The sequence below is a fragment of the Thalassotalea hakodatensis genome, assembly GCF_030295995.1.
Lineage (GTDB): Bacteria > Pseudomonadota > Gammaproteobacteria > Enterobacterales > Alteromonadaceae > Thalassotalea_C > Thalassotalea_C hakodatensis.
On sequence record NZ_AP027365.1, the window covers coordinates 3,575,632 to 3,633,302 of the forward strand.

The 57,671-nt window shown below is 39.6% G+C and carries 50 protein-coding genes, 1 tRNA gene and 4 rRNA genes (2 of these 55 only partly in view); 25 read left to right on the top strand and 30 right to left on the bottom strand.

The window, feature by feature from the left end; all coding sequences use genetic code 11:
* From QUE72_RS15845 to QUE72_RS15855, 3 genes are all read left to right on the top strand, one after another.
* Positions 1-632, top strand: the 3' portion of a protein-coding gene (locus QUE72_RS15845; protein ID WP_286269174.1) for an IS4 family transposase. 547 nt of this gene lie to the left of the window's left edge; only the last 632 of its 1,179 coding nucleotides appear in the window; its start codon lies off the left edge, out of view; the stop codon is at positions 630-632.
* A gap of 356 nt (positions 633-988) precedes the next feature.
* Positions 989-1,411 (top strand): secondary thiamine-phosphate synthase enzyme YjbQ, encoded by a 423-nt coding sequence (locus QUE72_RS15850; protein ID WP_407704979.1) that lies wholly within the window; start codon positions 989-991, stop codon positions 1,409-1,411.
* A 47-nt stretch (positions 1,412-1,458) separates the two neighbouring features.
* Positions 1,459-1,839, top strand: coding sequence for a PH domain-containing protein (locus QUE72_RS15855; protein WP_286270064.1), 381 nt, complete (start codon positions 1,459-1,461; stop codon positions 1,837-1,839).
* 17 nt (positions 1,840-1,856) lie between these two features.
* Here the strand turns inward: QUE72_RS15855 and alr are convergent, their stop codons facing one another.
* The 6 genes from alr to rpmE all read right to left on the bottom strand — a co-directional run bounded on the left by alr (position 1,857) and on the right by rpmE (position 7,165).
* A complete protein-coding gene (alr, locus tag QUE72_RS15860) occupies positions 1,857-2,933 on the bottom strand; it encodes an alanine racemase (protein WP_286272994.1) in 1,077 nt (358 codons plus the stop codon).
* A 13-nt stretch (positions 2,934-2,946) separates the two neighbouring features.
* Entirely contained in the window at positions 2,947-4,362 is a 1,416-nt protein-coding gene (dnaB, locus tag QUE72_RS15865) for a replicative DNA helicase (RefSeq protein WP_074495263.1), read from the bottom strand.
* Between the two features lie 155 nt (positions 4,363-4,517).
* Positions 4,518-5,459 (bottom strand): DUF4097 family beta strand repeat-containing protein, encoded by a 942-nt coding sequence (locus QUE72_RS15870; protein ID WP_286270065.1) that lies wholly within the window; start codon positions 5,457-5,459, stop codon positions 4,518-4,520.
* A gap of 10 nt (positions 5,460-5,469) precedes the next feature.
* On the bottom strand, positions 5,470-5,964 hold the full coding sequence (locus tag QUE72_RS15875; RefSeq protein ID WP_286270066.1) for a hypothetical protein: 495 nt from the start codon (positions 5,962-5,964) through the stop codon (positions 5,470-5,472).
* A 4-nt stretch (positions 5,965-5,968) separates the two neighbouring features.
* Positions 5,969-6,535, bottom strand: coding sequence for an RNA polymerase sigma factor (locus QUE72_RS15880; protein WP_074495256.1), 567 nt, complete (start codon positions 6,533-6,535; stop codon positions 5,969-5,971).
* A gap of 417 nt (positions 6,536-6,952) precedes the next feature.
* On the bottom strand, positions 6,953-7,165 hold the full coding sequence (rpmE, locus tag QUE72_RS15885; RefSeq protein WP_074495253.1) for a 50S ribosomal protein L31: 213 nt from the start codon (positions 7,163-7,165) through the stop codon (positions 6,953-6,955).
* 224 nt (positions 7,166-7,389) lie between these two features.
* On the opposite strand from rpmE, the gene priA reads away from it, so the two are divergent.
* From priA to hslU, 4 genes are all read left to right on the top strand, one after another.
* Positions 7,390-9,603 (top strand): primosomal protein N', encoded by a 2,214-nt coding sequence (priA, locus tag QUE72_RS15890; protein WP_286270070.1) that lies wholly within the window; start codon positions 7,390-7,392, stop codon positions 9,601-9,603.
* Positions 9,604-9,721: 118 nt separating this feature from the next.
* A complete protein-coding gene (locus QUE72_RS15895; protein ID WP_286270072.1) occupies positions 9,722-10,270 on the top strand; it encodes an SPOR domain-containing protein in 549 nt (182 codons plus the stop codon).
* 329 nt (positions 10,271-10,599) lie between these two features.
* Complete coding sequence (gene hslV / locus QUE72_RS15900) at positions 10,600-11,118, top strand: ATP-dependent protease subunit HslV (protein ID WP_074495245.1); 519 nt, start codon at positions 10,600-10,602, stop codon at positions 11,116-11,118.
* 20 nt (positions 11,119-11,138) lie between these two features.
* Positions 11,139-12,467, top strand: coding sequence for an ATP-dependent protease ATPase subunit HslU (gene hslU, locus QUE72_RS15905; protein ID WP_074495243.1), 1,329 nt, complete (start codon positions 11,139-11,141; stop codon positions 12,465-12,467).
* A gap of 83 nt (positions 12,468-12,550) precedes the next feature.
* Here hslU and QUE72_RS15910 read toward each other — a convergent pair whose 3' ends face one another.
* Positions 12,551-14,404 carry a methyl-accepting chemotaxis protein gene (locus tag QUE72_RS15910; protein ID WP_286270075.1) on the bottom strand — a complete coding sequence of 618 codons (1,854 nt, stop codon included), beginning with the start codon at positions 14,402-14,404 and terminating at the stop codon, positions 12,551-12,553.
* Between the two features lie 99 nt (positions 14,405-14,503).
* Positions 14,504-16,507, bottom strand: a complete 2,004-nt coding sequence (locus QUE72_RS15915; RefSeq protein ID WP_286270077.1) for a putative bifunctional diguanylate cyclase/phosphodiesterase — start codon at positions 16,505-16,507, stop codon at positions 14,504-14,506.
* A 160-nt stretch (positions 16,508-16,667) separates the two neighbouring features.
* Here QUE72_RS15915 and rraA point away from each other — a divergent pair, with 160 nt between their 5' ends.
* Positions 16,668-17,153 carry a ribonuclease E activity regulator RraA gene (rraA, locus tag QUE72_RS15920; protein ID WP_286270078.1) on the top strand — a complete coding sequence of 162 codons (486 nt, stop codon included), beginning with the start codon at positions 16,668-16,670 and terminating at the stop codon, positions 17,151-17,153.
* Between the two features lie 21 nt (positions 17,154-17,174).
* Here the strand turns inward: rraA and QUE72_RS15925 are convergent, their stop codons facing one another.
* Positions 17,175-18,731, bottom strand: a complete 1,557-nt coding sequence (locus QUE72_RS15925) for an EAL domain-containing protein (protein ID WP_286270079.1) — start codon at positions 18,729-18,731, stop codon at positions 17,175-17,177.
* 79 nt (positions 18,732-18,810) lie between these two features.
* A complete protein-coding gene (gene hutI / locus QUE72_RS15930) occupies positions 18,811-20,052 on the bottom strand; it encodes an imidazolonepropionase (protein WP_286270080.1) in 1,242 nt (413 codons plus the stop codon).
* A 160-nt stretch (positions 20,053-20,212) separates the two neighbouring features.
* Here hutI and hutC point away from each other — a divergent pair, with 160 nt between their 5' ends.
* From hutC to QUE72_RS15960, 6 genes are all read left to right on the top strand, one after another.
* Entirely contained in the window at positions 20,213-20,923 is a 711-nt protein-coding gene (gene hutC / locus QUE72_RS15935) for a histidine utilization repressor (protein ID WP_074495229.1), read from the top strand.
* Positions 20,924-20,954: 31 nt separating this feature from the next.
* Positions 20,955-22,646 carry a urocanate hydratase gene (hutU, locus tag QUE72_RS15940; protein ID WP_217693801.1) on the top strand — a complete coding sequence of 564 codons (1,692 nt, stop codon included), beginning with the start codon at positions 20,955-20,957 and terminating at the stop codon, positions 22,644-22,646.
* Positions 22,647-22,648: 2 nt separating this feature from the next.
* Positions 22,649-24,184, top strand: a complete 1,536-nt coding sequence (hutH, locus tag QUE72_RS15945; protein WP_074495224.1) for a histidine ammonia-lyase — start codon at positions 22,649-22,651, stop codon at positions 24,182-24,184.
* A 549-nt stretch (positions 24,185-24,733) separates the two neighbouring features.
* Positions 24,734-25,186 (top strand): NfeD family protein, encoded by a 453-nt coding sequence (locus QUE72_RS15950; protein WP_286270087.1) that lies wholly within the window; start codon positions 24,734-24,736, stop codon positions 25,184-25,186.
* A gap of 47 nt (positions 25,187-25,233) precedes the next feature.
* Positions 25,234-26,154 (top strand): SPFH domain-containing protein, encoded by a 921-nt coding sequence (locus QUE72_RS15955; protein ID WP_286270088.1) that lies wholly within the window; start codon positions 25,234-25,236, stop codon positions 26,152-26,154.
* Positions 26,151-27,086, top strand: coding sequence for an SPFH domain-containing protein (locus tag QUE72_RS15960; RefSeq protein WP_074495217.1), 936 nt, complete (start codon positions 26,151-26,153; stop codon positions 27,084-27,086). Before QUE72_RS15955 ends, QUE72_RS15960 begins: the two co-directional genes overlap by 4 nt.
* A 55-nt stretch (positions 27,087-27,141) precedes the next feature.
* Here QUE72_RS15960 and QUE72_RS15965 read toward each other — a convergent pair whose 3' ends face one another.
* From QUE72_RS15965 to QUE72_RS15980, 4 genes are read right to left on the bottom strand one after another with little or no spacing between them, the layout of a single operon-like run.
* Positions 27,142-27,435: a hypothetical protein gene (locus QUE72_RS15965; RefSeq protein ID WP_074495214.1), complete on the bottom strand. Its 294-nt coding sequence runs from the start codon at positions 27,433-27,435 to the stop codon at positions 27,142-27,144.
* Between the two features lie 9 nt (positions 27,436-27,444).
* Positions 27,445-28,308: an NAD(P)-binding domain-containing protein gene (locus tag QUE72_RS15970; RefSeq protein ID WP_286270095.1), complete on the bottom strand. Its 864-nt coding sequence runs from the start codon at positions 28,306-28,308 to the stop codon at positions 27,445-27,447.
* 12 nt (positions 28,309-28,320) lie between these two features.
* Positions 28,321-28,779: a nuclear transport factor 2 family protein gene (locus QUE72_RS15975; RefSeq protein WP_286270097.1), complete on the bottom strand. Its 459-nt coding sequence runs from the start codon at positions 28,777-28,779 to the stop codon at positions 28,321-28,323.
* Positions 28,776-29,669, bottom strand: a complete 894-nt coding sequence (locus tag QUE72_RS15980) for a bifunctional GNAT family N-acetyltransferase/hotdog fold thioesterase (protein WP_286270098.1) — start codon at positions 29,667-29,669, stop codon at positions 28,776-28,778. The genes QUE72_RS15975 and QUE72_RS15980 overlap by 4 nt, the downstream gene beginning before the upstream one ends.
* A 41-nt stretch (positions 29,670-29,710) precedes the next feature.
* Between QUE72_RS15980 and QUE72_RS15985 the strand changes: the two genes are divergently transcribed.
* On the top strand, positions 29,711-30,448 hold the full coding sequence (locus tag QUE72_RS15985; RefSeq protein WP_286270099.1) for a polyamine aminopropyltransferase: 738 nt from the start codon (positions 29,711-29,713) through the stop codon (positions 30,446-30,448).
* On the opposite strand, the gene dtd is transcribed toward QUE72_RS15985, so the two are convergent.
* From dtd to QUE72_RS16000, 3 genes are read right to left on the bottom strand one after another with little or no spacing between them, the layout of a single operon-like run.
* Positions 30,437-30,874 (bottom strand): D-aminoacyl-tRNA deacylase, encoded by a 438-nt coding sequence (dtd, locus tag QUE72_RS15990; RefSeq protein WP_074495202.1) that lies wholly within the window; start codon positions 30,872-30,874, stop codon positions 30,437-30,439. The two genes, QUE72_RS15985 and dtd, sit on opposite strands and share 12 nt — an antisense overlap.
* A 2-nt stretch (positions 30,875-30,876) precedes the next feature.
* The gene (gene pip, locus QUE72_RS15995; RefSeq protein ID WP_286270101.1) at positions 30,877-31,839 is read right to left on the bottom strand and encodes a prolyl aminopeptidase; all 963 of its coding nucleotides are present in this window, start codon (positions 31,837-31,839) and stop codon (positions 30,877-30,879) included.
* 3 nt (positions 31,840-31,842) lie between these two features.
* The gene (locus tag QUE72_RS16000) at positions 31,843-32,703 is read right to left on the bottom strand and encodes a virulence factor BrkB family protein (RefSeq protein WP_286270103.1); all 861 of its coding nucleotides are present in this window, start codon (positions 32,701-32,703) and stop codon (positions 31,843-31,845) included.
* Between the two features lie 104 nt (positions 32,704-32,807).
* On the opposite strand from QUE72_RS16000, the gene QUE72_RS16005 reads away from it, so the two are divergent.
* Both QUE72_RS16005 and QUE72_RS16010 read left to right on the top strand, forming a co-directional pair.
* Positions 32,808-33,035 (top strand): hypothetical protein, encoded by a 228-nt coding sequence (locus QUE72_RS16005; RefSeq protein ID WP_074495195.1) that lies wholly within the window; start codon positions 32,808-32,810, stop codon positions 33,033-33,035.
* 5 nt (positions 33,036-33,040) lie between these two features.
* Positions 33,041-33,694, top strand: a complete 654-nt coding sequence (locus tag QUE72_RS16010) for a DUF2959 domain-containing protein (protein WP_074495194.1) — start codon at positions 33,041-33,043, stop codon at positions 33,692-33,694.
* A gap of 1 nt (position 33,695) precedes the next feature.
* Here the strand turns inward: QUE72_RS16010 and QUE72_RS16015 are convergent, their stop codons facing one another.
* The 3 genes from QUE72_RS16015 to typA form a co-directional block, all read right to left on the bottom strand.
* On the bottom strand, positions 33,696-33,875 hold the full coding sequence (locus QUE72_RS16015) for a hypothetical protein (protein WP_074495193.1): 180 nt from the start codon (positions 33,873-33,875) through the stop codon (positions 33,696-33,698).
* A 38-nt stretch (positions 33,876-33,913) separates the two neighbouring features.
* Complete coding sequence (locus tag QUE72_RS16020; protein WP_074495191.1) at positions 33,914-34,093, bottom strand: hypothetical protein; 180 nt, start codon at positions 34,091-34,093, stop codon at positions 33,914-33,916.
* 763 nt (positions 34,094-34,856) lie between these two features.
* Positions 34,857-36,680, bottom strand: coding sequence for a translational GTPase TypA (typA, locus tag QUE72_RS16025; protein WP_175573136.1), 1,824 nt, complete (start codon positions 36,678-36,680; stop codon positions 34,857-34,859).
* Positions 36,681-36,979: 299 nt separating this feature from the next.
* Between typA and glnA the strand changes: the two genes are divergently transcribed.
* From glnA to glnG, 4 genes are all read left to right on the top strand, one after another.
* Positions 36,980-38,386, top strand: coding sequence for a glutamate--ammonia ligase (gene glnA, locus QUE72_RS16030; RefSeq protein ID WP_074499517.1), 1,407 nt, complete (start codon positions 36,980-36,982; stop codon positions 38,384-38,386).
* 114 nt (positions 38,387-38,500) lie between these two features.
* Positions 38,501-39,028: a DUF4124 domain-containing protein gene (locus tag QUE72_RS16035; RefSeq protein ID WP_286270106.1), complete on the top strand. Its 528-nt coding sequence runs from the start codon at positions 38,501-38,503 to the stop codon at positions 39,026-39,028.
* A 77-nt stretch (positions 39,029-39,105) separates the two neighbouring features.
* Complete coding sequence (gene glnL, locus QUE72_RS16040) at positions 39,106-40,194, top strand: nitrogen regulation protein NR(II) (protein ID WP_286270108.1); 1,089 nt, start codon at positions 39,106-39,108, stop codon at positions 40,192-40,194.
* A complete protein-coding gene (gene glnG, locus QUE72_RS16045) occupies positions 40,191-41,591 on the top strand; it encodes a nitrogen regulation protein NR(I) (protein ID WP_074499514.1) in 1,401 nt (466 codons plus the stop codon). The genes glnL and glnG overlap by 4 nt, the downstream gene beginning before the upstream one ends.
* Positions 41,592-41,600: 9 nt before the next feature.
* Here glnG and QUE72_RS16050 read toward each other — a convergent pair whose 3' ends face one another.
* The 7 genes from QUE72_RS16050 to QUE72_RS16080 form a co-directional block, all read right to left on the bottom strand.
* Positions 41,601-41,981: a MerC domain-containing protein gene (locus QUE72_RS16050; protein WP_074499513.1), complete on the bottom strand. Its 381-nt coding sequence runs from the start codon at positions 41,979-41,981 to the stop codon at positions 41,601-41,603.
* Positions 41,982-42,053: 72 nt separating this feature from the next.
* Positions 42,054-43,013, bottom strand: coding sequence for an elongation factor P--(R)-beta-lysine ligase (epmA, locus tag QUE72_RS16055; protein ID WP_286270111.1), 960 nt, complete (start codon positions 43,011-43,013; stop codon positions 42,054-42,056).
* 116 nt (positions 43,014-43,129) lie between these two features.
* A 5S ribosomal RNA gene (gene rrf / locus QUE72_RS16060) occupies positions 43,130-43,244 on the bottom strand.
* A gap of 93 nt (positions 43,245-43,337) precedes the next feature.
* Positions 43,338-43,452: ribosomal RNA gene (gene rrf / locus QUE72_RS16065) — 5S ribosomal RNA — on the bottom strand.
* Between the two features lie 120 nt (positions 43,453-43,572).
* Positions 43,573-46,452 (bottom strand): 23S ribosomal RNA (locus tag QUE72_RS16070).
* Positions 46,453-46,894: 442 nt separating this feature from the next.
* Positions 46,895-46,970, bottom strand: a tRNA-Ala gene (locus QUE72_RS16075).
* Between the two features lie 87 nt (positions 46,971-47,057).
* Positions 47,058-48,600 (bottom strand): 16S ribosomal RNA (locus QUE72_RS16080).
* Together the 16S, 23S and 5S rRNA genes with 1 tRNA gene alongside form the textbook arrangement of a ribosomal RNA operon.
* A gap of 693 nt (positions 48,601-49,293) precedes the next feature.
* Between QUE72_RS16080 and QUE72_RS16085 the strand changes: the two genes are divergently transcribed.
* Positions 49,294-49,734: an RNA recognition motif domain-containing protein gene (locus QUE72_RS16085; RefSeq protein ID WP_074496517.1), complete on the top strand. Its 441-nt coding sequence runs from the start codon at positions 49,294-49,296 to the stop codon at positions 49,732-49,734.
* Between the two features lie 370 nt (positions 49,735-50,104).
* Positions 50,105-51,199, top strand: coding sequence for a tRNA (uridine(54)-C5)-methyltransferase TrmA (gene trmA / locus QUE72_RS16090; protein WP_286270114.1), 1,095 nt, complete (start codon positions 50,105-50,107; stop codon positions 51,197-51,199).
* A 1-nt stretch (position 51,200) separates the two neighbouring features.
* Here the strand turns inward: trmA and fabR are convergent, their stop codons facing one another.
* Positions 51,201-51,833 carry an HTH-type transcriptional repressor FabR gene (gene fabR / locus QUE72_RS16095; protein WP_074496515.1) on the bottom strand — a complete coding sequence of 211 codons (633 nt, stop codon included), beginning with the start codon at positions 51,831-51,833 and terminating at the stop codon, positions 51,201-51,203.
* Between the two features lie 207 nt (positions 51,834-52,040).
* Between fabR and QUE72_RS16100 the strand changes: the two genes are divergently transcribed.
* Both QUE72_RS16100 and sthA read left to right on the top strand, forming a co-directional pair.
* The gene (locus QUE72_RS16100) at positions 52,041-53,159 is read left to right on the top strand and encodes an acyl-CoA desaturase (protein WP_083601899.1); all 1,119 of its coding nucleotides are present in this window, start codon (positions 52,041-52,043) and stop codon (positions 53,157-53,159) included.
* Between the two features lie 99 nt (positions 53,160-53,258).
* A complete protein-coding gene (gene sthA, locus QUE72_RS16105) occupies positions 53,259-54,686 on the top strand; it encodes a Si-specific NAD(P)(+) transhydrogenase (protein WP_074496514.1) in 1,428 nt (475 codons plus the stop codon).
* 85 nt (positions 54,687-54,771) lie between these two features.
* Here the strand turns inward: sthA and hemE are convergent, their stop codons facing one another.
* Both hemE and QUE72_RS16115 read right to left on the bottom strand, forming a co-directional pair.
* Positions 54,772-55,839, bottom strand: coding sequence for a uroporphyrinogen decarboxylase (gene hemE / locus QUE72_RS16110; RefSeq protein WP_074496537.1), 1,068 nt, complete (start codon positions 55,837-55,839; stop codon positions 54,772-54,774).
* Positions 55,840-56,417: 578 nt separating this feature from the next.
* Positions 56,418-57,671 carry the end of an amidohydrolase family protein gene (locus QUE72_RS16115; RefSeq protein WP_286270116.1) on the bottom strand. The gene runs 1,971 nt beyond the window's last position, so the window shows 1,254 of its 3,225 coding nt (coding positions 1,972-3,225); its start codon lies beyond the right edge, outside the window; its stop codon occupies positions 56,418-56,420.

Here is a 57,671-nt window from a genome sequence, read left to right on the forward strand (position 1 = left end):
GAGGCACGATGACATGTAAGTTAGAAGGTAAAAATACTTGGGAAAAACTCCCTGCCTTTCATCAGGGAGCGAGCTGTCAACCAACTCGACTTGGCAAAGCGAGGGTTACTCAACACAGTCCAACAGCATGTGATGCATTTCTCCATTTGTACAAAGGAAAATACAAAGGACGAAAAGGGAATAGCCGTTTTACTAAAGATACTCGCATGTATCGACGGCATGCTCATGAGCCATGGTTACTCGCAACATCAGATAATACACTCACTAGTGATCAAGTAATTAAGTTGTACAGTAAAAGGATGCAAATTGAGCAAAACTTTCGCGATGACAAAAGCCAACAATATGGCTTTTCGTGGCGGTTTAGTAAAACACAAGGCGTAAGGCGAATGAGTGCCTTGTGCTTAATTGCATGTTTAGCCAGTCTATTACTTTGGTTTGTTGGCTTTGAAGCGGAGCAGCGCAATTGGCAAATAATGTTTCAGGCTAATACGATAAAACACCGCAGAGTTCTATCGTTTCTTACATTGGCGAAGCAAGTAATTCGGCATAGACTCCACAAAATTAAAAATCACTATCTACAGAAAAGTCGAGAAAACTTTTTAGCTTATTATCAAATATGTTCAGTTATATAAAAATGGGGATCCGTCAGCCCAAAGGGCGAGTTTAAACGATTCATAGCCTGTGTTGTTGATTTTAACAAGGACGCTACAAGGATGTAGCTTATTAGAGAACGCAGGAGCACGTTCTCCTGAATAACCATTCTCTGCAATCAACGCCGTGCCTCTAAAGCGTTTAATTCTCGCTGAATGACCGAATATTTATGCGAATTGGTATTACCCTGTTCCTGTGGCTAAATTTGATGTGCTTACCAAGTATTATTGAAAAACAAATTAAATCGGTTCAACATAGCTACACAATGGCTCATTCAGATATTGCAGTATTACCCAATTAGGGCGTGTTAGTCTTTTAAGGAACTTAAGTAATCAATATTATGTGGCAACAAAAAACATTTCAGCTACCCGCAAAATCACGAGGGTTTCATTTGATCACCGATGAGATAATTAACCATCTACCGCACATATCAGCCATTGAATGTGGTTTGTTACACCTTTTCATTCAACATACTTCCGCTTCATTAACCATTAATGAAAACGCCGATACAACAGTAAGATCAGATTTAGAACGCCACTTTAATACCTTTGTCCCCGAAAATGCGCCATATTATCAACACACTTACGAAGGTGCCGACGATATGCCAGCTCATATAAAAGCGAGTACATTAGGTAGTAGCGTATCTATTCCTATTACCAATGGACGGTTAAACCTAGGTATTTGGCAAGGAGTTTATCTTGGTGAGCACCGCAATTTCGCAGAAGCAAGAACCATCATCGCCACTATTCAAGGGCAATAATTTGTTTTATGGTATTAATGACAAATCATCAATAACAAGGAAATTTTATGGGTTTTTTATCAGGGTTAATGGGCAATGCATCACAGGTTGATGTAAATGAGCTAGCCGAAGAACTCTCACCTATTTTAGCAAACAATGAAACGATTGAACTTGGATTTAAATTAATTCGTGATAAATTTATTTTCACCAGTGATCGATTAATTTTAATTGATAAACAAGGTCTAACAGGTAGTAAAGTTGAATATCACTCTGTGCCATATAAAGCCATTACTCACTTTAAAATTGAAAGTGCCGGCCACTTTGATCTCGACTCAGATTTGAAAATTTACATTTCTGGTCACGATACGCCAATCAGTAGAGAACTAAGAAAAGGTGACGACATTGTCGCTATTCAAAAAACACTCGCTAACTGTTTATTCGCTAGATAAGCGTGAAGATATTCACGCTATTTAAGGCGTGAATTAACGCGCTTACTAATATTACATAATAATTCGTAGGGAATAGTGGTTGCGTGCGCGGCAACCTCTGCAACACTTAATGACTCGCCCCAAAGTGTTGCAACATCACCAACGCTATCCTTTGCCCCTTGACCTAAGTCAACGGTTATCATATCCATTGATACACGACCAACTAAGGGGACACGGCGATCATTTATTAACACTGGCGTACCATTAGCAGCATGGCGTGGATAACCGTCACCATAGCCAATGGCAATAACACCAATAGTGGTATTTTTATCACTACGCCAATTAGCACCGTAGCCGACACCTTCCCCCGCCTTAATGTTTCTAATGGCAATTAAACTCGCTTGCAAAGTCATTACCGGCACAATGTCGTGAACATTATTATTAGCATCATGGATCATTGGGGAAACACCGTACAACATTAACCCAGGGCGAACCCATTGAAAGTGGCATTCCGGCCATGCCCATATGCCCGCGGAATTTGCCAAGCTTTTTTCATTACCAAAAGAGGCGGTTAACTGATTAAAGCGAGCAAGTTGCTCGGTGGTGGCGGAGTCTTGAGTATCGTCAGCACAGCCTAAGTGGCTCATCACAACAATATCATTTTGTACATTGTCACTCGCGGTTAATTGTTGATAGAAATCTTCAAATTGCTCAGGATTTACGCCTAAACGATGCATACCCGTATCAACTTTTAACCATACTTTTAACGGCTTATCTAAATCAGCGTTTAAAATAGCCGTTAGTTGCTGTTCGTTATGTACAATCGTTTGTAAGTTATTAACGGCTAAAATCGGTAAGTCTTGCTCAGTAAAAAAACCTTCAAGCAACACTATGGGTTTGACTATACCATCAGTTCTTAATGCTAATGCTTCTTCGATTCGTGCCACGCCAAAAGCATCGGCCTGCGGTAACGCTTTGGCAATACGTTCTAGCCCATGGCCATAAGCGTTTGCTTTCAGCACAGCGAGAATATTGCTGTTAGGTGCTTGTGCTTTTATCGCTGCATAGTTTTGTTGTAACGCGGCAAGGTCAATTAATGCAGTCGCGCTTCGAATACTCATTGCTAAATTAATCTTCTTCTAATACATGAGGGCCAGCGTAATTATCAAAGCGAGAAAATTGTCCTTGGAAAGTTAACGGTACTCGGCCAATTGGACCGTTACGTTGTTTACCAATGATAATTTCGGCCATCCCTTTAAATTCAGAGTCATCGTGATATACCTCATCACGATAAATAAACATAATTAAATCGGCATCTTGCTCAATAGAGCCTGACTCACGTAAATCTGAGTTAACAGGACGTTTGTCTGAACGTTGCTCTAGACTACGATTCAGCTGTGATAATGCAACGACGGGGATCTCTAATTCTTTTGCTAATGCTTTAAGTGAGCGAGAAATTTCAGCTATTTCTAAGGTACGGTTATCAGAAAACTGAGGTGCTCGCATAAGTTGAAGGTAATCGACCATGATCATACTTAAGCCACCATGATCTCGCGCAACACGCCTCGCCCGAGAGCGAACTTCTGTCGGCGTTAAACCTGCAGAGTCATCAATAAACATTTTACCTTTTTCAAGTAACAACCCCATAGTTGAAGACAAACGTGCCCAATCTTCGTCATTTAATTGTCCAGTTCGTATTTTGGTTTGGTCTATTCGGCCTAATGACGCCAACATCCTCATCATGATTTGTTCTGAAGGCATCTCGAGAGAAAAGATCAAACAGGGTTTATCTGAAGTCATCGCCGCCGTTTCACACAAGTTCATTGCAAAAGTTGTTTTACCCATTGAAGGACGAGCAGCAACAATTATAAGATCAGAAGGCTGTAGACCTGCGGTCATTTTATCTAGATCAGAAAAGCCTGTGGTTACACCTGTTACCCCATCGTGCGGTTGTTGATAAAGTTTTTCTATACGGTCAACAGTTTTTTCTAGCACGTTATTAATGTTTTCTGGGCCTTCAGATTTATTCGCCCTTTTTTCGGCAATCTGAAACACGCGCGTTTCAGCTAAATCTAGCAGTTCAGCACTGCTGCGCCCTTGAGAATCAAAACCGGCTTCAGCGATTTCATTAGCCACTGCGATCATTTCACGCGTTACTGCACGTTCTCGAACAATGGCTGCATAGGCTGTTATGTTGGCTGCACTTGGCGTGTTTTTCATCATTTCAGCGAGGTAAACAAAACCACCGGCATCATCAAGCTTTTGATCATTTTCTAACGCTTCTGATAGCGTGATCAAATCAACAGGGTCGCCAAGCTCAATCAATGAACCAATTGTTTCAAACGCAATGCGGTGAGAGCGGCTATAAAAATCTTCAGCAACAACACGTTCAGAAACACGATCCCACGCTTCGTTATCAAGCAATAAGCCGCCTAATACAGACTGTTCGGCTTCAAGCGAATGTGGTGGCACCTTTAACTCGTCGACAAGTTGGTCATGCTTCTTATTGTTTTTGGAAAAATTTGCTGGCTTGCGATCTGCCATTCATACACCTGTGTTGATTTATCGGTATCAGTGATCATTGCTAACGTTTAATTCACTGAAAGCTAAGGCGAGTATTATGGCTTAGAAGAACGTTTTAAGTAAAGAATAAGCGAAGAAGATTATGAGCGACTGCTAATGAGCCGCTCAAGGTAAACTTATTTTAATAAGCGAATAGTACCACTAACAGTTGTTGCTTTTACCGTTGCACTACCGTTCCCCACTTCAAAATTAAGCTTAGCACGTGGTGAGTACTTACTTTCAACGGCTTTGTCACTGGTAATATGGTTAAGTAAATCACCGCCTGCATGCGTTTTCAATCGAAAAGTAGCATTAACATCATCAATGAATTTAAGGGCAATGTCACCACTCACTGAAGACATTTTCACTCGGCCATTATCTGCTAGCGCTAGTTCACCTTCGATTTCACCACTTACTGACGATAGCTCTAATTCATCCACTGTTGCCAAACTAAATGTTAGATCACCTGATACAACACCTAAATCAACTTCTGTCGCATTTGATTGCGTATCAATTTCGCCACTTACTGCGCGTAGCTGCAAGCGACCACTTGAGGCTTTATCTGATATTTCACCACTGACAGTGGTCATGGTGACTTTGCCTTTGACGTTAATACTTTTAATATCGCCGCTTACTGTTGAAATTTCTACTTGATGGTCAATATCGCGAATATCGATATCTCCACTCACTGTTTTGCCTTCGATGCCTTTCGTAATACTTTCTAAGCTAAAATCAGAAGACACTCCGGAAAACTCTACTCGCATACGTTTAGGTACCATAATAACCAAATCAGAACCGTCATTATTTCGGGAGTTATGATGATTTTTCATGCGCACTTTTATATCAATAACACTACCGTTTTTATCAAAGTCGAATGCTTTTGCGTGTTCATCAAGCTTACCCTTTACCACCACTTGATTTTTATCCCAACCCTTTATCGCAACTTCACCACGCATATTTTCAACATACACTTTACTAACACCTTCACCAGACATGGTTTCATCTATTAGATTCTTTGAAAATACAGGTAAGGTAACAATAGCGCTAAATATGCCTACCAGTAAAAATAACGTTTTCATAAACCTTCCTTTAAATTGTTTGCCATTGCGGGCTGTATAATTTTTTGATCAAATCTAACTCTTGTTTTTGAGTCCAGCGTAATAAGTTAAGTAAATCACCATTATTTTCATCTTTTGCTAGTGCTTTTTGTATCGCCTGCTGTGCTTCTTGCAGCTCAATTAGCTGGGTTTTCATTGTAGGTGACAACTGTGTAAGATCCGGTTGTCCTAAGCTGGTTAACATAAGTTGCTTTTGTTGTTCAAAGTCTTGCTTCATTATTTTGGCAAGGCTTTGCTGTTCAGTTACGTCAGTGACCGGCGTTAAACTTAACCAAGACACTAACACTGCAACAACGATACTGGCAGCCCAAGCTACCGGGTAAAATGATTTTCGTTTACTTGTATTGTTTGATTGTTGCGCAATGGCTTTTTCTATACCAGGCCAAAGGTCTCGCTCAGGTGTTCGCTCTCTCGGTAATTGCGCTACTTGTGTTTGTAGTTCGCTATCGGTTATCGGTTTTTTCATGCTACTACTCACTTAATGCTTCTTTTAGCAATGTTTTAGCTCGGTGATATTGAGCTTTACTTGATCCAACAGCCATTCCTGTCATGCTGGCAATTTCTTCGTGTCGATAGCCTTCTACCGCAAATAATACAAACACAATACGCGCTCGTTCTGGCAATTGTTGAATGTGTTTATCTAACTCATGTACTTCAACATGATCAGACATAGCAACGGTTTGTTCTTCAACAAATTTATCTTCCACGCTGAATACTTTTTGTATCCATGTTTTTTGCTTTCGAAGATGATTTAACACCACATTTGTCGCGACACTATGAAACCATGTAGAAAACTTACTATCACCACGAAAGTGATTAATTTTTTGCCACATTTGCACAAATACTTCTTGGCAAATATCTTCTGCGCTGTCTTTATCAGCAATCATTCGCCAACACAACGCATAGATGCGTTTATGATGACGCTGGTATAACTCAATGAACGCGCGTTGCTCTCCGCGTTGTGCTTGTGTTACCAGCTCAAAGTCTTGATCTTGAGAAAAGCGTTGCTGTGCGTCAATAACTTGAGAGTTACTCAAATGCTCTTTCCATGTTGGCTGTTTAATTATTTAGATGCAGTATGAATAAAAAAGGTTTAAAAGAAAAAGTTTTAATAGCAATTGAATTAAAGATTTGATCAACTTAGAGCTTCATTAGCACGCTTAGAACAAGCTAAATAATTTAACTATAGTCAATCTATGGTTTGATTATTTAGGGAAGTTATCAGGGGACTAATGAGCTCCCAAGGGCGAGTTTAAAAGGCTTATAGGCTGTGTTATTGATTTTAACAAGGACGCTTCAGGGATGAAGCTACTTAGGTTAGGTCAGGAACAACTAACCAGTGCCTCAATCCTTTTAACTCTCGCTAAGTGACCAAATGTTTATTTTAATTGGTATAAGGCATAAAAAAAGCGCCATAACTAGGCGCTTTTCTCAAACGAAATGCATCATTAAGCTTATTTTTTGCTTAATGCACCAAAACGTTTGTTGAATTTATCAACGCGGCCACCAGTTTCAGCAGCTTTTTGCTTACCAGTGTAAAATGGGTGACATTCTGAACATACGTCAAGGTGAATGTCTTTCGCTCTCGTTGAACGAGTGTTGATTACGTTACCACAAGAACAATGTGCCTTGATTTCAACGTACTCAGGATGGATACCTTCTTTCATGGAAAACCTCTAAATATGGGCCGTATCGCCACTCAGTCGAACCAATTTCGCTAAGCACCATACGTGTTAAAAAATAATGGTGGCGAATAGTAATTGATAACTCGTCGGTATTCAAGAAAAATAAGAATGTATTAGTGAAAAAATAACCAAATAATATATCGCTTGGCATCATCACCAATAATAAGCAAAATAGTGTCTCTGATCATTAATAATAGTTTTTCACTTTGTCTGATTGTTTTCTTGTACAAGTTGCGATTCCTGTGCCACTGCGCCAGCAGTTTACTTATTTGGTACCACAAGCTTTACAACACCCTAAAATTTCAGTGGGTGAGCAGGTATTAGTTCCCTTTGGTTCTCGGCAAGTAATCGGCGTAATTATTGGATTACAACCCGATGAAAATATTGCTTTTGATCTTAAAAAACTTAAATCTATTGTATCTCGGGTAAACCCTGAACATGCAATTCCTAATGACTTGATAAAATTATTAACCATCAGTGCTCATTATTATCAACATCCTATTGGTGAAGTATTTCAGCACGCATTACCCGTTTTATTGCGGCAAATATCGCCTTCAATGCCTGAAAAAGAAAGGGTTTGGCGTTCATCAACTAACGATGTTTCTCTGCTATTAGCACAATTAACCAAAAAGCGAGCAATGAAACAAGCGGCGTTATTATTATTAATCGCGAAACATCAAAACATTACTTGGCCCGAATTAAGAACGCTTGGTTATAGCAAACAACAATTAACAGCATTAGAAGAAAAGCAATTTATACATGCCGTTGAGCAAGAGCTAACGAAATTTAACTGGCAAGAAAACAGTATCAATAATTCAGATAAACTGTCGCTATCTACCGAACAGGCCGTAGCTGTTGCTGCAATTTCACAGCATAAAACTGAGTTTCAATGCCACCTTTTACATGGTATTACCGGTAGCGGAAAAACAGAAGTTTACCTTCAAGCAATGGAGCCCATCCTTGCTGAAAACATGCAAGTGCTAGTATTAGTACCCGAAATAGGTTTAACGCCGCAAATGCTTGCTCGTTTTGAACAACGTTTTAATGTGCCGGTTGTGCTACACCACTCAGGGTTGAACGATAAAGAACGGTTTGCAACTTGGCAGCACGCGAAGCAAGGTAACGCAGCCATAATCATAGGTACACGTTCAGCTATTTTTACTCCCTGCAATCAGCTTGGCATGATCATCGTTGATGAAGAACACGACCCCTCGTTTAAACAACAGGATAGTTTTCGTTATCACGGCCGTGACTTAGCCATCATTCGTGCAAGGCAGCAAAATATTCCAATCGTACTAGGCAGTGCTACCCCAAGTTTTGAGTCACTGGCAAATGCTAACCTTAAAAAATATTGTTATCACCAACTCACAAAGCGCCCCGGTAACAGTGTACAAGCAACGCTAAAATTAATTGATGTTAATGGCCAATCAATGGCTAGTGGATTAACGCCTGCAACCGTACAAGCAATTAGTCAAACCATCGCTAAAGATGAGCAAGTATTAGTTTTTATTAATCGTCGTGGCTTTTCACCCGCAATAAATTGTAAAGAATGCCACTGGGTGGCTGACTGTCAACGATGCAATCGTCCTTACACCTTGCATAAATCACAAGGGTTATTAATTTGCCACCATTGTAATAGTCAAAAACGTATTCCTAAACAATGCCCTGATTGTGGCAGTATTCGCATCAACCCTGTTGGACAAGGCACTGAACAAGTTGAACAATGGTTAACAGAACGCTTTAGTGACCATAGTGTGGTACGAATAGACCGTGACAGTACCAGACGTAAAGGAGAACTAAGTAAACGATTAGAACAAGTGGCGACAAAACAACATCATATTCTTATTGGTACTCAAATGCTGGCAAAGGGTCATCATTTTCCTGATGTTACATTAGTGGTTATGCTTGATATTGACGGCGCTTTATTTAGCATTGATTATCGTGCGGCTGAGCATATGGCACAACTACTAGAACAAGTTGCTGGCCGCGCAGGTCGCGCAAGCAAACCTGGCACGGTATACATTCAAACCCAATACCCACAACATCCATTATTACACCAACTGGTGCATCAAGGATATGCTGAGTTTGCCAATACCGGTCTGCAAGAACGTAAATGGGCTAAATTACCGCCTTATAGTTTTCAGGCATTGATTCGCGCCGAAGCTAACACGCCCTATTTACCTGAACAATTTTTACGGCAAATCAGCCAACTATCGCTTGCTTGTAACCTTGCTGGGCCAATGCCAGCCGCGATGGAGAAAAAAGCAGGTAAATATCGTTATCACCTTCTAGTGCAAGCTGACTCACGTAAACGGTTACATCAATCTTTACAAATGATACTTTCTGAAATTGATAGTATTGAAAGTCACAGTAGAGTACGCTGGTCGATTGACGTTGATCCAATAGATTTAAGTTGGTAAACACCGCCTTTAATAACAAAATAAAACTGATTATTTTTCATTATTACTTTGAATTTTGACTTGCTCAGTTACAATAAGCCATTCACGCTTTAAGTTTCAGTTATCATGTAGTAAACCAATGACACATCAAGATTACGTTTCCCGTACCAAAAATAAAAAGAATCCTTATAAAAAGCAACAAGTGCCTGCTCCAAAAGTAGTGACAGCAAAATTAAAGTTGTTAATCGTTGTTGCACTGACATTCGGCATTGGTTTTGGTTATTTATTATGGTCTATTAAAGACATTACGCCTGAAGAAACAACAACAGTAAATAGTAAACCCGCCACTAAAAAGGCCACTACTCTACCTGAGCCGCCAAAAGAAAAATGGGCTTACCCTCAACAGTTACAAGAAAAAGAAGTGGATGCGGGTGAGTATACTGTAGAAGACAGAGGCCCTTGGAAAATGCAATGTGGTTCTTTTAGAACACAGCAACAAGCTGAAAAGATGAAGGCAACCATAGCCTTTGCCGGGTTGTCATCTCATATTAGTGCATCAAGCGGTAGTAATGGCACTTGGCATAAAGTGTACTTAGGTCCATATGATAAAAAACGAGATGCTGAACGCGACAAACATAAATTACGTGGTAACCGCATTAGCACCTGCCAAATTTGGTTATGGCGATAGTTGAACCCAAAGGGCAGCATTTTTTGTCATTGATACATCGTTATTGCTTTTTGATGTGGAATAACAAACCACATATTAATCGCAATACCTTGTCTAAATACCAATAAGCTGCTGCAAAAATAAACGCGAAAGATCAATAGGTCCTAGGCAATTCAGCCAAACAGACTTTTTTCCCTTTTGAACGTGTTGTTTACGCTTAATTGTACGCTTAATCTTGAAAAAACCGTAAGCGCACCCATCTAATCTACAATGTAATTAACTCGCTAATTTATACTCCCGTTATTCAATTAAGGTGAGTATGTTTTAGCAGACACCTGTAGAGGTTTAACGTGACGACTATTGTATCAGTAAGAAGAAACGGTAAAGTTGCCATCGGTGGAGACGGACAAGTTTCTTTAGGTAATACCGTAATGAAAGGCAATGCCAAAAAAGTACGCCGTTTGTATAACAACAAAGTATTAGCCGGTTTTGCTGGTGGTACCGCAGATGCATTTACTTTGTTTGAACGCTTTGAAAGCAAACTAGAAATGCACCAAGGTCATCTAACAAAAGCTGCTGTTGAATTAGCCAAAGACTGGCGTAGCGACCGAGCATTACGTAAGTTAGAAGCATTATTAGCGGTTGCTGATGAAACAGCTTCTTTGATCATTACCGGTAACGGTGATGTTGTTCAACCAGAGCACGATTTAATCGCAATAGGAAGTGGTGGAAACTTTGCGCAATCAGCCGCAACAGCATTACTTGAAAATACCGACCTAACCGCCTCAGAAATTGTTGAAAAATCATTAAAAATCGCTGGTGATATCTGTGTATTCACCAATCATAGTTACACCTTAGACGAACTATAACCAGCGAAAAGGAATCATCTATGTCAAATATGACCCCACGTGAAATTGTACATGAATTAGATAGCCACATTGTTGGTCAAGCAGATGCCAAAAGAGCCGTAGCGATTGCGTTAAGAAATCGTTGGCGTCGTATGCAGTTAAATGATGAGCTACGTCAAGAAGTTACACCCAAAAACATTCTAATGATTGGTCCAACTGGTGTTGGTAAAACAGAAATCGCACGACGTTTAGCTAAATTAGCCAATGCGCCTTTTATCAAAGTTGAAGCAACAAAGTTCACTGAAGTTGGTTACGTAGGTAAAGAAGTAGAAACGATCATTCGCGACCTTGCTGACATGGCATTCAAAATGACCAAAGAGCAAGAAATGGCAAGGGTGAAACACCTTGCAGAAGAACGCGCTGAAGAACGAATACTTGATGTGTTAATACCTAACCCTCGCGATACTTACGGTAATGATGAATCTTCAGAGAATACTGCAACACGACAGGTATTTAGGAAAAAGTTACGTGAAGGCAAGTTAGACGATAAAGAAATTGAATTAGAACTTGCTGCACCACAAATGGGCGTTGAAATTATGGCACCTCCCGGCATGGAAGATATGACTTCACAGCTGCAAAATATGTTTCAGAATTTATCGCCAGAAAAAACCAATAAACGTAAATTAAAAATTAAAGATGCTTTTAAGTCGTTACAAGAAGAAGAAGCAGCTAAAATTGTTGATCAAGAAGACATCAAGGTAAAAGCCCTTGAAGCCGTGGAACAAAACGGTATTGTTTTTGTTGATGAGATAGACAAAATTTGTAAACGCGGTGATAGCTCAGGACCAGATGTGTCACGCGAAGGTGTACAACGTGATTTACTGCCATTAGTTGAGGGTTCTACAGTATCGACAAAGCACGGTATGGTAAAAACTGATCATATTTTGTTTATTGCATCAGGTGCTTTCCAAATGGCAAAGCCTTCTGATTTAATACCAGAATTACAAGGCCGTTTACCTATACGGGTGGAGTTACAAGCGTTAACCACTGAAGATTTTGTCAGAATTTTAACCGAACCGAGTGCCTCATTAACCGAGCAATATACAGCATTGTTAGCCACTGAAGGCGTCGACTTATCATTCAGCGAAGACGGCATTCAAGCGATTGCAAAAGCGGCATGGCAAGTAAATGAAAGCACTGAAAATATTGGCGCGCGTCGTTTACATACCATGTTGGAACGCCTAACAGAAGAGCTGTCATTTTCTGCTAATGACCGTAGTGGCGAAGCCGTTGTTATTGATGAAGCTTACGTAAACAAAACATTGAATAATGTCATACAGGATGAAGATTTAAGTCGCTTTATTTTATAACTCATATTTCATAAATGACAAAAGCCATCGAAATATTTCGATGGCTTTTTCGTCTATGCGATTAAAATAAAGTGAAAAACCAATTACACACTAAACTGATTAACTTCTTTATCAAGTACTTGCGCTTGTTGTGATACCTCTTCACTCATTTGTGCATTTTGGATAGCCGCTTGACCAGCCTCTTCTGCAACATCGCGGATCATAACAACGTGCTCATTAACTTCTTGAGCAACAGTGCTTTGTTGCTGAATAGCACTTGCAATGGCTGTATTCATATCCATAATCGTTGAAACATCTTGAGTAATCTCTACTAGCATTTTACCCGCTGATGCTGCTTGTTCCGCACTTTCTTGTCCTTGCGTTCTACATGCAGCCATATGAGTTACAATATCTTTTGTACGCATTTGCAGCGAGTTTATTATTGTTTCAATTTCTTGTGTTGAATCTTGCGTGCGACTCGCTAACGTTCTTACTTCATCAGCTACTACTGCAAAGCCTCTCCCTTGTTCGCCTGCGCGAGCGGCCTCGATAGCTGCATTTAACGCGAGTAAGTTTGTTTGCTCAGCAATGCCACGAATAACATCTAATACCGAACCTATCGTATCACTGTCTTTGGCTAGTTCTTTGACGACATTTTCTGACTCTAATAATGTATCAGATAAATGATCTATTTGACCTATGGTCGAATCGACACCTGTTTTTCCGGCTTGAGCATTTTCGTGAGTAGTTTCGGCTTTGTCAGCGGCCTCATGAGTATTTTTTGCGATCTCTTCCACTGTTGCAACCATTTCTGTTACCGCAGTTGCCACTAAGTCCGTTTGTTGTACTTGCGTATCAACACCTTCATTCGCCCGATGAATATTTTCAGACAAACTACGAGTTGCCGTATTAACAGTACTAACAGAGTGATTCACTTCTACTATTAAATTTCTGAAACTGGCGATCATAGTGTTGAATACCCGAGCAACTTCTGAAAGTTCATCTTTATCTTTGGTTTCTACAATAATGGAAAGATCTTTCGTTTCAGCAACACGGTTCATGGTATTTTTCAGATTGTTTACACCATCTAAAATAGACTTACTCATGTAATATGTGAAAGCAACCGCAATAAGGAGAACAAAAGAAAAAACAGCCACCGCCACTTTACCCACAAAATCAGTATGTTGATCTACCAATGCTTTACTGGTATTGAGTAATGATAATAAGTTTTCATCTACTTGATGAACGGCTGCGCGCATTTTGCCTAACAAGCCTAAATCTGCTTTAAAACCTAATTCACGCTGAGCATCAGTTAACGCCTTAAAAGAAATTTGGTATACCGCTAAACTATCAATAATTTGCTGCTTTGTATTTTCAGCTAAATCGCTACTATTAACATAATTGGTGAACTTTTGTGCATTATTGTTCCATCGCGTTACATATTTATCGTCTAAACGTAGCATAAAGTCTTTTTCATTCCGACGAAGTTGCAACATCACGCTTAACATTTGATGATCTTTATCACCGATAAGTGACTCAACATTATGAACCGCAGCGCGCAACTTACCATACAATCCATCTTTCGGATTAAGCCCTATACGTTGCTGAGCCTCAAGCATATTGGTGAAATGTTGTTCATAATCCGCCATAACACGGCGCATACTACCAATTTCAGGCGGGTTCTCTTCTATTAAAGACTGTTCGAGCTGATTAATATCACTCACGAGTTTCTGATAAGTATTTTCAAATTTTTCTTTATATTTTAAATCTTTACGGGCAAGAAAATCCTTCTCATGGCGTCGTAGTTGTAAAACGGATACCTCAATATTTCCGATAGTTCTGGCAACTGTTATATCTTTTTCTAAAGATGACTCGGTATACGAAATTAACAGCAGCATAAAAACCATTGCTAAGCCAAGTATTGTGGTATTGGCGATTAGCTTATGTTTGATCAACATATATACAACCCTTTATTGGTAAAACTTGTTCAAGGTAAGTATAGACCCTATCGGCAAAAGAGAGAAAAATGTAAGTGCTTTTTATAATTATGTACAATTTTATTCGCGACGAGAAAATTGACTGACTAGTTTTTCTTCTGTCAACGGACGATTGATATAAAAGCCTTGCACTGCATCACAGCCAAGTTTTCTTAAGAGTGCAAGTTGATCTTGATTCTCAACCCCTTCTGCCAATACACGTTTACCTAAACCATGAGACAATTTGATCATCGACTTAACAATAGTTAAGTCAGAGTCATTGCGAGCGAAATCGGTAATAAAGCTACGATCTATTTTTATTTTGTCTATCGGCAGATCACGCAAATAAGACAAAGAGGAATAACCTGTACCAAAGTCATCAATAGAAACTTTAATCCCCATATTTTGCAGCGTGACAATGGTATCCATCGCAGACTCTATATCTGTGATCACAACATTTTCAGTGATTTCTAACTCAAGATACTTTGAAGGAACCTGATATTTAACCAGCAACCCTTGTATTTTTGATACTAAGGCAGGGTCTTGGAACTCAGCCGCACTAACATTAACAGCAATGGTTAAACGTCGTTTAAAGCTTTGATACCAGTTAGCTAGTTTTTGACAAGCAAGCTCTAACACATAACCATCGAGTACACTATTCAGGCCAAGAGCCTCAAAATCTGGCAAAAAGCTATCGGGCTGCAATAACCCCTTTTCAGGATGTTGCCAACGTACGAGCGCTTCCACGCCTTCAATGCGGTTAGAAACTAAATTTAATTGTGGTTGAAAATACAATACAAACTGTTTTCGCTGTATTCCTAATCTAATCGCTTTCTCTGCCGCAGGTAAATGGCTACCATCTGCTTGCATACCAGCAGAATAGCGTAAGCTTGGAATATTTTTATTTTCTGCGCGAAACAGCGCTAAATTGGCTTTATGCAATAAGTTTTCTGCTTCATCGCCGTCACTAGGCGCTAAGCAGTAGCCAACACTCGCTTGAAGGTGTATTTCTTGGTTGTTAACACGATAAGCGCGAGAGATCACATCATGTAAATGTTGAGCCGCTTTTTCTAGTTGCCCTTCATCACCTATTTCAATCGCAAAAACAAAAGAGTCACCACTGATTCGACCAATCACTTGCGGTAATAACACACTTTGTTTTAAGCGCTTAGCAACCTTACCAAGCACTAAATCTCCTATTTTCAAACCGTAGGTATCATTAATAAATTTAAACCTTTTTAAATCAATTAAATAAATTGCTAGTTTGAGATTTTTATCGGTTGCTGTTGATATGGCTAATGGAATGTTTTCAATCACTTGTTCACGATTTAATGCACCAGTAAGCAAATCGTGTTTACCCATATATTTAGCACGATTTATCGCTACTTCCGCAGCACTTCTCTCAGCACCTTGCATCCATATCATCAAATTAACACCCAATAGGGTATAACAAGCAAAATCAAAATAACGAAAAATAAGTTCTATCTGAGCGAAATTATTTTCACGCAGCATCACCACAGTCAAAAATGAACAAATCAGATAACGGGCGCTAAACAGTAAGCAAATAACAACCATCACCTTCGCAGCTAAAAAACGTTTTTGACTATTCATCAATAAAATAGCAACAGCGAGAAACACCCCAGATAAAATGAAATCTAATAAGCTTATCCGTATATAAAAACGATTAAATGCAGCGTTTACGTCAAAAGCAAAAACAAAAGATGTCGCTAAAGAAAACGTAAGCACCAAACCGAGTAACCAACATTGATGCTTAAAAATAATAGGAGACTTCTTGAGTGCGGCTAAAAACCCTAAGATAAAAAATAACGCGAATGTGTAAGCGCCAATTTGCGTAATAAACGCTATGATAACTTTAAGCCACGCTGTATCTGCAATATGTGGCGTGAAATTTTGACATGCTAGTGCTAGGTATTTTACCGCTAACCCCGTAAAAGCAAGCCCCCAATATTTCACAAAACCTTTATCAACATCCTTAAAATATTCATAAAGAAAAAATGCCAGCACGAATGAAGTACACATTTGAAACGTGTACAAAAAGCCTACCGTATATGTGCTCTCTGGCATCACTACACTATTACCTAATTTGTCTTTACTTTGAATTAACGCATTAAATCGACTTTTACATTTGATTACAAGTGCAATTTCTGTTGTCGACTTGTTAAGTGTCGTAAGCCCTGTATACTAAACGCTAACGTAAGATCATTAACCACAAAAGGACTCACCCGTGGAATACAACACCTCAGAATTATGTAATTTGTATGCCGATGTAATTGACGTAGTAGAACCTCTATTTTGTAATTACGGTGGTAGAAGTTCTTTTGGAGGTCAAGTAGTTACAGTTAAGTGTTTTGAAACAAATGGCTTAATTTCACAGATGGTTGAAACGGATGGCACCGGCAAAGTATTAGTGATTGATGGTGGCGGCTCCACACGACGTGCACTGATCGATGGCTATATCGCTGAAGCTGCTGCAAAAAACAACTGGGAAGGTATTGTGTGTTTTGGTAGTGTCAGAGATGTCGACTTATTAGAAGATATCGACTTAGGTATTCAAGGTTTAGTTGCAATACCTGTCGGTGCAAGCGACGAAGCGCATGGCGAAACAGATCTTCCAATCAATTTTGGCAGTGTTACATTTTTACCCGATGATCATATATATGCCGACAATACCGGTATCATTTTATCGCCTGAACCTCTGGATATAGAGTAATGTCAATTTAATTGATACTAACTAACCCAGCTGTTTGGCTTTGTTTTGCCAGCTAACACACCAATCTATAATTTGTTCTTTTTGTAAACCAGGGTGAATAATGTTTCCTTGAGCGGTATCTCCACCAATAGCGACAAAATTTTCTTTCAATGATAATTTATCGATACCTTTCCCTACTACTGAAATGTCCATTTTCCTGATCAAATTTATCAACGCATTCACTATCGTTTTATCAACCCGATAACCTGCTATATCATCAATATGACTGCAATCAATTTTCACTTGATAAACTGATGCTCGACGCAAATACTTTAACGCTTCATAGCTGCCTGAAAATTCATCTACTGAAATGTTAGCACCGAGCGCCTTTAATTGATCTATCATCATGCGCGCTCTGTAGGCATTACTCAGTAATACCTTTTCGTGTAACTCGACAATAAGCTGGTTTAACGGTATGTCATTTTGTTCTGCTTGCAGTGCAATAAAGTCAGCAAGTTCAGTTTCTAATAACGCACCACTACTTAAGTTCACCGAAACCGTCGCCGTTATACCATTCGCTTTGGTTAATGCGAGGATTTCAAAGGCATCGCTAAATAACATTTTAGTCAATGGATATAATACGTTGCTATATGATGCTAATTGTTCAAACTCTGCTTGTGATAACTTTTCATCAACATGTTTACGCCAATCAAGTTTCATCTCAAAACCGATGATTTTATCTTGAATGAAAGATACTTGTGGCTGAATAAGTGATGTTAACTCACCTCGTTGATGACATTGGCGTAATTTTTCCATAAGAGCAAGTTGACGTTTGCTATGTATAGCATGACTCGTTTCATAATAGCGGAACGTTTCCCCCGTGCGTTCAGCAAGTGATAGTGCATCGCACGCATCTGTCATCATACTTGAGGCATGATGCTGCGAGTTGCCAGAACAAATACCTAGCATTAATTCAAAATTTAACGAGCAACTTTTCACACTTATCGCTTTAGGCACAATATTAATTAATGTTTGACATAAATCTTCAAGAACTATTTTTTCAGGATGTTGAAAAGCACTTTTATCAACAAGCACAGCAAATTCTAACCCTTGTAAACGACACAATTTTATTTGCTCATTTTGATCATTCCCCAAATTGATTAATAACGCTTTATCTTGCAAACCTTGCTGCATTTTATAAGCAAATTGAAGCAGTATTAGATCAGAGTTTTGGTGGCCAAGCACATCATTCACTTGATCAAAATTTACCGGTTTAAAAACGATAACCGCGATATTATTTGCGCCTTTTTCTTTTATTACGTTTTTAAGCACTGTTAAGCCACGCTGCATTACAGGTAAATTCGTGACCGCATCTCGAGCAAAAGTCTGTGTAGTAGCTAAGTGTTTTGTTTGACGAATTTGACGCCTTTTGCCGTAGGCTATGAGTTGCATTAACAATAATGCGAGTAGTGCTCCGACGACTAAAGCAATAATAAGATGAAAAAACTGGAAAGTAGCAACGAACAAACTGTCTGCTGCAAAGGCATAAGGCGCTAAAATAAGCATCATTAACAGCAAAATAAAACGATTAGCAATCATCACCATAGACACCTTTCAACAGCAAGCCGGAGCAAAAGTAAGCTTAACAATACTAATCGTTGTATTATTAGTACGCAAATTAGCGAGAAAGAACAGTATTCCCCGCTTTTACAAGTAATGTCAAAGGGTTTACACCATATTGATAACAAAGCTCTGCAGGTTGCTGAATATTCCACATCGCTATATCCGCATCATAGCCAACTTCAAGCTTCCCCTTCGAGTCAGCAATGCCAAGCGCATTTGCACCATTGCATGTCACTCCAGCAAGCGCTTCACTTGGTGTTAAACGAAACAATGTACAAGCCATATGTAACATTAATTGCAGAGAATTTATGGGTGATGAGCCTGGATTTTCGTCCGTCGCTATTGCCATAGGCACATTATATTTACGCAGTAAATCTATCGGTGGTTGTTGAGTTTCTCTTAAAAAATAAAATGCCCCCGGCAATAACACGGCGGTCATTCCACTTTCCTTCATGGCTTTGATGCCCTGCTCGTCTAAGTATTCAATATGATCAGCTGATAACGCATGAAAACTTGCCGCTAATTCAGTGCCACCTAAATTCGAAAGCTGTTCTGCATGTATTTTTACGGGTAAATTCGCCTGTTTAGCAGCCTGAAAAACCTTTTCAGTTTGCACTTTAGAAAAACCAATATGTTCACAAAACACATCCACAGCATCAGCGAGCTTTTCTTGTGAAACTTTCGGCAGCATCTCTTTGCAAACAAGTTCAACATATTCATCAGGCATGTTTTTATATTCAACAGGTAACGCATGAGCGCCAAGAAACGTGCGTTTTACGGTAACAGGTAAATGCTTCGCAAGCGCTGTAGCCACCCTTAGCATTTTTATTTCATTTTCAGTATCTAAACCATAACCCGATTTGATTTCGACGGTGGTGACACCTTCGTTATGTAGTGCTTTTAGTCGGGGTAATGCACTATTAAGCAATTGTTCTTCAGAAGCTATTCTTGTTGCAGATACGGTAGAAACAATACCACCGCCAGCATTAGCAATTTGTTCATAACTCGCACCTTGTAAGCGCATTTCAAATTCATTGGCACGGTTTCCGCCGTAAACCAAGTGAGTATGACAGTCTATTAACCCTGGCGTTAACCATTGATCATGGCCATCGATGACATCTACATTATTGACGTCATAAGCAGGTAAGCTTTCCATCGTACCAAGCCATGCAATTTTCCCTTGTGCGATCGCCAAAGCTGCATTTTTTATTTCGCCATAGTTTTCGCCACCTTGTGACATCGTGGCAATATTTACATGGATAAAAAGGGTTTGCCAACTCGCAACATTAAAGCTCATAACATTCTCAACAATACATTTTTAATTGTCGCAACTCTAACGAATAAACAAAGACATTGCAAACTTGTATATACAACTATTGACCCATTCAATAAAACATGAGATTGTATATACAAGATATAGTTCTACTATTAATTTACAGTGTTTAGGTGAAGCCATCATGAGTCAAGCAAAAGCCGCTAAGTTTACCGTCATAAAAGAGCATATCTGCCAAAATATTGAATCAGGTGTTTGGCAGCAACATAGCAAAGTTCCTTCAGAAAATGAACTTGCTGAGCAATTTTCAGTGAGTCGTATGACCGCAAGAAGAGCTTTACAAGAACTAACGGAACAAGGTTTGTTAGTACGTACTCAAGGTGCGGGTACTTTTGTTGCTACATTTAAATCACAATCATCTGTGTTAGAAATTCGGAATATCGCTGATGAAATAGGCGAACGTGGACACGAACATCAGGCAATGCAACTTCAATTAACCACCGTTGATGTAACCGAAGAACTTGCAATACTGCTAGGCATGAAACAAGGAGAACGTGCATTCTACTCTGAAGTGTTACATCTTGAAAATAAACAACCTATTCAACTCGAACAACGGTTTGTTAACCCACGATTAGTGCCTGAATACTTATTGCAAGACTTCGCTAACATTACACCACATGAATATTTATCAAATGAAGCGCCTTTAACAGAGGCAACACACGAAATAGAAGCAGTACTTGCTGCACCAGAAAACTGCACATTACTCGAAATAGCACCAAGCACCCCTTGCTTACAAGTAAAGCGTCGTACTTGGTCAAGTCAAGGCGTAGTGAGCTTAGCAACATTAACGGCACCTGGTGATAAATATCGCCTTGGCAGCCATTTAACTTTTTAACGCACTCAATCGTTTGGAAAAAACCATGACTATCGACAATAGATTAGATACTACTCGAAAAATTCGTGCTGCACGTGGCAGTGAAATAACCGCAAAAAGCTGGTTAACTGAAGCAGCAAAACGCATGCTAATGAATAACTTAGATGATGAAGTTGCCGAACATCCACAATCATTAGTTGTGTATGGTGGAATTGGCCGCGCTGCTCGTGATTGGCAATGTTATGACAAAATTGTAGAAACGTTAGACCGCCTTGAAGATGATGAAACCTTACTGGTGCAATCTGGCAAACCAGTCGGTGTTTTTCGCACCCATGCTGATGCACCTAGAGTGCTTATTGCAAACTCGAATCTTGTACCTAATTGGGGCAATTGGGAGCACTTCAATGAGTTAGATAAACAAGGCTTGATGATGTATGGCCAGATGACCGCTGGTTCATGGATTTACATCGGCTCTCAAGGGATTGTTCAAGGAACCTATGAAACCTTTGTTGCGATGGCTAAACAGCACTTTAATGGTGATGCAACCGGGAAATGGGTATTAACTGGTGGTTTAGGTGGCATGGGTGGTGCACAACCGCTTGCTGCAACCATGGCTGGTTTTTCCGCGCTTGTTGTTGAATGTGATGAATCACGCATCGACTTCCGCTTGAATACTCGATATGTTGATGTAAAAGCAACAGACTTAGATGAAGCATTGTCGATCATCAATAACGCTTGTGCAAAAGGCGAAGCAATCTCAGTAGGCTTAGTTGGTAATGCAGCAGACGTTTATCCTGAATTAGTTAAACGTGGCATTACCCCTGATGTTGTCACCGATCAAACATCTGCTCATGACCCACTAAATGGCTATCTTCCACAAGGTTGGAGCATGGAATATGCCGCTGAAATGCGTCAAAAAGATGAAGCAGCCGTTGTAAAAGCGGCGAAATTATCGATGGCCGTTCAAGTACAAGCAATGTTAGCCATGCAATCTGCAGGCGCTGCGACTACCGATTACGGAAACAACATTCGTCAAATGGCACTTGAGGAAGGCGTCAAGAATGCCTTTGATTTTCCTGGTTTTGTACCTGCCTATATACGACCTTTATTCTGTGAAGGTATTGGCCCATTCCGTTGGGTTGCATTATCTGGTGATCCTGAAGATATTTACAAAACAGATCAAAAAGTAAAAGAATTAATTCCCAATGACCCTCATTTACATAACTGGTTGGATATGGCGCGAGAGCGTATTGCTTTTCAAGGTTTGCCCGCTAGGATCTGCTGGGTTGGTTTGAAAGATCGCGCTCGTCTTGCTGTTGCTTTCAATGAAATGGTAAAAAATGGTGAACTTAAAGCCCCTGTTGTTATTGGTCGAGATCACTTAGATTCAGGCTCTGTTGCATCTCCAAATCGTGAAACAGAGAGTATGATGGACGGTTCAGATGCCGTTTCAGACTGGCCATTATTAAACGCATTATTATCCACTTCGGGGGGCGCTACTTGGGTAAGTTTACATCATGGTGGTGGTGTAGGCATGGGCTTTAGCCAACATGCTGGTGTTGTTATCGTTGCTGACGGTACAGACGCAGCAGAAAAACGTATCGCTCGTGTTTTATGGAATGATCCTGGTACCGGTGTCATGCGTCATGCTGACGCTGGCTATGACATTGCGATAAATTGTGCAAAAGAACAAGGCCTAGATCTACCCATGGTTGATGGCGCAAACGGTAAGAGAGGAGCTTAATCATGAATCAATTAACCATAGTGCCAGGTCAGCTAACATTAACAGCACTACGTGCAGTAAGCCGTTATGATGGTATTGAGTATGCATTAGACGAAAGTGCCTTTGACAACATCAATAAAAGTGCCGCGGCAGTACAAGAAGTTATAGAGAAAAATCAAGTCGTATACGGTATCAACACTGGCTTTGGCTTGTTAGCAAATACCCGCATCAAAAAAGATGAGTTAGAACTTTTACAACGTTCTATTGTTTTATCTCATTCTGCCGGTTTTGGCGAATACATGGAAGATGCTACTGTTCGTTTAATGATGGTCTTGAAAATTAATTCATTAGCTCGTGGCTTTTCAGGCATTAGACTAGAGGTGATTCAAGCGTTAATTACATTACTCAATGCTGAGGTTTACCCGTGTGTACCTAAGAAGGGTTCTGTTGGTGCCTCTGGAGACCTGGCACCATTGTCTCACATGGTGCTACCTTTATTAGGTGAAGGAGAAATGTCTTATCAAGATCAAGTAATTTCAGCTAAAGAAGGATTAGAAATTGCTGGTTTACAACCTATTACACTTGCAGCTAAAGAAGGTTTAGCGCTATTAAATGGCACACAAGCATCGACTACATTTGCTTTGGAAGGGTTATTTTTAGCGGAAGATTTATATGCTGCGGGTATAACGATTGGTTCAATGACCGTAGAAGCTGCACTGGGCTCTCGCGCCCCATTTGACGATAGAGTACATCAAGTGCGTGGGCAGCAAGGACAAATTGATGCGGCAACTGCATATCGTCACGTGTTAGGTGATGACTCTCAAATTGGTCAATCTCACTTTGAATGTGAAAAAGTGCAAGACCCATACTCTCTACGCTGCCAGCCACAGGTCATGGGCGCTTGTTTAACACAAATTCGCCAAGCTGCAGACGTATTGTTGGTGGAAGCAAATGGGGTGACTGACAACCCGCTAGTATTTGCTAATGAAGGTGACTTTATTTCTGCTGGCAACTTCCACGCAGAACCTGTTGCAATGGCAGCAGATAACTTAGCACTCGCTATTGCAGAAATTGGTTCGCTATCTGAACGCAGAATGGCATTATTAATTGATGCAAACTTAAGTAAGTTACCACCATTTTTAGTCGAAAATGGCGGGGTTAATTCTGGCTTTATGATCGCACAAGTTACCTCAGCGGCGCTTGCATCGGAAAACAAGTCACTTGCCCACCCGGCATCTGTTGATAGTTTGCCAACCTCTGCTAATCAAGAAGATCATGTATCAATGGCAGCTTTTGCCGGACGTCGACTTACAGATATGGCAGAAAACACCAATGGTGTGCTTGCCGTTGAGTATCTTGCTGCCGCACAAGGCCTTGACTTTAGAGCACCACTGAAAAGCTCAACTGTTATCGAGCAAGCTAAAGCTATTTTACGTGAGTATGTCGCTTATTATGATAAAGACCGTTATTTTGCTCCGGATATTGCTGAAGCATCCGGTATTATTGCTGAAGCAGATTTAAACTCACTTATCCCTCAAGGGATGCTACCCAGCTTTTAAGTTGCTTTAAATAAAATGCAAAAACAAAAGCCGACAAATTGTCGGCTTTTTGGTATGAGTTGCAAACAATTTGTTGTAACCGACTATCACTTGTGTTCGCCCCTATTTTACGGTCGGTGTAACGTATATTCATAAACACTTGATATAGTGACACTTCGTTATCTTAGCTAAAAAAACAATAACGTTTAAATTACACTAGTGAAACATTTTTTTTACGTTATACTAGGGTTAATACCAATTCGCATAAATATTCGGTCATTCAGCGAGAATTAAACGCTTTAGAGGCACGGCGTTGATTGCAGAGAGTGGTTATTCCCTTTTCAAAATCAACAACACAGGCTATGAAGCGTTTAAACTCGCCCTTTGGGAGCGTATTAGAGGCGCGATAATTGCGCAAAACGTGTTTGATGTAGAACAACTATACCTGCACACGTTTCGCTTATTCTCCCACCTCTGACATCGCTCTAAACTGACTTAATCTTTATGCGAATTGGTATAACTTGTCTATCATAGGCGACGATTTTCCAGCTAGAAAACAAGGAGTGAGTAGTGGAATATATTTTGTATTTTGAAACGTGGATTGTACTTGCAATTTTATTCTCTTGCCTTGAAATTTTTATACCTGGCGGAATTTTACTGAATCTTGGCATCGCCTCTTTACTTGTTGCCATTGGCGTACAACAAAACATTCTTGATACTTGGGTATTAACTCTCACCGCTTGGTTTATTAGCGCAACTGTGCTGCTGTTTGTGCTTTATTTTTTCACCGAAAAGTTCTTCAAAGGCGAGCAAACCATTGGCAACATTTATGAGGAACTCGATATCTATGGCAAAAAAGTTGTAGTGACCGAAAATATTGGCCCCGGTACACATGCCGGTAGAGTTTCGTTTCAAGGAACATCTTGGACAGCACTAAGTGACGGTTCTGAAATTCCAGCTGGCTGCCAAGCCACTATCGTTTGCAAAGATAACATCTCTTTAGTTGTTGAACCAATTAAATAACGTCTAATTTTTAATTTTACTTCTACCTTAAAACCTGGAGGGTTTTTATGTTAGCCACGCTTACTTTCGCACTGCTTGCGTTACTTTTTATTGTGGTAAAGTTGGTGTTGATTGTACAAATGAAAGAAGTTTGTGTGATAGAACGCCTCGGAAAATTTCGTGCGGTTATGGAACCTGGAATCCATTTTCTTATTCCATTTATCGATCGTGTCGCTTACCGTCATGAAACACGCGAGCAAGTACTAGATATTCCTGCTCAAAGCTGTATTTCAAGAGATAACATTCAAATTAATGTCGATGGCTTAGTGTATATTCAAGTAATGGATGGTGCAAAAGCAAGTTATGGTATTGAAGACTATAAGCGTGCCAGCATCAATTTAGCTCAAACCACCATGCGAAGTGAAATCGGTAAATTAAATTTAAGCCAAACCTTTTCAGAGCGTGATACGCTCAATGAAACCATTGTTCGTGAAATTGACAAAGCTTCTGATCCTTGGGGTATTAAAGTACTACGTTACGAACTAAGAAATATTACCCCGTCTGACAATGTTATTCATACCTTAGAAAAACAGATGGAGGCTGAACGACAAAAAAGAGCAGAAATCACCTTAGCGCTTGCTGAAAAAGAATCAACCATTAACTTATCCGAAGGTCAACGACAAGAGGCCATCAATTTATCGGAAGGTGACAAACAACGTCAAATAAACGAGGCACATGGGCGTGCAGAAGAAATTGAAATTTTAACCCAAGCGACGGCTGAAGGGATTTCATTAATTGCCAATGCGGCATCAAAACCCTGCGGTGATAAAGCGATTAGAATGCGCTTATTAGAACAATTTATTCAACAAACTGGTGATATATTGAAAACCGCCGATGTTTCCGTTTTACCTACCGAGCTTGCAAAACTTGAAGGTTTTTTTGAAGGTATGGATAAAGTGACGCAAAACGTACAAGGAGTGACGAAATGATCCCCAATAATATTTCACAATTAGATCTCATTGTACTAGGTATTTGGGCCGCTATTTTTTTATACTTAGCCTATAAATTTATTCAGGCTATTTGCTTAGTACCTACAAAATCAGCGTACGTGATTGAGCGATTAGGTAAATATCGCTGTACCCTTGAGGCAGGATTTCATGTTTTATTACCTTTTATTGACCGCGTTGCGTTTATACAAGATTTAAAAGAAGAAACCATAAATGTCCCTCCTCAAGAATGCTTTTCAAAAGATGAAGTGAATGTCGAAGTTGATGGGGTTATCTATATACAGGTTACTGACCCTTTAAAAGCAAGTTACGGCATCACTGACTATCGTTTTGCTGCCATGCAGTTAGCTCAAACCACAACCCGTTCAGTCATTGGCACTTTAGATTTAGATCGTACCTTCGAAGAACGCGATATTATCAGTGCTAAAGTAGTCGAAGTATTAGATAAAGCCGGAGAACTCTGGGGAATACGCGTTCATCGTTATGAAATAAAAAACATTTCACCTCCATTAACGGTAACTAACGCGATGGAATTACAAGTGAATGCTGAACGTGAAAAACGCGCTATTTTAGCAAAAAGTTTGGGCGAAAAAGAAAGTAGAATAAATCGTTCTGAAGGTGAAATGACCGAAATGATCAATATTTCGGAAGGTGAGAAACAACGCAGAATTAACAGTGCGGAAGGTAAAGCCGCTGAAATTTTAGCTATTGCGACAGCAACGGGTAATGCCATTGAAAAAGTGGCTAAAGCGATAGAACAACCTGGTGGCGATCAAGCAATTCAAATGCAGTTGAACGAACAATACCTCAGTAAGCTGTCAGGTTTAAGCGATAAAAGTAGAAAGGTAATTCTGCCTGCAAATTTATTAGACTTTGAACAGTGGCTTAAAACATTAGGTAGTAAACCCGTATAAACAGCTTAACCATTGCTCCTCAAGCCTACTTGGTGATAATTCATTACAGGTAGGCTTAAAAAACTAATAATAAAATTAATAGGCTTAACACGACTACTGACAATATTGGCCAAATATGATCAGAGTTTGTTTTTTCCATCTGAACGATTACTTTCCTTATATACCCCGTGATAAAATACACACCACCTCCTGATAGCGCCGTCAATAAATACACCAAAAGGGCTTTAAGGTTTAAGTTTTCTTGCCAATAAAAATGAAGCCCATTGCTATTTACCATGACTAAGTTAAATAAAAATACATGGAAAAATAAGCAAAGACTAAAAAAACACGTTTGTTTGGTTTTTGACATTAACACGTCCTATACATCATTCTGGGGAGTAGATAGCCAAGCGATCAGATCGTCATACCGATGTTGTACAGGTGATGTTTGACGTAACTTATTTGCTAAAACATATTTACCTAAATCAAGCTCAGATAATTGATCAAATACAGGAATTGGCCTTCCCGCTGATTTAGCAGCTACTTCATAAAAATGTTGTTTGGTAACCTGCATATCACTGACACAGTTATATATACCGCCAGGTAATTGCTGTGTGATAAAAGCAAATATTTGCTCAACAACATCGAACTGATGCACTAAATTAACGTATGCATTTGGTGATTGTACCACTTTATCTTTAACAAAAAAGTTTCCTGGATTCCTTCCAGGGCCTACCAGCCCTGCACATCTCAGCACGACACTGTTATCACTAAACGAACAAACTTCCTGCTCAGCCTCCGATAAAATCGCTACCTTTTCAATATCAAGTTTTAATGGCGTGTCTTCATCAACTTCGCCAATGTACCCTTGATAGACTGCAGTCGTACTAATCAACACAACTTTTCGAACATGATTATTTTTCGATAATTTAACGATACTTTTGATATTTTCAGCATAATTCTTCTGACCGTGACGAAGTTTAGGGGGAATGCAAATGATTAAAACATCCTGATCAAAAACAGCGTAGTGATTAGTATCATCAGGTGCTAAAGGTAAACTTAACATATGACCATGCAAGCCGTTCGCTTTCACTTTTGTTAAACTTGTTTCACTTTGTGTTGTAACTAACACGTTAATTGACTTTTCTATACATTTTTTCGCTAACGCTAAGCCCAACCAGCCACAGCCGATAATCCCAACAGATGGTTTTTTTATATTGATAGCGTCTTGCTTATTAGCCATTGCTCGTTAATCTCACTTGTTTTTTGAACCGTTTATGATGGATACAACTTGCTTTGAAAGCTTATTTGGTACAGGAATTGATAAATTATATTGCAAAATCTTCCAACGTCCTTCACGTTTTACAATGATTCCTGATCCTCTACATTGACCATAAAATTCATTTTCTAATAACTCATCAAACATTGCGATTTTATTCGCTTCTATGATGGTAATATTTCTGTGTGTCGGCTGATAAAGCCAACCGTTTCCTTTATCAAAGTGTGGTTTTGCAAAGGCTTTAAAACTCGCTTTATCCCAACGCTCCGTCGCATCAGTACCAAGAAAAATACTGTCGTTAGCCAATAAAGCGAAATAGCTTGTAAAGTTAGCTTCACCCGCTGCTTTATGAAAATCATTTAGTACTTGCTCTATGCTTTGTTGAGCATAACTAAAGCATGAAATAAAAGAAAAAATGAACCAAAGACTTTTCATTGTTTCTTCACCACTACATATTTACCAGTAAATTGAGCCGCTAAGCTATCTCCTGTATATATACCCACTTCAACAATAAAACTTGTCTTACCTTTTCGCTCTTTTTGCAATGCATCACCTGAAGTATTCTCACGTTTAATCACCCCATTTGCTCCATCTGGAATCGGTTTATAATATTTGATTTTGCCATCTGCAAGTACAATATCACCTTGAATATTTTGTGCATTAATTTGTAGATAAACCCATCCCCAGCCGGTTAAAGTAGCTAAAGTATAAATACTGCCAGCAAACATTGTTTGATGAATATTCTTATTAATTGCAATATCACAATGTGTTAAAAAAGTATTACCATCATAAAAATCGGCTGTAATACCCATCACTTTACTTAGCGGTATGGTGTTATGCCATTTTTGCTGTAACGATTTAATCAATGAACATTGATTCTCTGGAATTTCAGCTAACTTTTTTTCCATCGAAAAATGTTGAATGTCATCGTAAAGTTTATGAGCGATGGATTTAGTTGTGTAGCCAATATTCTGATAAAACATTAATGCATTTTCACGTGCATTCAAACAGATAGTATGCACACCGTGCGTTTTAGCTAGTTGTTCTAGCGCCAGCATTATTAGTTTACCTAGCCCCTTTCCTTGTTGATTATTGTCTGTCGCTACATAACGGATATGACCAAGCCATTCGTTGTCAATATGCAGTCGGCCAACAGCATAAACTTTACCTTGCTCATCAACAAGCATACGATGGAAAGCTATCGCTTCTAGTTCATCTTGCTCGCTACCTTTAGGTTGTCGCCACGGAGCTCTCAGCTCTTGCCAACGTAAAAAATAGTACTGTTTAAATTGTTCCTGCGTTTGAGGGGCGATACATGAAATCATTGTCTATGCTGTAATATAGAGTGTCGTTAATATAGTATTAAATGAAATTAGAATCACATTTACAACAAGGAAAAGTACGTTATTATCTAAATAACAACTTCTCGTTATCTATTGTAGAAAATTCACACTACCGTTGGTTGAACTTCGGACAAACCACACAAAGTATTATGTTAAAACGCAAACCTTTCGTTTTAACATTACCACACCAATATTTTATGATGTTGCCTTTACTATTTATCATGCCTAAACGTGTAGTGGAATTTGGCTTAGGCGGTGGAAATTTATTACGTTTTCTGTCGCACATATCGCCAAACAGTGTCATCGAAAGTATTGAGCAGAGTAATGAGGTGATAGAATGCTTTCATCAGTATTTTAACCCTGATAATCATCCATATTTAATTCATCAACAACCTGCTAAACGATGGCTGTTGAATCATTCAACGTCAGCCATAAATTGGCTCATTTACGATATCTTTTCTTCACAAAAAAATGATGGTGAATGGCCGTTAATTGACTCAATAATACGCCAATCAAATGAACACAGTTGGATTACGTTAAACATTTCAAATCACTCAAATATTAAAATAAATGAAGTTTTACAGCAGCTCAATAAAATAAAACGAACACGTTCACTGATTTACTTTCAAGTACCATACTATAAAAACATTATTGTTCACTTGCACCCTAGTGACGCACACGAAATTGAAAATAAGCATATTCCTTCACGATACTTAAATCGTGCGCGTAAACTTTGGTTACACCGTAGCTTAGATCGTTAATTGAAAAGTAACAGGTCCGTCGTTAAGCAAACTAACTTTCATGTCTGCGCCAAAAATGCCAGTTGGTACACGAAAACCTTTGTCTCGTAGTCGCTGACAAAAATATTGATATAATGTGTTACTAAATTCAGGCGCAGCTGCACCTGTAAAGCTTGGACGCATACCTCTAGAGGTATCTGCCGCAAGAGTGAACTGAGATACCACTAAAATGTCCCCTTCTGCTTGGCCAACATTGAGGTTCATTTTTCCATTTTCATCTTCAAACACTCGGTAACCAGCCACACGCTCAGCAAGCCGAGCTGCTTTCATCTCGTTATCTTCTGGTTCGATCGCTAATAACACCAACAAACCTTTTTCTATTTTACCTACAGTGTTGTGATCAACGTCAACTGAAGCTTGGCTCACACGCTGAATTAATGCAATCATGATTACTTATCTCTTAAAAAATCTGCCATTACATCTGTTCCTTTACACATCGCGTCAATTGTCTGGCTTTCAAAACCGCTGTGCCCTGCTTGCGGTAAAATTTGCAAACGAGCACTAGGCCAATGTTCAACAAGTCTATGCGCGTGCTGAAGCTGGCAAACCATATCATAGCGGCCATGTATAACAATGGCAGGTATATTAGAGATTTTCTTAATATTTTCAATAATATGATTTTCTTTAATAAAGCTTTTTTGTTGAAAGTAATGCTGTGATATTTTCGCCATACAACAGGCCTGATGAAAGTCTTCAACGTGGGCAAGGCCTAATGGAGGATACTCAATACTTGAAAGCCTCAGCTCCCATAAATACCAGGCTTTACAGGCTGCGCTTATCGCTAATTCATTATCACTCGCGAAAATATCTCCATACCCTTTAATAGGATCTAACTTTTGAGTTTCATCTAATGGTGATAAGAAATCTTGATAATAGTCAGGAAAAAAACCTTGCACACCACCGGGTTGATACAACCAGTTATATTCTTGCTGAGTTGCTAAGAACACACCTCGTAATATAAAACCTAAGACACGTTGAGGATGTTCAATGCCATATAATAAAGCCAGAGTCGTTCCCCAAGAACCACCAACCACTAACCATTGTTCTATCTTTAAATGTTGGCGAATAAATTCGATATCATCAATGAGTTTGTTAGAGGTATTATTCTCAATGTCAGCCGCAGGTGTAGATTGACCACAGCCTCGTTGATCAAAACTTATATAGTGATATTTTTCAGGATCAAAATATCGCCGATGATTCTCACTTGTGCCACCACCAGGCCCACCATGCAAGTAAAGAACAGGGATCCCTTCTGCGTTACCTGCTTGCTCTAGGTAAATTTGATGTTGATCACCTACATCAACAAACTCAGTATGAAATGGAGATATTTTTGGGTTTAATATTCTAGTCACTTTCTATTGCTCCTCTGCGGCAGATTCTGTTTTAAAATCTTGCAAACACACAGTAAAAATTGCACCAAACAGCACAATAAGCCAAGACAAGTAAACCCATAAAAACAATATAGGTATTGTTGCTAAAGCCCCATAGATAGCTTGATAGGAAGGAAGTTGTGTAACATAGAAAGCAAACCCTTTCTTTGCAATTTCAAATAGTATTGCCGCAAGTGTTGCACCAGATATTGCATATTTAAAAGGAATATATTTATTTGGGATCACTAAATAAATGATCAGAAAAGCCGCGACCGATGTAAGTAATGGCACTAAACGCATTACAATATGATCAAGTCCAAACAGTTCATAGCCATCTAATGACATAAATGAAACGACATAAGATGTTGCAGCAATACTACTACCAACCAGAACAGGGCCCAATGTTAATACCATCCAATACATCGAAAAAGCAGTGATCAAACGTCTTTTTTTAGTCACTCGCCATAGTTTATTCAATGTTTTATCAATAGCTGAAATCAACATCAGAGCAAACACAAATAAGAAGGTAATTGCCACTGCTGACATTTTAGAAGCATTCGTTGCAAATCCAGTAATGTGCTCTCTCACAACATCACCGGCAGCAGGTAAGAAATTTTGATAGACAAAATTTTCAATAAGAATTTTAATTTCACTAAAAATTGGAAATGCCGTCATCACAGATAACATAACGACCACTAATGGCACCAATGACATTAAAGTGACATAGGCTAAATAGCCAGCATTGACATGAATTTGTTCAACGAACAAACGTTTAACAAAAAACACGATAAATTGGCTTATAGAGACCCATTGTTGAGAATTTACAATTTTATTTACAAAGCTCATATTGCATAATTAGTGACATCGTTTAATGATAGAGTATATGATGGTTTACTGATGAAAGCCTACCATAGCTTTACTGTAGTTTAAAAATACAAAAAGGAGAAATTATGTCTAGTCAAGGTTCTGGTGGTAATGTATTAGCCGCTATCTGTAGTTTTTTTATCGCAGGCTTGGGTCAATTAGTACAAGGGAGAATACTTGCAGCGATTATTTTTTTCTTGCTCACGTGGGTAAATTACTCTCTAGCGGCAACAGGAATTTTATTTTTTATGGCGATACCAGGGTTTATTTTTCACGTATGGGCAATTATTGATGCCGCTAAATTTAGAAGCTAATTATCATGTTCTGTAATAAATCTATTAAATTGATGGGAATAATATCGCTGTTTATTCTCGTCGGTTGTCAATCCGCCTATTATTCTGCGATGGAAAAAGTCGGTACACATAAACGTGACATTCTCATTGATCGCGTAGAAAAGGCGACAGATTCGCAAGAAGAGGCTAAGCAAGAGTTCCAAGATGCACTTGAGCAATTTACCAAGTTGATGAATTTTGAAGGCGGCGAGCTACAATCACACTATGAACGTAGTAAAGATCATTATGAATCAAGTAAAGAAGCTGCAGAGGATGTTGCCGAACGCATTTCACTCATTGAAGATGTGGCTCAGGCACTCTTTGATGAATGGCAAGATGAGATAGAACAATTTTCTAATCAGCAGTACAAACAACAAAGCCAAGCGCAACTTCGTGACACAGAACGTCGTTATAAGAATGTTATCCGAGCAATGCATCGTGCCAAAGATAAAATGCAACCGGTTTTATCTGCTTTACAAGACAACATGTTATATTTGAAACATAACTTAAACGCTAAAGCAATTGGTTCATTAAACGCTGAATATACGAGTATCAAACAAAATGTTGCTCAATTAATAGAACAAATGAATCGTTCAATTGATGATTCTCAAGCATTTATTGAGACATTAAAAACAGAGTAAATTAATTTACTCTGTTTCTTATCGTTAATCTTTCTTCACTCGCGAGATCATTATCTGGATCAAAATGATGATTTATCGAGGCTAGCAGCTCAGATAACTCTTTCACTTGCTCACTTCCTGCTTGCCCATCCCTAAAGAGTTGGCTTAGTGAATGCAGCTTTTTAAGTTGCTCAGGAGACATCTTTAATTCCTTTTATCGTTATTGTTATGATAATTCTCTTATCCAATTGCTACTTTTATATGTTCATGTCTAATAGCCGTAGCTTTTGGCTTATCACGTCCATCATCAATAAACGCTTGATAAAGCCGATTCAGTTCTTTACGCTCCAGTAAGTTTGCTTGGTTAGACATCGCTTTTTCAAAAAGCACATTTAACCTGTTTATGTTATTTCTTTCCATTACTACACCCCTGCTAACCACTCCATAGCATTCAAGTTCAGGTATTTACTATGGAAATAAGTGTAGCAGTGAATGAGCATTCAGCCAGCGAGTATTAATATCCTTAAGTTATCAGAAAACAAAAACCAAGATTCAAAAAAATAAAAACCTATTAAAATTAAAAGGTTAAAAAAGCACTACTGGATATATATGATAGAGAATAATCAAAATGCTGACAGCAGCTTGAGATATATCTCACAAAACCTACTGCTTTGGCTTACCTTATACCAATTCGCATAAATATTCGGTCATTCAGCGAGAATTAAACGCTTTAGAGGCACGGCGTTGATTGCAGAGAATGGTTATTCAGGAGAACGTGCTCCTGCGTTCTCTAATAAGCTACATCCTTGTAGCATCCTTGTTAAAATCAACAACACAGGCTATGAAGCGCGTTTAAACTCGCCCTTTGGGAGCGTGTTAGAGGCGCGATAATTGCGCAAAACGAGTTTGATGTAGAACAACTATACCTACACACGTTTCGCTTATTCTCCCACCTCTGACATCGCTCTGAACTGACTTAATCTTTATGCGAATTGGTATTACTATTACATCGTATTTAACATATTTGTCTTACTGCTGTTTCACTCTTACAGATGAAACGTTCTTCAGCCACTACAGCGATAGAAAATGCAAGTCGAACGCAAAACCAGAACATTTTTAAAAGGCAAAAAAATACCGCGATTACGCGGTATTTTTATTGCTTATTTATTGCTAATAAATAAAACTATGATTTTTTAGCTGTTCTGCTTTCACGCTTTCTATCAGACTCTTTTAACCATTTCTTACGAATACGAATATTCTCTGGCGTTACTTCAACAAGCTCATCGTCATCAATAAATTCTAACGCTTGCTCTAATGTCATCAAGATTGGCGGTGTTAACACTTGCGCTTCGTCAGTTCCTGACGCACGAACGTTAGTTAACTGCTTACCTTTAAGGGCATTTACTGTTAGGTCATTATCACGGCTATGAATACCGATCACCATACCTTCATAAACCTCAACACCATGACCAATCATTAAACGACCACGTTCCTGAAGATTAAATAAAGCATTAGTTAACGCTTTACCCGTAGCATTAGCGATCATAACACCATTCAAACGCTGGCCAATTTCGCCACCTTTATGTGGTCCATATTCGAAGAACGTATGATAAATCAACCCAGAACCTGACGTTAATGTCATAAACTCAGTTTGGAAACCAATCAAACCACGACTTGGCATGATAAAGTCCATGCGAATACGGCCTTTACCATCAGGGGCCATGTCTGTAAGTTCTGCTTTACGTAAACCCATTTTTTCCATGATTGAACCTTGATGCTCTTCTTCAACATCAATAGTTACTGTTTCATAAGGTTCTTCAATTTGACCATCTACTTCACGCATAATAACTTCAGGGCGCGAAACGGCTAATTCATAGCCTTCGCGACGCATATTTTCAATTAAAATACCTAAGTGAAGTTCGCCACGACCTGACACTTTGAATTTATCTGGATCGTCTAATTGTTCAACGCGTAAGGCAACATTATGAACAAGCTCTTTATCTAAACGATCTTTAATATTACGAGAAGTAACATACTTACCTTCTTTACCGGAAAAAGGTGATGTATTTACTTGGAATGTCATTGTTACTGTTGGTTCATCAACAGATAACGGTGGTAAAGGTGCAACTTCATTTGGACAGCAAATCGTATCAGATATTTTTAATTCACCTAAGCCCGTAATAGCAATAATATCACCAGCTTCAGCTAAATCTGTTTCGTGACGCTCTAAGCCTAGGTAGCCAAATACTTTTCCTACTTTGCCATTGTGTATTTTTCCACTCGCACCCTGAACAGTCACTTGTTGGTTAGGCTTAACAGTACCGCGGGTGATACGACCAACACCAATTACGCCTAAATAAGAGCTGTAATCCAGTTGAGAAATTTGCATTTGGAATGCACCTTCTGGATCAGCTTCTGGTGCAGGTACTTGATCAACAATGGTTTGGAAAAGCGGCGTCATATCTGCACCTTCTTCACCCTCTTCTAAAGACGCCCAACCATTGATTGCTGATGCATAAACAACTTGGAAATCTAATTGTTCATCTGTAGCGCCAAGGTTATCAAATAAATCAAATACTTGATCCATTACCCATTCAGCACGAGCACCTGGCTTATCAATTTTATTAATAACAACAATTGGCTTTAATCCTTGAGCAAACGCTTTTTGCGTTACAAAGCGTGTTTGCGGCATTGGGCCTTCTTGTGCATCTACAATAAGCAGTACAGAGTCAACCATCGACATTACACGCTCAACTTCACCACCGAAATCGGCGTGACCAGGAGTATCCACAATGTTTACTCGGTAGTCTTGCCAATTAATGGCTGTGTTTTTCGCCAAAATGGTGATACCGCGTTCTTTTTCGATATCGTTTGAGTCCATCACACGTTCTTCAAGATCTGTTCTTGAATCTAATGTACCTGATTGATCTAATAATTTATCAACCAAGGTAGTTTTACCATGGTCAACGTGGGCTATAATAGCGATGTTACGTAATTTATCTAACACTGGAATTTGCTCAAAGGGCTTCAATTGGGCGCGTATTGTACAGCAGTCTCCCTAACAATGAAAATATAATGAAATATAAATTTCATTTGCTAGAAAAATAACACATTGTCTCTTACACTGCTATTGCACCATACAGATGCAATGTACGGATCATATTGGTGCAATAGCAAAACTTATTTTTATTAAAGTACTTATATTACAGTCAGTTATCGCTTGGCACACTTTTAGCTTACACCCTAGCAAAGCAAAATGCGGTACAAGCATTTATATTAATTTTGTTCATTTCACTGGAGACACTCATGTCACAAGCAGTATTAGACTTAATCAAAGAAAATGACGTTAAGTTCGTTGACTTACGTTTTACTGATTCAAAAGGTAAAGAACAGCATGTTTCATTACCGTACCATCAAGTTGATGAAGACTTCTTCGAAGATGGAAAAATGTTTGATGGTTCTTCAATTGCAGGCTGGAAAGGCATTAACGAATCAGACATGGTATTAATGCCTGATGCATCTACTGCTGTTTTAGACCCATTCACAGAAGAAGTTACCTTAAACATCCGTTGTGACATCGTTGAACCAGGAACAATGCAAGGTTATAGCCGTGATCCTCGTTCTGTGGCACATCGCGCTGAAGAATACATGCGCTCTACAGGTATAGCAGACACAGTACTTATTGGTCCTGAACCAGAGTTTTTCGTATTCGATGATGTTAAGTTTAAAGCAGACATGAGCGGTGCAAGCTACTCAATCGACGATAAAGAAGCAGCATGGAATTCAAACACTTCTTATGAAGATGGCAACACTGGTCATCGTCCAGGTGTAAAAGGTGGTTACTTCCCAGTAGCACCGGTTGATTCTTCACAAGATTTACGTTCAGCAATGTGTTTAGTCATGGAAGAAATGGGCTTAGTTGTTGAAGCACATCACCATGAAGTAGCCACAGCTGGTCAAAACGAAATCGCATGTCGTTTTAATACCATGGTTAAAAAGGCTGATGAAGTACAAATTTACAAGTATGTTGTTCATAACGTTGCACATGCTTACGGTAAAACAGCGACTTTCATGCCTAAACCACTCGTAGGTGACAATGGCACTGGTATGCATGTTCATCAATCATTAGCAAAAGACGGCGTGAACCTTTTTGCTGGTGATAAATATGGCGGACTTTCTGAAACTGCACTTTATTACATCGGTGGTATCATTAAGCATGCTAAAGCATTAAACGCATTTACTAATGCTTCAACTAACTCATACAAACGTTTAGTACCTGGTTTTGAAGCGCCTGTAATGCTTGCTTACTCAGCACGTAACCGCTCAGCATCTATTCGTATTCCAGTGGTGCCGTCACCGAAAGCACGTCGTATTGAAGCACGTTTCCCTGATCCTACAGCTAACCCTTACTTAGCATTCTCAGCGATGCTAATGGCAGGTCTAGACGGTATTAAAAACAAAATTCACCCTGGTGATGCAATGGACAAAGACTTGTACGACTTACCTGCAGAAGAAGCAGCAGCTATTCCACAAGTCGCTTCATCACTTGAAGAAGCGCTAGATGCCCTAGAAGCAGATAATGATTTCTTAACAGCTGGTGGCGTTATGGACATCGATATGATTAATGCTTATATCGGCTTGAAACGTGAAGAAGTTGAAACTCTTAATATGACAACTCATCCAGTTGAGTTCCAAATGTATTACAGTGTTTAATCAGTAATTCACTGAGATTAAAGAAAAAGCTCACTTCGGTGAGCTTTTTTGTAGCTAATTTGATATTTTTTAGATAGATTAAAAGGTAATCGATTTATTTATAAGGAGCACACATTGAAAAATATCTATTTAATATGTGCTCTACTTTTTTGTATTTCTTGTCTACAAGCGGCCAATGCTGCATCTACTAAGGTTTATGTTTGGGTTGATGAATCTGGTAAAGTCGTTTATTCAGATACCCCACGCCCCGGCGCCGAAGAAGTTGAGGTTCAAGAGAAAAACATTATCTCTACCCATGTAGATACCTCCATTCTGGATATAAAACCTAAGGTTATTGAAGATAAATTCAATGTCGAAATTACTCAACCTAGCAATAAACAAACAATTAGAGACAATACAGGTTCTCTTTTGGTGCAAGGTAGAATAAAACCCCTGTTCAAGCAAGGGCACACCATTCAACTTTTACTCGATAATAAACCTCATAACTCTCCGCAAAGCTATGCTCAGTTTAGGCTGTCTAATATTGACAGGGGTGAACATCAATTAAAATTATCCCTTCTTAATGAGAAAGGCAAGGTTATTGCATCGTCTAAGCAAATAACCTTTTATATGCACAGAGCTTCAAAAATAAGCGCTAATTAGCCGATATAATCGTGCAATAAATAGGTTTTAACTTTACACTAAAAAATATTCGCACCATTTTAGTGCATAGAGGTTTTATGCCTAGTACAAAAAAATTAGACGCAACCGCAAAATTATATTATCAACAGAATTTACCTAATCATATGGTAACAGCTGTGATTGTGCTTGATAGCCAATTAAATATTCAATACGCAAATCCAGCGACCGAAGCATTATTGGTTAAAAGCCTTAACAAGTTGCGCAATCAAAGTTTACAACATGTTTTTTTTAATAGCCCTATCAGTAGTATACGTTTAAAACAATTGTTGACCTCTGGCCAAGAGTTTAGTGATAGTGATGTTGTTTTAGAGTTTTTTGATAAACGTATAATCACCGTTGAACTAACAGCGTCCTCATTTTCCTTAGATAATGCTCCGTTTATATTACTTGAAATTAAACAAATCGATCAGCAGAAGCAAATTAGTGAAGAAGCATTTCAGCATCAGCAGTGGGAGTCTGCGCGTGATTTAATTCGCGGTTTAGCACACGAAATAAAAAATCCACTCGGTGGTTTACGAGGTGCTGCTCAATTGCTAAATAAAGAAATTACGCCAGAGCAACAAGAATACACGGCAATGATCATTGAACAAGCAGATAGGTTAACAAATTTAGTTGATCGCTTACTAGGCCCTAATCAATTACCAAATTTTAATAGTCAAAATATTCACCTTATTTTAGAAAAAGTTGCTCAGCTAATTAGTTTCAATAACCCCAACAACATCAAAATTATTAAAGATTACGACCCCTCGTTACCGGATATAAACTTTGATGCTGATAAAATACAGCAAGCGTTACTAAATATTGTTAGTAATGCCATTCAAGTTATCGGCGAAAGTGGTGTTGTACGGTTAAAAACGCGAGCTGCCAGTAATAAAACCATTAATGGCCGTCGTATTAAACTTGCAGCACAAATTAGCATTATCGATAATGGGCCTGGTATCCCAAGTAAAATTCAAGACACCTTATTTTATCCTATGGTTTCAGGACGCTCTAACGGCACAGGTTTAGGCCTTGCCATTTCACAAACGCTCATTAACCAACACAAAGGGAAAATCTCCTGTATTAGCCGCCCGGGTCATACCGAATTTATTATTTTATTACCAATTTCAGAAGATAAAACGCCATGATTACAGAACAAGTTTGGGTTGTAGACGATGACAGTTCCATCCGCTGGGTATTAGAAAAAGCCTTTGCAAATGCAAATATCAGTTCCGCGTCATTTGATAGTGCAGAAAATGTGTTAACTGCTCTAGATCACGGTCAACCCGAAGTGATCATATCTGATATTCGCATGCCTAATATCGATGGCATGGAATTATTAAATGATATCAATCTACGTTTTCCAGATATTCCAGTGATCATTATGACCGCGCACTCAGACTTAGATAGCGCAGTTAATGCTTATCAAGGTGGGGCATTCGAATACTTACCAAAACCATTCGATATTGATGAAGCACTTGCATTAAGCAAACGAGCCTTGGCTCATGCACACGAAGTAAAAGCGAAAACGCGCCAAGATGCGCCCAGCTCAGCCGCTGTTGGCATTATTGGTGAAGCACCTGCCATGCAAGAAGTTTTTCGAGCTATTGGACGTTTATCTCGATCTAGTATTAGTGTTTTAATAAATGGTGAGTCAGGAACAGGTAAAGAACTTGTCGCCCATGCATTACATATGCACAGTCCGAGAGCAAAAGCTCCCTTTATTCCACTTAACATGGCGGCAATTCCTAAAGATTTGATCGAATCAGAATTATTCGGACACGAAAAAGGCGCATTCACTGGCGCGAATTCTGTAAGACAAGGGCGATTCGAACAAGCGCATAATGGCACCTTATTTCTTGATGAAATTGGTGATATGCCGCTAGATATTCAAACTCGGTTATTAAGGGTATTAGCCGACGGGCAATTCTATCGTGTAGGTGGTCACTCCCCTATTCAAGTAGATGTTCGTATACTTGCGGCGACTCATCAAAATTTAGAAGATAAAGTTCGTGCTGGTGACTTTAGGGAAGACTTGTTCCATCGATTAAATGTTATCAGAATTCATATTCCGAGTTTACGTGAACGTAGAGAAGATATCCCACAACTTTGTGAACACTTCCTTAAACATGCCGCTATTGAACTAAGCGTTGAAACTAAAACATTAGACAGACCTACTGTTGAATACCTTAAGCAATTTGATTGGCCAGGCAATGTCAGACAACTTGAAAATATTTGCCGATTTTTAACTGTTATGGCAAGTAGTAAAGAAATTCACCTAGAAGACTTACCTAGCGAACTCACTCAAGAAGCTATCAGCTACGATGCTGAAGGTGTAAGTTGGCAATTACTACTTAAACGATGGGCTAATGAAAAGTTATCTTCAGGAGAAAATGGATTATTAGAAGAAGCGCTGCCGGAATTTGAAAAAATAATGATACAAGCAGCCCTAAAAGTAACCAATGGTCATAAACAAGAAGCGGCAAAAAAACTTGGTTGGGGCAGAAATACACTAACTAGGAAGTTAAAAGATTTAAAACTTTAAATTCAAGCTCTAGCTTGAGCAACCGTGTTCATCACAGCGTTTACAATTATTACAAAGCTTCAGATTAATCACATGGGCAGCAACAATTAATGTTGCTCCTATTATGATGAAGAAAGGCTGAGCTTGTTCAGAAAAATCATGCTTCATCCAGTAAATAACTAGACCTAAAATCAATAAATAAAATGGATATAGCCTTTTGTGATAACGTTTAAACCCTGAAAACATGGCAATAGAACCAAGGATACCCGTCACAAGTAAAAATACATGCTCCCAAGTATGGTCAGCTAAGAAGCTTAACCCCAATAAAGGAAGTGCTGGTAAAATAACAGGCAGCAATATGCAATGCAATGCACATAAAGATGTCGCTGTAATACCAATTCTATCTAACACAATGAGCTTAACCTTATCCTAACCAATTAGTGAGATAATATCACACATGATACATTGTCACAATATAAACTATTAAGCATTATCAAACATAAAACAGATCGATTGTTCAATATGGTTTAAACCTAACGCAATCATCAAAAGTCTATCAATACCTAATGCGACCCCTGAGCAACTGGGTAAGCCTGACTCTAAAGCCTCTATGAAGCGTTTATCAATCGGTTTAGTATCTTTTCCTTCTTTAACTCTGTGGATATTATCTCGTTTAAACCGAGCTAATTGCTCTGTAGCATCGCATAGCTCATGAAAACCATTCGCGAGCTCAATACCTTTAAAATACACCTCAAACCGTTCAGAGACTTTAGGATTCTCTTGGCAAATTTTGGCAAGGGATGCTTGTGATGCAGGAAATTCATACACGATACAAGGCTTATCTTGGCCAATATTTTTTTCAATACATTCAGAAAATAACACCTGTAGCAAAATATCCTTATCGATTTCATTTACAATCCATTCACCTTCAACACCTTTTTCATAAAGCAAACGTTTCAACTCCTCTGTTGTTGCCGTCAAAGGATCGATTGCTAACTCTTTAATAAAAATATTTCTATAAGTAATAATTTCTGATGACTTGCAAGCTAATACTGACATTAATAAAGCATCAACCTCTTGCATTAACTCACGGTGATCGATACCAACGCGATACCATTCAAGAATAGTAAATTCAGGATTATGATACCGTCCTTGCTCTTCATCTCTAAAAGCTTTACATAGTTGATAAATATCTTTGTAACCCGCAGCTAAAAGCCTCTTCATTGCAAATTCTGGCGAAGTTTGTAAATAATAAGTTGGTGATGAAGCTGTACTATTAGGTTGAGTGGCAAAAGCTTCCATGTATTTATCTGTCACTGTACCTTGTGATAATAAAGGCGTTTCTATTTCAACAACACCTTTTTGATAAAAAAAGGATCTGATCTGATATATAACTTCAGCTCTTTTCTTAGCATTCTGCCAAGTTAGGTTAGGTTCAAACATAGATAAATAAAATAAAACTACTGTAAACGAAAAAAGCCCTTGTCGCTAGACAAGGGCTTAATACCATTCCGTCTAAGAAAGTGATCACTTCTTTAGATGGAATGCTATAAATAAGAATCTGGTAATGTCCTACTCTCACATGGGAACTCCCACACTACCATCGGCGCTATTGCATTTCACTACTGAGTTCGGCATGGAGTCAGGTGGTTCTACAATGCTATGGTTACCAGATAAAAACCTTTAATGGTTAAACAACTTACTAATTATTTAACCATTAAAGGTTAAAAAACCCGTAGCTTTCGCTACGGGTTTCTCTTAATAGAAGCTTGATGATGTCCTACTCTCACATGGGAACTCCCACACTACCATCGGCGCTATTGCATTTCACTACTGAGTTCGGCATGGAGTCAGGTGGTTCTACAATGCTATTGTCATCAAGCATAATCTTTTTTCGTCTACTTTCGTAAACACAATCTCGGAATTCTGATATCTATCGTTATTCTAATTCAAGGCACAGTACGTGATGTTATCAAACATTCCTAAAACATTTAGGTGTTGTATGGTTAAGCCTCACGGGCAATTAGTATCAGTTAGCTCAAGGCCTCACAACCCTTACACACCTGACCTATCAACGTTGTAGTCTCCAACGACCCTTTAGGGAGATTAAATCTCCAGTGAGAACTCATCTCAAAGCCTGTTTCCCGCTTAGATGCTTTCAGCGGTTATCAGTTCCGAACGTAGCTACCGGGCAATGCCATTGGCATGACAACCCGAACACCAGTGGTTCGTCCACTCCGGTCCTCTCGTACTAGGAGCAGCCCTCTTCAATTCTCAAACGCCCACGGCAGATAGGGACCGAACTGTCTCACGACGTTCTAAACCCAGCTCGCGTACCACTTTAAATGGCGAACAGCCATACCCTTGGGACCGACTTCAGCCCCAGGATGTGATGAGCCGACATCGAGGTGCCAAACACCGCCGTCGATATGAACTCTTGGGCGGTATCAGCCTGTTATCCCCGGAGTACCTTTTATCCGTTGAGCGATGGCCCTTCCATACAGAACCACCGGATCACTATGACCTGCTTTCGCACCTGCTCGACGTGTCTGTCTCGCAGTTAAGCTGGCTTATGCCATTGCACTAACCGTACGATGTCCGACCGTACTTAGCCAACCTTCGTGCTCCTCCGTTACTCTTTGGGAGGAGACCGCCCCAGTCAAACTACCCACCAGACAGTGTCCCCAAGCCCGATCAGGGCCCTAGGTTAGAACATCACGCATACAAGGGTGGTATTTCAAGGTTGGCTCCACACACACTGGCGTGCATGCTTCAAAGCCTCCCACCTATCCTACACATGTAGGAGCAATGTTCACTGTCAAGCTATAGTAAAGGTTCACGGGGTCTTTCCGTCTAGCCGCGGGTATACGGCATCTTAACCGCAAATTCAATTTCACTGAGTCTCGGGTGGAGACAGTGTGGCCATGATTACGCCATTCGTGCAGGTCGGAACTTACCCGACAAGGAATTTCGCTACCTTAGGACCGTTATAGTTACGGCCGCCGTTTACCGGGGCTTCGATCATGAGCTTCGCAGAGCTAACCCAATCAATTAACCTTCCGGCACCGGGCAGGCGTCACACCGTATACGTCATCTTTCGATTTTGCACAGTGCTGTGTTTTTAATAAACAGTTCCAGCCACCTGGTTACTTCGACTGTCAACAGCTTAAAGAGCAAGTCTCATCACCGTCGACAGCGTACCTTCTCCCGAAGTTACGGTACTATTTTGCCTAGTTCCTTCACCCGAGTTCTCTCAAGCGCCTTAGTATTCTCTACCTAACCACCTGTGTCGGTTTGGGGTACGGTTCCTATATATCTGATGCTTAGAAGCTTTTCCTGGAAGTATGGCATCAACAGCTTCTACTCCGTAGAGTATCGTCTCGTGTCTCAGTCTTAAGAACCCGGATTTGCCTAAGTTCTCAACCTACTCACTTTCACATGGACTACCAACGCCATGCCTGTTTAGCCTGCTCCGTCCCTCCTTCGCAATATATAGAAGTACAGAAATATTAATCTGTTTCCCATCGACTACGCCTTTCGGCCTCGCCTTAGGGGCCGACTTACCCTGCCCTGATTAACATGGGACAGGAAACCTTGGTCTTTCGGCGTGGGAGTTTTTCACTCCCATTATCGTTACTCATGTCAGCATTCGCACTTCTGATACCTCCAGCATGCCTTACAACACACCTTCAACGGCTTACAGAACGCTCCCCTACCACTTAAATCAAAGATTTAAATCCGCAGCTTCGGTGACTAGTTTAGCCCCGTTACATCTTCCGCGCAGACCGACTCGACTAGTGAGCTATTACGCTTTCTTTAAAGGATGGCTGCTTCTAAGCCAACCTCCTAGCTGTCTATGCCTTTCCACATCGTTTCCCACTTAACTAGTACTTTGGGACCTTAGCTGGCGGTCTGGGTTGTTTCCCTCTTCACTATGGACGTTAGCACCCATAGTGTGTCTCCCGCATATCACTCATTGGTATTCGGAGTTTGCAAAGGGTTGGTAAGTCGGGATGACCCCCTAGCCTTAACAGTGCTCTACCCCCAATGGTGTTCGTGCGAGGCTCTACCTAAATAGATTTCGGGGAGAACCAGCTATCTCCCGGCTTGATTAGCCTTTCACTCCGACCCACAAGTCATCACCGCATTTTTCAACATACGTGTGTTCGGTCCTCCAGTTGATGTTACTCAACCTTCAACCTGCCCATGGGTAGATCGCCGGGTTTCGGGTCTATTCCTAGCAACTGTACGCGCAGTTAACACTCGCTTTCGCTACGGCTCCCCTAATCGGTTAACCTTGCTACTAAAAATAAGTCGCTGACCCATTATACAAAAGGTACGCAGTCACCCGAAGGCTTCCACTGCTTGTACGTATACGGTTTCAGGTTCTATTTCACTCCCCTCACAGGGGTTCTTTTCGCCTTTCCCTCACGGTACTGGTTCACTATCGGTCAGTTAGGAGTATTTAGCCTTGGAGGATGGTCCCCCCATATTCAGTCAACATTTCACGTGTGCCGACCTACTCGTTTTCACAATATGTTTGTCTTCGTGTACGGGGCTATCACCCTGTATCGCCAAGCTTTCCAGCTTGTTCCACTGACGCCCATACGCTTAAGGGCTAATTCGCGTTCGCTCGCCGCTACTAACGAAATCTCGGTTGATTTCTTTTCCTCGGGGTACTTAGATGTTTCAGTTCTCCCGGTTCGCCTCATTAACCTATGTATTCAGTTAATGATAATGTCTTATGACATTGGGTTTCCCCATTCGGAAATCTGTGTCTGTAACGTCTTTTATCGACTTAACACAGCTTATCGCAGATTAACACGTCCTTCATCGCCTCTAACTGCCAAGGCATCCACCATATACGCTTAGTCACTTAACCATACAACCCTAAATATTTTAGGTTACTCAGTGACAAAACTGAGTATCAATGTATGTCTGACATTTTCACGTACTATAAATAGCACTTGAATTAGAATGAAATAAGATAAGGAAGTCTTATTTCGGTTGTTAGCTTTATTCATTAAAGTAATGAGCGCGACACTCGTTACTTACCTAAAGCTAACGTGATATAACTAGTCGATAAAACTACTTATATCGGGATATAAATATCAGCTTTCCAGATTGTTAAAGAAATCGTAATTAACACGCATTCGGTTAAAAACTTGGTTAAAAAAACCAAATTGAAAATCACTAAAAAGTAACCTTTAATTTGGTCTCTCGTTCTTTATGAAGAAGTTAATAATTCGAGTTAAGCTAGGCGCTTGATGGCGACGTTTAGTTCACTAAACGAGTCATTAAGCAAAGACGCATAACGAAGAATTTGGTGGAGCTAAGCAGGATCGAACTGCTGACCTCCTGCGTGCAAGGCAGGCGCTCTCCCAGCTGAGCTATAGCCCCTTTTAGACTTAGTCAGGGTGACTTCTTCTACGTTCGTTATCATACAATTTGTGTGAACACTCAACAACAATCTGTTTCACTTCAAGATAAGGAGGTGATCCAACCCCAGGTTCCCCTAGGGTTACCTTGTTACGACTTCACCCCAGTCATGAATCACAAAGTGGTGACCGTCCCCCCGAAGGTTAAACTAGCCACTTCTTTTGCAACCCACTCCCATGGTGTGACGGGCGGTGTGTACAAGGCCCGGGAACGTATTCACCGTAGCATTCTGATCTACGATTACTAGCGATTCCGACTTCACGGAGTCGAGTTGCAGACTCCGATCCGGACTACGATACACTTTATGGGATTCGCTCCACCTCGCGGTCTTGCTGCCCTCTGTATGTACCATTGTAGCACGTGTGTAGCCCATCCCGTAAGGGCCATGATGACTTGACGTCGTCCCCACCTTCCTCCGGTTTATCACCGGCAGTCTCCTTAGAGTTCCCGACACTACTCGCTGGCAAATAAGGATAGGGGTTGCGCTCGTTGCGGGACTTAACCCAACATTTCACAACACGAGCTGACGACAGCCATGCAGCACCTGTCTCAGAGTTCCCGAAGGCACAATTCTATCTCTAGAAAATTCTCTGGATGTCAAGGGATGGTAAGGTTCTTCGCGTTGCATCGAATTAAACCACATGCTCCACCGCTTGTGCGGGCCCCCGTCAATTCATTTGAGTTTTAACCTTGCGGCCGTACTCCCCAGGCGGTCAACTTAGCGCGTTAGCTACGCTACTCACGTCTCAAGGACACAAACAGCTAGTTGACATCGTTTACGGCGTGGACTACCAGGGTATCTAATCCTGTTCGCTCCCCACGCTTTCGTGCCTCAGCGTCAGTATTTGTCCAGGTGGCCGCCTTCGCCACTGATGTTCCTTCCAATCTCTACGCATTTCACCGCTACACTGGAAATTCCACCACCCTCTACAATACTCTAGTTACCCAGTTTCAAATGCAGTTCCGGAGTTGAGCTCCGGGATTTCACATCTGACTTAACTAACCGCCTACGCACGCTTTACGCCCAGTAATTCCGATTAACGCTCGCACCCTCCGTATTACCGCGGCTGCTGGCACGGAGTTAGCCGGTGCTTCTTCTGTCGCTAACGTCACAGATAATGGATATTAGCCATTACCCTTTCCTCACGACTGAAAGTGCTTTACAACCCGAAGGCCTTCTTCACACACGCGGCATGGCTGCATCAGGGTTTCCCCCATTGTGCAATATTCCCCACTGCTGCCTCCCGTAGGAGTCTGGGCCGTGTCTCAGTCCCAGTGTGGCTGATCATCCTCTCAAACCAGCTAGAGATCGTCGCCTTGGTAGGCTCTTACCCTACCAACTAGCTAATCTCACTTGGGCTAATCTAAAGGCGAAAGGTTCCGAAGAAGCCCCCCCTTTGGTCCGTAGACATTATGCGGTATTAGCAGTCGTTTCCAACTGTTGTCCCCCACCTCTAGGCATATTCCCAAGCATTACTCACCCGTCCGCCGCTCGTCAGCAGATAGCAAGCTATCTCTGTTACCGCTCGACTTGCATGTGTTAAGCCTGCCGCCAGCGTTCAATCTGAGCCATGATCAAACTCTTCAATTAAAAAATCGTTTGTGCATCCGAAGATGCTGCTCAATGAATTCTGATACTTGGTCATTACTTTTAAAAAGTAATATAAACCAATAAAACTTAAATAAGTTTTTGTATGAACATTCACTAAGACATTTTTGTAACCTAAGTTACTGGTAAAACATCATCACTGTGAGTGCCCACACAAATTGCATGATAACTAATTGTTAAAGAACTATTCTTGCGAATAAATTGATAAATCTCATTCGTTTATCAATGAGCTCTGAGGTTGTTGCCGTGTGGCTTTACCCTTGAGAGCGGATGCGCATTCTACGCACCTCAGTTTTGATGTCAACACTTTTTATTTAAAAGTTTAAATAAATTTGTTGTTGTTTGATTTTGCTTTTTATAAAAGTAAAACCTACTTCAAAACCGCTTCTTGGCTTGTCCCCGAGAAGTGGAGCGCATTGTAGAGAACTTCAGAAATGGATCAAGTACTTTTTTCATTATTTTGTTTGTTTGCAGGTTTTATAAACAAACTGCTGTATTTATCGCTAAATTTGCAAAAAAACACCTTCAAAATATCTATTTTCTACTTTTATACTATAACTTGATTAAAAAACAGGGCATTTATTACGCTTATCAGTTGCACAATAAGAAAAGCTCGGTAACATGTAATTGCAATTAAAATTTGTATTTTAAAAATAATAATTAGGTAATCTTTATATGACTTCTCCGAAAACTACACAGATAGTAGCAGCAATAATATTTGCTATTATTGTTTACTTTATTGCTATCAGTATAGAACTAAGCCCAGCAATTGTTGCTACTATTGCTTTTGTGTGCTCAATCTTAACTAGCCTTTTAGGCTCTGAAGGTGCTGACAATGCAACAGGCGACGTAAAAACACTTTACGTTGGCAATTTGCCTTATAGAGCAAACGAAGGTGCAGTAAGAGCACTTTTTTCAGAATATGGTAAAGTGCACTCTGTCAGGTTAATGAAAGACAAACATACAGGCAAACGAAGAGGCTTTGGTTTTGTTGAAATGGCATCAAATGATGCTGATGGCGCTATTAAACAACTTAATGATTCAGAGTTTCAACAGAGAACACTGAAAGTAAGAGAAGCTAAAGAAAGGCCAGAAAAACAACACGACGACGAATAACACGTCCTTTATATTATAGGTACATTTATAAAGTCGCTATATACAGCGACTTTATTATATTAAATTCACTTAATATACCTAAGAAGCAAAAACAGCCATTCAATTATTAACTTGCACTCACTTCTGTTAATAATGTATTTCAATCTAAATGCACGATATAAACACTATTCTTATGCCTTTCAATAATAATATGTAGAGCGTTATTATTAACCGTAATCTAACTCCTCCCTGACTTTCAGCATCTCTAGCCGACTACATTTATATTGTTTAATAAACGTAAGTCTAAAGAAAATGGGCACTAATACTAGACAAAGCGACAAGGCACGCTACACTTTGCGCCTTTTAAGCACGTTCACTATTAAGGCACATCATGTTTAGTCATATTGATCCAGCACTATACCAAGCACAACTTACTGAAAAGGCCGTTGAAATGACTGAACTTTTTCACCCTTTTTCATCCGTTGAATTTGAAGTGTTTAGTTCAGAACCTTTACATTATCGTCAACGTGCTGAATTTCGTGTTTGGCATGAGGGAGACGATCTCTTCTATATAATGTTTAATCAACAGACTAAACAAAAATATCGTGTTGATACCTTTCCTGTTGCGAGTGAATTAATTAATACCTTAATGAAAGCCTTACTTGACGATATTCGTCACAATGAAACGTTACGCCGAAAGTTATTTCAAGTTGATTTTCTCACAACCCTAAGTGGTGAGGCAGTTATAAGCTTGTTATACCACAAGCAGCTCGATGAAAGCTGGCATGAAGAATGTAAACAATTGAAACAACGGTTATCTACTATTTGTCCGATTGACTTTATTGGCCGTGCTCGTAAACAAAAAGTGATTGTTGAAAAAGATTATGTTAATGAACGTTTGTCAGTGAATAATAAACAATATGTCTATCAGCAAATTGAAAACAGTTTTACGCAACCTAATGCAGGCGTCAATGAAAAAATGCTTACTTGGGCACAAAATGAAACCAAAGAAAAAGGCGGCGATTTAGTAGAGCTATATTGTGGTAACGGCAATTTTAGTATTGCGCTAGCAGAAAACTTTGATCGAGTACTTGGTACTGAAATATCTAAAACATCTGTTAAGTCTGCACAAAAAAATATTGAAGATAACCAATTAACGAATGTTAAAATTATTCGCATGTCGAGTGAAGAATTCAGCCAAGCAATGAACGGTGAAAAATCATTCCGTCGATTAGCTGATTTAGACCTAACCAGCTATCAGTATGAAACAGTGTTAGTGGACCCACCTCGTGCAGGCCTAGACCCTGATAGTGTAGAGTTAGCGAGTCGCTTTCATACTATCATTTATATTTCGTGTAACCCTGAAACACTAGCTGATAACTTACAACAATTAACAAAAACACATAATATTGAAAAGATGGCGTTGTTTGACCAGTTTCCATATACCCATCACATAGAAACGGGTGTTATTTTAACGCGGAAGTAGTTTATGTTTGTTCAGGCTTAGTGTTTTCGATACGATTAGCGAGCTCCATAGCGCCACGTGCGATAAAGCGCAGTTGGTGAATCGTTCTTTCTGATAATAGCTCGCGCTCTTTGCTATCGGCATCAAGGGCATCTGATCCAGCGCTAAACACAATAGTAACCGCAGCGTTTGCTTGTAAATATGCTATTTCAGCATCAAGTCGATTGGCTTGTTGTAAATAATCACATAGCTCTAAAGTAAAATAGCTAATTTCACGGTTAACTGCAGCACGAAATGCTGGTGACGTACCAGAACGCTCTCGGAGTAAAAGTCGGAAAATATTACCGTTATTCTCTATAAATTCCATGAAGGTTAACACGGATATTTGAATAACAGATCCCCCTTTTTCAATACGTTGGCGCGCTTGACGCATTAATTGTCTAAGGGTAAGTCCGGCTTCATCAACCAAGGTTAAACCAAGTTCATCCATATCTGAAAAGTGTCGATAAAAAGAAGTAGGTGCTAAGCCTGATTCTTTAGCCACTTCACGTAGGCTTAAATTAGAAAAGCTACGCTCTGCACTTAATTGATTTAACGCGGCATTAATAATCAACCGGCGCGTTTTTTCTTTTTGTTGTGCTCGAATACCACTCATACTGATTCATTGTTCTGAAATACATTTCACTATAATACTCAAATAGTTCACGCAGGGGAAATTTCTAATAAACAAATACATACACATGTACTCTTAAAAATTGAACAATTTATATTCAAAACTTATTAAAACAATACTTGACTATAGATGAAGGAAATTTAAAATAGCTTACACTTGTACACTGAAAATAAATTAATCGAGCGATTAGTGAAAAAACCTAAGATTATTTGGCTCAATGTAGCCGTTTTTGTCATCACCTTTTTATTCGCAGCCATTGCCGTTCCTTACCGAGCCTTAACTCATGGCTTTGATGCAGCCGAAATATTAATGGCAGTGGCGTGTTTTTGTTATTGCGGAATGTCTATCACTGCTGGTTACCATCGATTGTGGTCACATAAAACCTACCAAGCACATTGGTCATTAAGGCTCATTTATGCAATTGGCGGAGCATTTGCCTTACAAAATAGCGCATTACATTGGTCATCAGATCATCGCGTTCATCATAAGCATGTTGATAAAAATGATGTTGATCCGTATTCGGCTAAACGCGGCTTTTGGTTTTCACATATAGGTTGGATGTTACGGGAATATCAATCTCATCGGTATAACGATTACGAGAATGTAAGAGACTTACAAAAAGATGCAATCGTGATGTGGCAACACAAATACTATTTGCCACTTGTGTTATTAACCAATATTGGCATTCCTCTAATGTTTGGTATATGGCACGGTGATGTGATTAGTAGTTTATTACTTATCGGCTTTTTTAGATTGGTATTAAGTCATCATACAACGTTCTTCATAAACTCGTTGGCACACATTTGGGGCAAACAAACCTACAGCGAAAAAAACACGGCTAGAGATAATGGCTTACTCGCATTGTTCACCTTTGGTGAGGGATACCACAATTTCCATCATAACTTCGAGAATGATTATCGTAATGGTATTCGTTGGTGGCAATTCGATCCAACAAAGTGGTTAATAAAAGGTTGTGAATATCTAAATTTAACGAAGAAATTACGCGTAAGTCCAGAAGACAAAATAATCAAAGCACGTGTTTCAATGGAATTAAAACGTAAGCAGCTCAAACTTGCAGCGCACCCTAATGCAGATCAGTTACTAGAGCGCTTACAACAAGAATACGATCATTTAATCGTAAAGTTGAATGATTTTTACGAGGTAAAAAAACAGGTACTTTTAAGCAAAAGAGAACAGATCATTGCAGACGTGGAAAAATCTGAACTATTACTACGCTATAAAGAGATTAAGTTTAACTTTCAACAACAACAACGTAGCTGGCAATTTTTTCTAGAAAAAGTTGCATAAATAACAAGTTACCTAAGCATAATTTCGAAGCAATAAATTTACCTAACTCTTAATTCCTGCTAAAATTTTCGATTATCAGCAGGAATTAAGGTAATCCTTTTGGCTAAAAGCACTTCCCCTAAAAGCAAAAAAATAACATTTGATTTTGACGCCATTATTATAGGTACAGGCCCTGGTGGCGAAGGTACTTCAATGGAGCTTGCCAAAAAAAATAAACGTGTCGCAATAGTAGAACGTTATAAAGAAGTTGGCGGCGGGTGTACACACTGGGGTACTATTCCGTCTAAAGCACTCAGACAAAGTGTCTCTCGGCTTATCGAATACAATTCAAACCCGCTATTTAGGCAACATGAAAAAGCAAAACATCTGACATTTTCCGATATCTTAAGCCACGCATCTGCCGTTATACGTAAGCAAGTACAGCTTCGTAGCGGTTTTTATGACAGGAACCGTGTAGAACATATTGTTGGTGAAGCTTCTTTCATTGATAAACATACCCTAAAAATAGTTAAACCTGACGGCTCTATTGAAACAGTGACCGCTAAACAAATAGTGATTGCTACAGGATCTCATCCATATCGCCCTGATGATATCGATTTCAACCACCCTAGAGTGTACGACTCTGACACCATTTTATCGCTTCAACATGACCCTCGTTCGGTAATTATTTATGGCGCAGGTGTCATAGGAAGTGAATACGCATCAATATTTAGAGGGTTGAGTGTTAAAGTAGATTTAGTTAACACCCGTGATCGCTTATTATCCTTTTTAGATGATGAAATGTCTGATGCATTAAGTTACCACTTCTGGAACAACGGTGTGGTCATTAGACACGGAGAGCAAATCAAGAGCGTTGACGCTACCGATGATCACGTAATTGTTAACTTAGAGTCAGGTAAAAAAATGAAGGCTGACTGCCTATTATGGGCCAATGGTCGTACTGGCAATACAGCAGCGTTACACCTTGAAAACGCAGGGTTAAAAGCTGATGGTCGAGGACAACTCAAAGTCAATGACCTTTATCAAACAGAAATAGATAACATCTTTGCGGTCGGCGATGTAATTGGTTACCCGAGTTTAGCCAGCGCAGCTTACGATCAAGGTCGACTTGCAGCATATGCCATGATGGATAACAAGAGCACAGCAAAGCTCATTGCTGATATTCCCACAGGCATCTACACAATTCCTGAAATCAGTTCAGTAGGTAAAACGGAACAAGAATTAACGGAAGCTAAAATTCCTTATGAAGTTGGTCGCTCGCAATTTAAGCACTTAGCCAGAGCACAAATTGCGAATAGTTTAGTGGGGTCATTGAAAATTTTATTTCACCGCGAAACAAAAGAAATACTCGGCATTCATTGTTTTGGCGAAAATGCGGCCGAAATTATTCACATTGGCCAAGCAATTATGCAGCAAAAGGGTAAAGGCAATACGATAGAGTATTTTGTCAATACTACCTTCAACTACCCTACAATGGCTGAGGCTTTTCGCGTTGCCGCCTTAAACGGCCTTAACCGACTTTTTTAACATTTTTTCAAAAACGAAAAAATGAGTCAAAAAAAAGGAGTCAGGTACAATTTAAGCCTAAATTGTACCTGACCCCTTTTTTTCATTATTTATGGTAAGGCGTGCTTAAACGACGTACGGCATCAATAAAATAACCAGCATGCTCAGGGTTCACATCAGGGTGAATGCCATGCCCTAAATTAAAAACATGTCCTGTTTTTTCTTGGCCAAAACCTTTTAATATCGTTGCGACCTCTTGCTCAATACGTTCTTTAGGCGCATATAACATTGATGGATCCATGTTACCTTGTAGCGCAACTTTGTCCCCTATTCGAGCCTTGGCATCTTCAATATTGATCGTCCAATCTAAACCAACAGCATCACAACCAGTCGCCGCGATAGACTCTAACCACATACCGCCATTTTTAGTAAAAAGTGTCACCGGTACACGTCTACCGTCATTTTCACGCGTTAGCCCATCAACAATCTTTGCCATGTATTGCAAAGAAAAATCTTTGTAGTCACGTGGAGATAACACGCCACCCCATGTATCAAAAACCATAACCGATTGAGCACCTGCTGCAATTTGAGCATTAAGGTAACTAATCACAGAATCAGCTAATTTATCAAGTAACAAGTGTAATGTTTGCGGATCTGCATACATCATTTTTTTAATCTTGGTAAAGGCTTTAGAGCTGCCACCTTCAATCATATAAGTGGCTAAAGTCCATGGACTTCCTGAAAAACCAATTAATGGCACATTGCCATCAAGAGCTTTGCGGATTGACCGTACTGCATTCATCACGTACTGCAATTCACCTTCCGGATCAGGGTGACCTATTTTTTCAACATCTGCTTTACACGTAATAGGACGTTCGAACTTAGGGCCTTCACCCGTTTCAAAATATAACCCCAAGCCCATTGCATCTGGAATGGTTAAAATATCACTGAATAAAATCGCCGCATCTAAAGGGAATCGTCTTAATGGCTGTAACGTGACTTCAGTAGCAAGCTCTGTATTACGACACAGTGCCATGAAATCGCCCGCATCTTTACGTGTTTCTTTGTATTCTGGTAAGTAACGACCTGCTTGTCGCATCATCCATACCGGCGTGTAATCAACAGGTTGACGTAATAAGGCGCGTAAATACGTGTCGTTTTTCAATTCAGTCATTAAAAATGCATCCAATAAAAATAATGCGCGCATTCTACCACTGCGCTATTTATTGATCTATGTTCTATGTCAAATTGTTATAGCGAAAAACTTATGAAAGGAATTCATACAGAATGTAGATATTTAACTATTCAATAAAATAAAATAAATTTTTGTTAACTTTTTTTTAATGATACTTTTGCGATCAATTCCCCATGCTGTTTAATATATAACCAGACTGTTATATAGATAAATTTCAATGAATTCAGCAACATTAGAAAGCATCTTAATTTGAGTGCTTTTTTATTACCCATTAACATTGTGCTAACAAGCCGTTATACGAAAAAACTCGTGGTATAAATGCTCTAATAAAGTTGTTGCATGGCAATAATCCCTTTGCTATAAATTGTCCCGCGCTAACGGAAAACAATAATAATAAAAAAACAAAAATTAATAAGAAGCTAGTAAAACTAGACCATACAGCGAGCATTTCAAGCCTTACTTCGGTAAGGCTTTTTTATTGCCTGAAATAATGCTTTTTATCTCTCTCACAAAAAAACCGACGTTTTAACGTCGGTTTTTTTTATACTTAACGATAATTACTGCTCAAAATAAAACCTTGAGCGTTTGTTATCATAGTTACCAATTTCATTCATGGTTGCAGCATCATATAGTCGGCCATTAATCATGGTATAAGTCACCCTATCAGATAACCGAATATCTTGGGTAATATCACCATCGATCACAATTAAATCAGCAAGTTTACCTTGGGATATCGAACCTAAGTCTTTATCTAGGCCTAATGACTTAGCAGGTGCGATTGTCGCTGTGCTTAGCGCTTCAATAGGCGACATACCACCTTGGGCCATCATCCAAATTTCCCAGTGCATAGCTAAACCTTCACGCTGGCCGTGTCCACCAGCATTAACTAACACTCCAATATCTTGCATCTCTTTAGCCACTTTAGCGACATTGAAATGATTATAATGATGTAAAGGCGCTTTAGTTCTTCGCATTGAGCGTGGTTCTAGTATTTCACTCGGTACGTATTTGCTTAAACGTGGATGCTTCCATACATCTGTTGTATCGTACCAATAGTGCTCACCTGAAATACCGCCATATGCAACACCCATTGTAGGTGTATAAGCCATTTCAGAATGCGACCACAATTGTTTAATATCATCATAAACTTTAGCCGTTGAAATAGAGTGCTCTAACGTTGTGTGACCATCTATCAGCATCGTTAAGTTATGTTGTAAAAGAGAGCCACCTTCAGGCACAACCATCACACCCGCTTCACGACCCGCTTGAATAAACTGTTGGCGTTGATCACGACGTGGCTGGTTATAACTTTTCACTGAAAAAGCACCCGCTTTTTGTAAACGCTCAATGTGAAACTTTGCGTCAGCTAAACTATCCACGTGTGCTGTAGCCCCAGCTGATGTTGCTCCATATAAAATACGTCCTGTTGAAAATAGGCGTGGTGCAACAATTTCACCTGCCTTTTGCATTTCACTGGCGGCAAAGAAACTGGTTGTGTCATTAGAAGGATCATGAATAGTCGTGACCCCAAGTGACAACCCAGCATAGTTCTTCCAATTTTGCTCAGGAATAATTTGATAGCTCCCTTGAGCACCATGAGCATGGGCATCAATTAAACCAGGTACAATCGACTTACCAGTAATATCAACCACTTTGGCATTATTAGGGACAGTAACGTCTTGTTGATTACCCACAGCAATAATTTTATTACCGTCAACAACCACAACACCGTTATCAATCACACCTTTTTTATCCATGGTGACTACCTTGCCACCAACAAAGGCAATCTTACCCTCAGGCTTATCAATGGC

What these genes read in the sequence shown, in the direction of transcription:
- fabR (WP_074496515.1), bottom strand. Translation starts at nt 51,833, where the DNA reads ATGAGTGGTATTCGAGCACAACAAAAAGAAAAAACGCGCCGGTTGATT.
- QUE72_RS15855 (WP_286270064.1), top strand. Translation starts at nt 1,459, where the DNA reads ATGGGTTTTTTATCAGGGTTAATGGGCAATGCATCACAGGTTGATGTA.
- QUE72_RS16015 (WP_074495193.1), bottom strand. Translation starts at nt 33,875, where the DNA reads ATGTCTCCTGAGCAACTTAAAAAGCTGCATTCACTAAGCCAACTCTTT.
- QUE72_RS15975 (WP_286270097.1), bottom strand. Translation starts at nt 28,779, where the DNA reads ATGAAAAGTCTTTGGTTCATTTTTTCTTTTATTTCATGCTTTAGTTAT.
- hemE (WP_074496537.1), bottom strand. Translation starts at nt 55,839, where the DNA reads ATGACTGAATTGAAAAACGACACGTATTTACGCGCCTTATTACGTCAA.
- QUE72_RS15965 (WP_074495214.1), bottom strand. Translation starts at nt 27,435, where the DNA reads ATGTCAAAAACCAAACAAACGTGTTTTTTTAGTCTTTGCTTATTTTTC.
- QUE72_RS16020 (WP_074495191.1), bottom strand. Translation starts at nt 34,093, where the DNA reads ATGGAAAGAAATAACATAAACAGGTTAAATGTGCTTTTTGAAAAAGCG.
- QUE72_RS15875 (WP_286270066.1), bottom strand. Translation starts at nt 5,964, where the DNA reads ATGAAAAAACCGATAACCGATAGCGAACTACAAACACAAGTAGCGCAA.
- dnaB (WP_074495263.1), bottom strand. Translation starts at nt 4,362, where the DNA reads ATGGCAGATCGCAAGCCAGCAAATTTTTCCAAAAACAATAAGAAGCAT.
- trmA (WP_286270114.1), top strand. Translation starts at nt 50,105, where the DNA reads ATGTTTAGTCATATTGATCCAGCACTATACCAAGCACAACTTACTGAA.
- hutI (WP_286270080.1), bottom strand. Translation starts at nt 20,052, where the DNA reads ATGAGCTTTAATGTTGCGAGTTGGCAAACCCTTTTTATCCATGTAAAT.
- QUE72_RS15980 (WP_286270098.1), bottom strand. Translation starts at nt 29,669, where the DNA reads ATGATTTCATGTATCGCCCCTCAAACGCAGGAACAATTTAAACAGTAC.
- QUE72_RS15895 (WP_286270072.1), top strand. Translation starts at nt 9,722, where the DNA reads ATGACACATCAAGATTACGTTTCCCGTACCAAAAATAAAAAGAATCCT.
- QUE72_RS15955 (WP_286270088.1), top strand. Translation starts at nt 25,234, where the DNA reads ATGTTAGCCACGCTTACTTTCGCACTGCTTGCGTTACTTTTTATTGTG.
- glnG (WP_074499514.1), top strand. Translation starts at nt 40,191, where the DNA reads ATGATTACAGAACAAGTTTGGGTTGTAGACGATGACAGTTCCATCCGC.
- QUE72_RS15910 (WP_286270075.1), bottom strand. Translation starts at nt 14,404, where the DNA reads ATGTTGATCAAACATAAGCTAATCGCCAATACCACAATACTTGGCTTA.
- QUE72_RS15960 (WP_074495217.1), top strand. Translation starts at nt 26,151, where the DNA reads ATGATCCCCAATAATATTTCACAATTAGATCTCATTGTACTAGGTATT.
- dtd (WP_074495202.1), bottom strand. Translation starts at nt 30,874, where the DNA reads ATGATTGCATTAATTCAGCGTGTGAGCCAAGCTTCAGTTGACGTTGAT.
- glnL (WP_286270108.1), top strand. Translation starts at nt 39,106, where the DNA reads ATGCCTAGTACAAAAAAATTAGACGCAACCGCAAAATTATATTATCAA.
- QUE72_RS16000 (WP_286270103.1), bottom strand. Translation starts at nt 32,703, where the DNA reads ATGAGCTTTGTAAATAAAATTGTAAATTCTCAACAATGGGTCTCTATA.
- rpmE (WP_074495253.1), bottom strand. Translation starts at nt 7,165, where the DNA reads ATGAAAGAAGGTATCCATCCTGAGTACGTTGAAATCAAGGCACATTGT.
- epmA (WP_286270111.1), bottom strand. Translation starts at nt 43,013, where the DNA reads ATGTTTGAACCTAACCTAACTTGGCAGAATGCTAAGAAAAGAGCTGAA.
- QUE72_RS16085 (WP_074496517.1), top strand. Translation starts at nt 49,294, where the DNA reads ATGACTTCTCCGAAAACTACACAGATAGTAGCAGCAATAATATTTGCT.
- QUE72_RS15985 (WP_286270099.1), top strand. Translation starts at nt 29,711, where the DNA reads ATGAAATTAGAATCACATTTACAACAAGGAAAAGTACGTTATTATCTA.
- glnA (WP_074499517.1), top strand. Translation starts at nt 36,980, where the DNA reads ATGTCACAAGCAGTATTAGACTTAATCAAAGAAAATGACGTTAAGTTC.
- QUE72_RS16010 (WP_074495194.1), top strand. Translation starts at nt 33,041, where the DNA reads ATGTTCTGTAATAAATCTATTAAATTGATGGGAATAATATCGCTGTTT.
- hutH (WP_074495224.1), top strand. Translation starts at nt 22,649, where the DNA reads ATGAATCAATTAACCATAGTGCCAGGTCAGCTAACATTAACAGCACTA.
- hslU (WP_074495243.1), top strand. Translation starts at nt 11,139, where the DNA reads ATGTCAAATATGACCCCACGTGAAATTGTACATGAATTAGATAGCCAC.
- QUE72_RS15925 (WP_286270079.1), bottom strand. Translation starts at nt 18,731, where the DNA reads ATGATTGCTAATCGTTTTATTTTGCTGTTAATGATGCTTATTTTAGCG.
- QUE72_RS15970 (WP_286270095.1), bottom strand. Translation starts at nt 28,308, where the DNA reads ATGGCTAATAAGCAAGACGCTATCAATATAAAAAAACCATCTGTTGGG.
- QUE72_RS15870 (WP_286270065.1), bottom strand. Translation starts at nt 5,459, where the DNA reads ATGAAAACGTTATTTTTACTGGTAGGCATATTTAGCGCTATTGTTACC.
- QUE72_RS15915 (WP_286270077.1), bottom strand. Translation starts at nt 16,507, where the DNA reads ATGCCAGAGAGCACATATACGGTAGGCTTTTTGTACACGTTTCAAATG.
- hutC (WP_074495229.1), top strand. Translation starts at nt 20,213, where the DNA reads ATGAGTCAAGCAAAAGCCGCTAAGTTTACCGTCATAAAAGAGCATATC.
- QUE72_RS16005 (WP_074495195.1), top strand. Translation starts at nt 32,808, where the DNA reads ATGTCTAGTCAAGGTTCTGGTGGTAATGTATTAGCCGCTATCTGTAGT.